This is a genomic window from Arthrobacter sp. P1_B4, from assembly GCF_056406555.1.
Genome location: NZ_JBFTZW010000001.1, coordinates 1 through 54,854, shown reverse-complemented (window position 1 = coordinate 54,854; position 54,854 = coordinate 1). Strand labels below are relative to the sequence as shown.

At 68.5% G+C, this 54,854-nt stretch carries 54 protein-coding genes and 3 tRNA genes (1 of these 57 running past the window's edge); 39 read left to right on the top strand and 18 right to left on the bottom strand.

The window, feature by feature from the left end; translation table 11 throughout:
* Nucleotides 1-789 carry the 5' portion of a LysR family transcriptional regulator gene (locus AC1D1W_RS00285; RefSeq protein WP_476942654.1) on the bottom strand. It extends 129 nt beyond the left edge of the window, so the window shows 789 of its 918 coding nt (coding positions 1-789); the start codon lies at nucleotides 787-789; its stop codon lies off the left edge, out of view.
* Nucleotides 790-920: 131 nt separating this feature from the next.
* On the opposite strand from AC1D1W_RS00285, the gene AC1D1W_RS00280 reads away from it, so the two are divergent.
* Both AC1D1W_RS00280 and AC1D1W_RS00275 read left to right on the top strand, forming a co-directional pair.
* Nucleotides 921-2,303 carry an MFS transporter gene (locus tag AC1D1W_RS00280; RefSeq protein WP_476942653.1) on the top strand — a complete coding sequence of 461 codons (1,383 nt, stop codon included), beginning with the start codon at nucleotides 921-923 and terminating at the stop codon, nucleotides 2,301-2,303.
* A gap of 78 nt (nucleotides 2,304-2,381) precedes the next feature.
* Nucleotides 2,382-3,131, top strand: a complete 750-nt coding sequence (locus AC1D1W_RS00275) for a 3-hydroxybutyrate dehydrogenase (RefSeq protein WP_028277131.1) — start codon at nucleotides 2,382-2,384, stop codon at nucleotides 3,129-3,131.
* Between the two features lie 173 nt (nucleotides 3,132-3,304).
* Here AC1D1W_RS00275 and AC1D1W_RS00270 read toward each other — a convergent pair whose 3' ends face one another.
* Nucleotides 3,305-3,940, bottom strand: a complete 636-nt coding sequence (locus tag AC1D1W_RS00270) for a LysE family translocator (protein ID WP_476942652.1) — start codon at nucleotides 3,938-3,940, stop codon at nucleotides 3,305-3,307.
* Between the two features lie 64 nt (nucleotides 3,941-4,004).
* On the bottom strand, nucleotides 4,005-5,501 hold the full coding sequence (locus AC1D1W_RS00265; RefSeq protein WP_243181342.1) for an amino acid permease: 1,497 nt from the start codon (nucleotides 5,499-5,501) through the stop codon (nucleotides 4,005-4,007).
* Nucleotides 5,502-5,879: 378 nt separating this feature from the next.
* On the opposite strand from AC1D1W_RS00265, the gene AC1D1W_RS00260 reads away from it, so the two are divergent.
* From AC1D1W_RS00260 to AC1D1W_RS00250, 3 genes are read left to right on the top strand one after another with little or no spacing between them, the layout of a single operon-like run.
* Entirely contained in the window at nucleotides 5,880-6,308 is a 429-nt protein-coding gene (locus tag AC1D1W_RS00260) for a hypothetical protein (protein ID WP_243181343.1), read from the top strand.
* A complete protein-coding gene (locus AC1D1W_RS00255; protein ID WP_028277135.1) occupies nucleotides 6,302-6,535 on the top strand; it encodes a helix-turn-helix transcriptional regulator in 234 nt (77 codons plus the stop codon). The genes AC1D1W_RS00260 and AC1D1W_RS00255 overlap by 7 nt, the downstream gene beginning before the upstream one ends.
* Nucleotides 6,532-7,503 carry an NAD(P)-dependent alcohol dehydrogenase gene (locus tag AC1D1W_RS00250; RefSeq protein WP_243181344.1) on the top strand — a complete coding sequence of 324 codons (972 nt, stop codon included), beginning with the start codon at nucleotides 6,532-6,534 and terminating at the stop codon, nucleotides 7,501-7,503. The genes AC1D1W_RS00255 and AC1D1W_RS00250 overlap by 4 nt, the downstream gene beginning before the upstream one ends.
* A gap of 28 nt (nucleotides 7,504-7,531) precedes the next feature.
* Here AC1D1W_RS00250 and AC1D1W_RS00245 read toward each other — a convergent pair whose 3' ends face one another.
* Complete coding sequence (locus AC1D1W_RS00245; protein ID WP_028277136.1) at nucleotides 7,532-7,972, bottom strand: protein-tyrosine phosphatase family protein; 441 nt, start codon at nucleotides 7,970-7,972, stop codon at nucleotides 7,532-7,534.
* A gap of 56 nt (nucleotides 7,973-8,028) precedes the next feature.
* The gene (locus tag AC1D1W_RS00240; RefSeq protein WP_243181345.1) at nucleotides 8,029-8,946 is read right to left on the bottom strand and encodes an SDR family oxidoreductase; all 918 of its coding nucleotides are present in this window, start codon (nucleotides 8,944-8,946) and stop codon (nucleotides 8,029-8,031) included.
* Nucleotides 8,947-9,228: 282 nt separating this feature from the next.
* Between AC1D1W_RS00240 and AC1D1W_RS00235 the strand changes: the two genes are divergently transcribed.
* From AC1D1W_RS00235 to AC1D1W_RS00215, 5 genes are all read left to right on the top strand, one after another.
* On the top strand, nucleotides 9,229-10,104 hold the full coding sequence (locus AC1D1W_RS00235; RefSeq protein WP_243181346.1) for an IclR family transcriptional regulator: 876 nt from the start codon (nucleotides 9,229-9,231) through the stop codon (nucleotides 10,102-10,104).
* A gap of 262 nt (nucleotides 10,105-10,366) precedes the next feature.
* Nucleotides 10,367-12,064 carry a urocanate hydratase gene (gene hutU / locus AC1D1W_RS00230; protein WP_243181347.1) on the top strand — a complete coding sequence of 566 codons (1,698 nt, stop codon included), beginning with the start codon at nucleotides 10,367-10,369 and terminating at the stop codon, nucleotides 12,062-12,064.
* A 9-nt stretch (nucleotides 12,065-12,073) separates the two neighbouring features.
* Nucleotides 12,074-13,666: a histidine ammonia-lyase gene (gene hutH, locus AC1D1W_RS00225; protein ID WP_243181348.1), complete on the top strand. Its 1,593-nt coding sequence runs from the start codon at nucleotides 12,074-12,076 to the stop codon at nucleotides 13,664-13,666.
* A gap of 152 nt (nucleotides 13,667-13,818) precedes the next feature.
* The gene (locus AC1D1W_RS00220) at nucleotides 13,819-14,055 is read left to right on the top strand and encodes a hypothetical protein (RefSeq protein WP_243181349.1); all 237 of its coding nucleotides are present in this window, start codon (nucleotides 13,819-13,821) and stop codon (nucleotides 14,053-14,055) included.
* Between the two features lie 113 nt (nucleotides 14,056-14,168).
* Nucleotides 14,169-15,473, top strand: a complete 1,305-nt coding sequence (locus AC1D1W_RS00215; RefSeq protein ID WP_243181350.1) for a cation:proton antiporter — start codon at nucleotides 14,169-14,171, stop codon at nucleotides 15,471-15,473.
* Nucleotides 15,474-15,503: 30 nt separating this feature from the next.
* Here AC1D1W_RS00215 and hutG read toward each other — a convergent pair whose 3' ends face one another.
* Nucleotides 15,504-16,463: a formimidoylglutamase gene (gene hutG / locus AC1D1W_RS00210; RefSeq protein WP_476942651.1), complete on the bottom strand. Its 960-nt coding sequence runs from the start codon at nucleotides 16,461-16,463 to the stop codon at nucleotides 15,504-15,506.
* Nucleotides 16,464-16,613: 150 nt separating this feature from the next.
* Nucleotides 16,614-18,056 (bottom strand): NCS2 family permease, encoded by a 1,443-nt coding sequence (locus AC1D1W_RS00205; RefSeq protein WP_028277143.1) that lies wholly within the window; start codon nucleotides 18,054-18,056, stop codon nucleotides 16,614-16,616.
* A gap of 121 nt (nucleotides 18,057-18,177) precedes the next feature.
* Between AC1D1W_RS00205 and AC1D1W_RS00200 the strand changes: the two genes are divergently transcribed.
* Entirely contained in the window at nucleotides 18,178-18,771 is a 594-nt protein-coding gene (locus tag AC1D1W_RS00200; RefSeq protein ID WP_243181352.1) for a copper resistance CopC family protein, read from the top strand.
* A 40-nt stretch (nucleotides 18,772-18,811) separates the two neighbouring features.
* Here AC1D1W_RS00200 and AC1D1W_RS00195 read toward each other — a convergent pair whose 3' ends face one another.
* Complete coding sequence (locus AC1D1W_RS00195) at nucleotides 18,812-19,441, bottom strand: NAD(P)/FAD-dependent oxidoreductase (RefSeq protein ID WP_043436212.1); 630 nt, start codon at nucleotides 19,439-19,441, stop codon at nucleotides 18,812-18,814.
* A 472-nt stretch (nucleotides 19,442-19,913) separates the two neighbouring features.
* Between AC1D1W_RS00195 and AC1D1W_RS00190 the strand changes: the two genes are divergently transcribed.
* The 6 genes from AC1D1W_RS00190 (at nucleotide 19,914) to AC1D1W_RS00165 (ending at nucleotide 27,863) form a co-directional block, all read left to right on the top strand.
* Complete coding sequence (locus AC1D1W_RS00190) at nucleotides 19,914-20,951, top strand: universal stress protein (protein ID WP_243181353.1); 1,038 nt, start codon at nucleotides 19,914-19,916, stop codon at nucleotides 20,949-20,951.
* Between the two features lie 37 nt (nucleotides 20,952-20,988).
* Nucleotides 20,989-23,721 carry a PEP/pyruvate-binding domain-containing protein gene (locus AC1D1W_RS00185; protein ID WP_476942650.1) on the top strand — a complete coding sequence of 911 codons (2,733 nt, stop codon included), beginning with the start codon at nucleotides 20,989-20,991 and terminating at the stop codon, nucleotides 23,719-23,721.
* A 92-nt stretch (nucleotides 23,722-23,813) separates the two neighbouring features.
* Nucleotides 23,814-24,590: a hypothetical protein gene (locus AC1D1W_RS00180; protein ID WP_243181355.1), complete on the top strand. Its 777-nt coding sequence runs from the start codon at nucleotides 23,814-23,816 to the stop codon at nucleotides 24,588-24,590.
* A gap of 109 nt (nucleotides 24,591-24,699) precedes the next feature.
* Nucleotides 24,700-25,788, top strand: a complete 1,089-nt coding sequence (locus tag AC1D1W_RS00175) for a LolA family protein (RefSeq protein ID WP_243181356.1) — start codon at nucleotides 24,700-24,702, stop codon at nucleotides 25,786-25,788.
* A 58-nt stretch (nucleotides 25,789-25,846) separates the two neighbouring features.
* The gene (locus tag AC1D1W_RS00170; RefSeq protein ID WP_476942649.1) at nucleotides 25,847-26,926 is read left to right on the top strand and encodes an ABC transporter ATP-binding protein; all 1,080 of its coding nucleotides are present in this window, start codon (nucleotides 25,847-25,849) and stop codon (nucleotides 26,924-26,926) included.
* A 124-nt stretch (nucleotides 26,927-27,050) separates the two neighbouring features.
* Nucleotides 27,051-27,863: an ABC transporter permease gene (locus AC1D1W_RS00165; RefSeq protein WP_279294340.1), complete on the top strand. Its 813-nt coding sequence runs from the start codon at nucleotides 27,051-27,053 to the stop codon at nucleotides 27,861-27,863.
* 63 nt (nucleotides 27,864-27,926) lie between these two features.
* Here the strand turns inward: AC1D1W_RS00165 and AC1D1W_RS00160 are convergent, their stop codons facing one another.
* The 5 genes from AC1D1W_RS00160 to AC1D1W_RS00140 all read right to left on the bottom strand — a co-directional run bounded on the left by AC1D1W_RS00160 (nucleotide 27,927) and on the right by AC1D1W_RS00140 (nucleotide 32,980).
* The gene (locus AC1D1W_RS00160; RefSeq protein WP_476942648.1) at nucleotides 27,927-29,441 is read right to left on the bottom strand and encodes a C40 family peptidase; all 1,515 of its coding nucleotides are present in this window, start codon (nucleotides 29,439-29,441) and stop codon (nucleotides 27,927-27,929) included.
* Between the two features lie 190 nt (nucleotides 29,442-29,631).
* On the bottom strand, nucleotides 29,632-30,552 hold the full coding sequence (locus tag AC1D1W_RS00155; protein WP_243181360.1) for a cation diffusion facilitator family transporter: 921 nt from the start codon (nucleotides 30,550-30,552) through the stop codon (nucleotides 29,632-29,634).
* Nucleotides 30,553-30,562: 10 nt separating this feature from the next.
* Nucleotides 30,563-31,024 (bottom strand): metallopeptidase family protein, encoded by a 462-nt coding sequence (locus tag AC1D1W_RS00150; RefSeq protein ID WP_476942647.1) that lies wholly within the window; start codon nucleotides 31,022-31,024, stop codon nucleotides 30,563-30,565.
* Nucleotides 31,025-31,033: 9 nt separating this feature from the next.
* Nucleotides 31,034-32,014 carry a DMT family transporter gene (locus AC1D1W_RS00145; protein WP_476942646.1) on the bottom strand — a complete coding sequence of 327 codons (981 nt, stop codon included), beginning with the start codon at nucleotides 32,012-32,014 and terminating at the stop codon, nucleotides 31,034-31,036.
* Nucleotides 32,015-32,098: 84 nt separating this feature from the next.
* Nucleotides 32,099-32,980, bottom strand: a complete 882-nt coding sequence (locus AC1D1W_RS00140) for an ArgP/LysG family DNA-binding transcriptional regulator (protein ID WP_476942645.1) — start codon at nucleotides 32,978-32,980, stop codon at nucleotides 32,099-32,101.
* A 68-nt stretch (nucleotides 32,981-33,048) separates the two neighbouring features.
* On the opposite strand from AC1D1W_RS00140, the gene AC1D1W_RS00135 reads away from it, so the two are divergent.
* Together AC1D1W_RS00135 and AC1D1W_RS00130 are read left to right on the top strand one after the other, a co-directional pair.
* A complete protein-coding gene (locus AC1D1W_RS00135) occupies nucleotides 33,049-33,651 on the top strand; it encodes a LysE/ArgO family amino acid transporter (RefSeq protein ID WP_476942644.1) in 603 nt (200 codons plus the stop codon).
* 139 nt (nucleotides 33,652-33,790) lie between these two features.
* Nucleotides 33,791-34,336, top strand: coding sequence for a methyltransferase family protein (locus tag AC1D1W_RS00130; RefSeq protein WP_476942643.1), 546 nt, complete (start codon nucleotides 33,791-33,793; stop codon nucleotides 34,334-34,336).
* Between the two features lie 99 nt (nucleotides 34,337-34,435).
* Here the strand turns inward: AC1D1W_RS00130 and AC1D1W_RS00125 are convergent, their stop codons facing one another.
* Nucleotides 34,436-35,455, bottom strand: coding sequence for a PHP domain-containing protein (locus AC1D1W_RS00125; protein WP_476942642.1), 1,020 nt, complete (start codon nucleotides 35,453-35,455; stop codon nucleotides 34,436-34,438).
* 200 nt (nucleotides 35,456-35,655) lie between these two features.
* Between AC1D1W_RS00125 and AC1D1W_RS00120 the strand changes: the two genes are divergently transcribed.
* From AC1D1W_RS00120 to AC1D1W_RS00055, 14 genes are all read left to right on the top strand, one after another.
* Nucleotides 35,656-35,728 (top strand) — tRNA-Glu (locus tag AC1D1W_RS00120).
* Between the two features lie 105 nt (nucleotides 35,729-35,833).
* A tRNA-Asp gene (locus AC1D1W_RS00115) sits at nucleotides 35,834-35,907 on the top strand.
* A 48-nt stretch (nucleotides 35,908-35,955) separates the two neighbouring features.
* Nucleotides 35,956-36,031: transfer RNA gene (locus AC1D1W_RS00110), tRNA-Phe, on the top strand.
* 230 nt (nucleotides 36,032-36,261) lie between these two features.
* Nucleotides 36,262-36,735 carry a hypothetical protein gene (locus AC1D1W_RS00105; protein WP_243181367.1) on the top strand — a complete coding sequence of 158 codons (474 nt, stop codon included), beginning with the start codon at nucleotides 36,262-36,264 and terminating at the stop codon, nucleotides 36,733-36,735.
* Between the two features lie 196 nt (nucleotides 36,736-36,931).
* Nucleotides 36,932-37,450, top strand: coding sequence for an Asp23/Gls24 family envelope stress response protein (locus tag AC1D1W_RS00100; protein ID WP_243181368.1), 519 nt, complete (start codon nucleotides 36,932-36,934; stop codon nucleotides 37,448-37,450).
* Nucleotides 37,450-37,641 carry a hypothetical protein gene (locus AC1D1W_RS00095; RefSeq protein ID WP_243181369.1) on the top strand — a complete coding sequence of 64 codons (192 nt, stop codon included), beginning with the start codon at nucleotides 37,450-37,452 and terminating at the stop codon, nucleotides 37,639-37,641. The genes AC1D1W_RS00100 and AC1D1W_RS00095 overlap by 1 nt, the downstream gene beginning before the upstream one ends.
* Nucleotides 37,638-38,021: a hypothetical protein gene (locus AC1D1W_RS00090; RefSeq protein ID WP_476942641.1), complete on the top strand. Its 384-nt coding sequence runs from the start codon at nucleotides 37,638-37,640 to the stop codon at nucleotides 38,019-38,021. Before AC1D1W_RS00095 ends, AC1D1W_RS00090 begins: the two co-directional genes overlap by 4 nt.
* On the top strand, nucleotides 38,018-38,677 hold the full coding sequence (locus tag AC1D1W_RS00085; protein WP_243181371.1) for a DUF6286 domain-containing protein: 660 nt from the start codon (nucleotides 38,018-38,020) through the stop codon (nucleotides 38,675-38,677). Before AC1D1W_RS00090 ends, AC1D1W_RS00085 begins: the two co-directional genes overlap by 4 nt.
* Entirely contained in the window at nucleotides 38,674-39,285 is a 612-nt protein-coding gene (locus AC1D1W_RS00080) for a hypothetical protein (RefSeq protein ID WP_459383680.1), read from the top strand. The genes AC1D1W_RS00085 and AC1D1W_RS00080 overlap by 4 nt, the downstream gene beginning before the upstream one ends.
* 196 nt (nucleotides 39,286-39,481) lie before the next feature.
* Complete coding sequence (locus AC1D1W_RS00075) at nucleotides 39,482-40,765, top strand: ABC transporter substrate-binding protein (RefSeq protein ID WP_028277787.1); 1,284 nt, start codon at nucleotides 39,482-39,484, stop codon at nucleotides 40,763-40,765.
* A 7-nt stretch (nucleotides 40,766-40,772) separates the two neighbouring features.
* Complete coding sequence (locus AC1D1W_RS00070) at nucleotides 40,773-41,810, top strand: carbohydrate ABC transporter permease (protein WP_026266860.1); 1,038 nt, start codon at nucleotides 40,773-40,775, stop codon at nucleotides 41,808-41,810.
* Nucleotides 41,807-42,706, top strand: a complete 900-nt coding sequence (locus AC1D1W_RS00065) for a carbohydrate ABC transporter permease (protein WP_476942640.1) — start codon at nucleotides 41,807-41,809, stop codon at nucleotides 42,704-42,706. Before AC1D1W_RS00070 ends, AC1D1W_RS00065 begins: the two co-directional genes overlap by 4 nt.
* A gap of 10 nt (nucleotides 42,707-42,716) precedes the next feature.
* On the top strand, nucleotides 42,717-42,971 hold the full coding sequence (locus AC1D1W_RS00060; RefSeq protein WP_243181375.1) for a hypothetical protein: 255 nt from the start codon (nucleotides 42,717-42,719) through the stop codon (nucleotides 42,969-42,971).
* Between the two features lie 108 nt (nucleotides 42,972-43,079).
* On the top strand, nucleotides 43,080-44,147 hold the full coding sequence (locus tag AC1D1W_RS00055; RefSeq protein ID WP_459383682.1) for a LacI family DNA-binding transcriptional regulator: 1,068 nt from the start codon (nucleotides 43,080-43,082) through the stop codon (nucleotides 44,145-44,147).
* 16 nt (nucleotides 44,148-44,163) lie between these two features.
* Here the strand turns inward: AC1D1W_RS00055 and AC1D1W_RS00050 are convergent, their stop codons facing one another.
* A complete protein-coding gene (locus tag AC1D1W_RS00050; protein ID WP_243181377.1) occupies nucleotides 44,164-45,075 on the bottom strand; it encodes a DUF8083 family protein in 912 nt (303 codons plus the stop codon).
* 31 nt (nucleotides 45,076-45,106) lie between these two features.
* Entirely contained in the window at nucleotides 45,107-45,913 is an 807-nt protein-coding gene (locus AC1D1W_RS00045; protein ID WP_476942639.1) for an exodeoxyribonuclease III, read from the bottom strand.
* A gap of 131 nt (nucleotides 45,914-46,044) precedes the next feature.
* Here AC1D1W_RS00045 and AC1D1W_RS00040 point away from each other — a divergent pair, with 131 nt between their 5' ends.
* From AC1D1W_RS00040 to AC1D1W_RS00025, 4 genes are all read left to right on the top strand, one after another.
* Complete coding sequence (locus AC1D1W_RS00040) at nucleotides 46,045-47,544, top strand: CoA-acylating methylmalonate-semialdehyde dehydrogenase (protein ID WP_476942638.1); 1,500 nt, start codon at nucleotides 46,045-46,047, stop codon at nucleotides 47,542-47,544.
* Entirely contained in the window at nucleotides 47,544-48,683 is a 1,140-nt protein-coding gene (locus AC1D1W_RS00035; protein ID WP_476942637.1) for an enoyl-CoA hydratase/isomerase family protein, read from the top strand. Before AC1D1W_RS00040 ends, AC1D1W_RS00035 begins: the two co-directional genes overlap by 1 nt.
* Nucleotides 48,676-49,635 carry a 3-hydroxyisobutyrate dehydrogenase gene (gene mmsB, locus AC1D1W_RS00030; protein WP_476942636.1) on the top strand — a complete coding sequence of 320 codons (960 nt, stop codon included), beginning with the start codon at nucleotides 48,676-48,678 and terminating at the stop codon, nucleotides 49,633-49,635. The genes AC1D1W_RS00035 and mmsB overlap by 8 nt, the downstream gene beginning before the upstream one ends.
* 69 nt (nucleotides 49,636-49,704) lie before the next feature.
* Nucleotides 49,705-50,484: an enoyl-CoA hydratase gene (locus tag AC1D1W_RS00025; RefSeq protein WP_223914579.1), complete on the top strand. Its 780-nt coding sequence runs from the start codon at nucleotides 49,705-49,707 to the stop codon at nucleotides 50,482-50,484.
* Between the two features lie 36 nt (nucleotides 50,485-50,520).
* On the opposite strand, the gene AC1D1W_RS00020 is transcribed toward AC1D1W_RS00025, so the two are convergent.
* On the bottom strand, nucleotides 50,521-53,700 hold the full coding sequence (locus tag AC1D1W_RS00020; protein WP_476942635.1) for a bifunctional cytochrome P450/NADPH--P450 reductase: 3,180 nt from the start codon (nucleotides 53,698-53,700) through the stop codon (nucleotides 50,521-50,523).
* Between the two features lie 252 nt (nucleotides 53,701-53,952).
* Nucleotides 53,953-54,159 (bottom strand): hypothetical protein, encoded by a 207-nt coding sequence (locus AC1D1W_RS00015; protein ID WP_243181383.1) that lies wholly within the window; start codon nucleotides 54,157-54,159, stop codon nucleotides 53,953-53,955.
* A 102-nt stretch (nucleotides 54,160-54,261) separates the two neighbouring features.
* Here AC1D1W_RS00015 and AC1D1W_RS00010 point away from each other — a divergent pair, with 102 nt between their 5' ends.
* Together AC1D1W_RS00010 and AC1D1W_RS00005 are read left to right on the top strand one after the other, a co-directional pair.
* Entirely contained in the window at nucleotides 54,262-54,447 is a 186-nt protein-coding gene (locus AC1D1W_RS00010; protein ID WP_476942634.1) for a hypothetical protein, read from the top strand.
* Nucleotides 54,438-54,644: a hypothetical protein gene (locus AC1D1W_RS00005; RefSeq protein ID WP_476942633.1), complete on the top strand. Its 207-nt coding sequence runs from the start codon at nucleotides 54,438-54,440 to the stop codon at nucleotides 54,642-54,644. The genes AC1D1W_RS00010 and AC1D1W_RS00005 overlap by 10 nt, the downstream gene beginning before the upstream one ends.
* Nucleotides 54,645-54,854: the final 210 nt, after the last annotated feature.

Sequence of the window (54,854 nt, the reverse complement as noted above, 5' to 3'; positions counted from 1 at the left end):
CCAGTAGGGCAGCAGCTCCGCGAATTCTTCCGGCAGGAGCCGGACGAGGTCCGGGTGCAGGTCGGCCGCGAAACAGGGCAGGAACCCAATCCCGGCGCCGGCCCGGGTGGCCTCCACGTGGACGAAGACGTTGGTGGAGCTCAGCCCGTCCCGCATGGTGGGCACCAGCCGCCGCGGGGCGTCCAGATCGTCCACCTGCAGCATCGAATCGACGAAGTAGACCAGTGAGTGGGCCGTCAGCTCCTCCACGGTGGCCGGGGTGCCGTACTCGGCGAGGTAGCCGCGGGAGGCGTACATTCCCAGCATGTACTCGCCGAGCCGCGCGGCCTCTGCCCGGTGCACCTGCGGCTCGCCGACCACCACCTCGATGTCCAGGCCGGACCGCTGCTGGAGCGCCCGGCGCGTCACGGTGATGATCTCGACGCTGAGGCCGGGATGGTTGCGGCGGAGCCGGGCCACGGCCGGGGCGGCGATGTAGGCGCTGAATCCATCCGTCGCGGTCATCCGTACGACGCCGGTGATGGGGTCGGGGGTGTGCCCGGGCTGCTCCAGGGTGCGCACGGCACTCTCGACCTGCTCGGCCACCCGAACGGCCTCGGCACCGAGTTCGGTGAGCTCCCAGCCTCCCGAGGCGCGCGAGAGCACGCGGCCACCCAGCGCCTTCTCCAGCGCCGCGATCCGGCGGGAAACGGTGGTGTGGTTCAGTCCGAGCGTTTGTGCCGCCGTCGTGAATTTAGCCGAACGGGAGACCGCGAGCAGGACCAGCAGGTCATCGGGATTGGCGTTCATATCTGCAATTCTGCACATAGCGGGTGCTGGTTTGGCCATTGAATCGCCGTGGATGTGCGGCAATACTCAATGAAGCCATTTCAGTGCTGTGCGTCACAGCGCGTGTCACCGTGGACACTAAGGAGAATCAGATGAGCGTAAACGAACGCTCTGCAACAACCGCCGCAGCACCCGCATCCAAGGGTTCCGGGCTCAAGAAAATCGTCGCCGCATCGATGGTGGGAACCGTCGTCGAGTGGTACGAATTCTTCCTCTACGCCACCGCCGCCACCCTGGTGTTCGGCAAGTACTTCTTCCCCGCCACGGGCAACGAGCTGGACGGCATCATCCAGGCGTTCCTGACCTACGCCGTCGGTTTCGTGGCCCGCCCCCTGGGCGGCATTGTCTTCGGCCAGATCGGCGACAAGCTCGGCCGCAAGCCCACCCTGCAGCTCACCATCATCATCATCGGTGTCTCCACCTTCCTGATGGGCTGCCTCCCGGGCTTCGCCACCCTCGGTTACCTGGCGCCGGCGCTGCTGGTCCTTTTGCGCTTCATCCAGGGCTTCGCCCTCGGCGGCGAATGGGGCGGCGCAGTCCTGCTCGTCGCCGAGCACAGCCCCAACAAGTCCCGGGGCTTCTGGTCCAGCTGGCCCCAGGCCGCCGTTCCCGTGGGCAACCTGCTGGCCACCCTGGTCCTGTTCATCATGTCCAACGTGCTCAGCTCAGCCGACTTCCTCAGCTGGGGCTGGCGGGTGGCGTTCTGGCTTTCCGCCGTGATCGTGTTCGTCGGTTACTACATCCGCACCCACGTCTCCGAATCGCCCATCTTCCTCGAGGCCAAGGCCCAGCTGGAAGAGGATCAGTCCGCCAGCTACGGCGTCCGCGAAGTCATCCGCAAATACCCCAAGGGCATCCTGCAGGCCATGGGGCTCCGGTTCGCGGAAAACATCATGTACTACCTCGTGGTCAGCTTCGCGATCGTCTACCTGAAGTCCGTGCACAAGTACGACACCTCCTCGCTGCTGCTGGCCCTGCTGATCGCCCACGTCGTCCACTTCCTGGTCATCCCGCAGGTCGGGCGCCTCGTGGACAGCTGGGGCCGGAAGCCGGTCTACCTCATCGGTGCCGTCACAGGTGCCACCTGGCCGTTCTTCGCCTTCCCGATGTTCGATACCCGCAACCCGGTGATCATCGTCCTGGCCGTCACGATCGGCCTGTGCCTGCACGCCTTCATGTATGCCGGCCAGCCGGCCCTCATGTCGGAGCTGTTCCCGACCAGGATGCGCTACGCCGGGGTCTCCCTTGGCTCGCAGGTCACCTCGATCTTCGCCGGTTCGCTGGCGCCGCTCCTGGCCACCCAGTGGCTCAAGGACACCAGCTCCTGGCTGCCTACCGCGATCTACCTGCTGGTCGCCTGCGCCATCACCACCGTCGCAGTGCTGACCCTGAAGGAAACCAAGGGCATCGCGTTGGAGGACGTGGACCGGGCCGACGCCGAACGCGAAGGCCTGCCCGTAGCAGCCATCCGCTGAGCTGCTTGAGTTTTGGGCCGGCTCCAGCCACGCTGGAGCCGGCCGCCTCATCGAATTTTTGACACGGAAGGCTGAGTTATGGAAAACACGCTGAACGGACGCAAGGCCCTGGTCACCGGCGGCGCCGGCGGGATCGGCGCGGCGAGCGTCCGGGCCCTGGCTGCGCGCGGGGCCAAAGTGGTGATCGCGGATATGGACGAGGCCGCAGCCGCCGCGCTCGCCGACGAGGTCGGCGGCACCGCGTGGGCCGTCAACCTGCTCGACGTGGAATCCCTCCAGACGCTCAGCCTGGACTGCGACATCCTGGTGAACAACGCCGGAATCCAGCGCATCAGCCCCATCGAGGAGTTCGATCCGGCCGACTTCCGCCGCATTATCACCCTCATGCTGGAGGCCCCGTTCCTGCTGATCCGGGCCGCGTTGCCGCACATGTACGCCAACAACTTCGGCCGCATCATCAACCTGTCCTCCGTGCACGGGCTCCGGGCTTCGCCGTTCAAGAGCGCCTACGTCTCGGCCAAGCACGGGCTCGAGGGCCTGAGCAAGGTAACGGCCCTCGAAGGCGGGGCGCACGGGGTCACCTCCAACTGCATCAACCCCGGCTACGTCCGCACGCCCCTGGTTGAATCGCAGATCGCGGACCAGGCCAAGGTTCACGGCATCCCGGAGTCCGAGGTGCTCGCCAAGATCATGCTGACCGAATCAGCGGTCAAGCGGCTCGTGGAGCCCGAGGAAGTGGCGTCCCTGGTGGCGTGGCTGGCATCCGACGACGCCGGCATGGTCACCGGTGCCAGCTACACGATGGACGGCGGCTGGTCGGCGCGGTAGCCCGGGCCGGGCTGCCGTGCGGGCGGGACGGACATGTTCCGCGTGCTCGCTCGTTCCTCCCCGCCGTCTCCCTGGCCTCGCAAGCTCGGCCAAGGAACCCGGACGGCGTGGGCCCTGCTTGGACGCACATGCCCGCCGCCGCCCGCTTCCATCTGCTGGGCGACAGGAATCCGCTAGTTCTTGTTGCCCACGAGCGCCAGGGTGCCGCCCAGCCCGATCATCATCACGCCACCGGTGGTGCTGAGAGCGGCGATCCGCCGGGGGGAGCGCGCAAACCAGTGCCGGGCCGTCCCGGCCGCGAGGGACCACGTGCTGTCCGAGACCAGGGCAATGAGCAGGAAGACCGCACCCAAGGCGGCGAGCTGCACGGGAATCGCTCCGGCCGAGTAGTCCACGAACTGGGGAAGCACGGCCACGAAAAATACAATCGACTTGGGGTTGGTCGCGCCGACGATGAAGCCCTCCCGGAGCACGCGGGCGGTCGAGGCCGGGTTCGAGGACGACGCCGTCGCCGCGCCGCCGCCGCGGTGCCGGATCGCCTGGATCCCGAGGTAGACCAGATAGGCGGCGCCGGCGAATTTCACCACGCTGAACAGCAGCAGGGATTGGGCCAGCACCACGCCGACGCCCAGGGCCACGGCGGCGATCTGCACCACCTCTCCGGCCGCGTTTCCCAGGACGCTCAACAGCCCGCCCCTGCGTCCCAGGGCCAGCGTCCGTCCGATCACGAACAGCACGCTGGGCCCCGGGATGGCGATGAGCACGAGGGCGGCAAGGGCAAAGGCCAAGAGGTTGGTGGCAGGGACCATGCCTGATCTTAACCCCGTGGGGGCACCCCCGGGAGCGTCTTAATCCCTTGGGGGCGAGGCACTATCACCGCCCGGCGGGAACTTGCGGGAGCTGGGCGGTTTCGTCGACCAGTTCCGCCCGCGCCCGGCCGTGGCCGCGGACCCAGAGGCGGTAAGCGAGTACCAGGACGCCCAGCCAGGCGGCGCCCACGTACAGCGCCACCCGGGTGTCCTCGAAGGCGCCGAGAATCACGATCACCAGGGCCATGAACGCGATGGTCAGTATGGAGGCGGCGGGCCACCACGGTGACGGGAACTCCGACGCCGGCAGGGACTTGCGGGCGATCTCGCGTTTCATGGCGACATGGGAGGCCAGGATCATGGCCCAGACCCACACGGTCGCGAAGGTGGCGATCGAGGCGATCAGCAGGAAGACGTCTTCCGGGATCACGGCGTTCAGCACCACCCCCACCAGCAGGATGCCGGTCATCATCACCACCGTCATCCACGGCACCCCGTGACGGGAAACCTTGCCGAAGCTCGCCGGTGCGTGGCCCTGCCGGGCCAGGCCGAAGAGGATCCGGCCGGCGCCGAAGATGTCGCTGTTGACTGCCGAGAGCGCCGCCGTGATCACCACGGCGTTGAGGATGTGGGGTGCGGCCGGGATGCCCAGGCCGCTGAAGATCTGCACGAAGGGGCTGCCGTTGCTGCCAATTTCGTCCCACGGGAACAGGCTCATCAGCACGCCGAGGGTCAGCACATAGAACAGCAGGACCCGGACGGGCACGGTGTTGACGGCCTTGGGGATGACCTTTTTCGGATCGGCGGCCTCACCTGCGGTGATGCCGAGGGTCTCCACGCCGCCAAACGCGAACATCACCACGGCGAAGGAGGCAAGGAGTCCTTCGAACCCGTTGGGGAACAGGCCTCCGTGGTCCACGAGGTTGCCGAGCCCTGGTGCCACGGTGGCGCCGCCGGCCTGGAAGCCGAAGACGATGATCGCAGCCCCGCCCGCGATCATGGCGATGATGGCCGCCACCTTGATCAGGGAGAACCAGAATTCCAGCTCGCCGAACACCTTGACGCTGAGCAGGTTCAGGGCGGCCAGGAAGAAGATGATGGCCAGGATCCAGACCCAGCGCTCCACGCCGGGGAACCAGAATCCCATGTAGATGCTGAACGCCGTGACATCCGCGATGGCCACGATCGCCATCTCAAAGACATAGGTCCAGCCCGTCACAAACCCGGCCAGCGGTCCCAGGTAGCGGCTCGCGTACTGGCCGAAGGACCCGGACACCGGATGCCGCACCGCCATTTCGCCGAGGGCACGCATCACCATGAAGACCGCGGCGCCGCCGATCATGTAGGCCAGCAGGACGGCGGGCCCGGCCTTCTGGATGGCGGAGGCGGAGCCGTAGAACAGCCCCGTGCCGATCGCCGAGCCCAGCGCCATGAAGCGGATGTGGCGGACGTTGAGTCCCCGGCTGAGTACGGAGTCGACGGCTGCGCCGACGGCGGTGGCAGCGCTGCCGGTGCCGGCCTCGGCAGGAGCCGCCTTCGTGGCGGTTTGGGCTTGTTGCATGCGAATACCTTCTCGTCATTGGGAGGGGGATCGCCATCCAGCAGACCACGTCCGGCCTTGCTGTGAGGAGTCTCACGGGAACTTCGTGTCTTTGATTTCAGACTGTGCGGCGCTCCCTCTGCCGGGATTCCCCACCTATGGCAGCGCCCGACGGCGTGTGGTCCCGCGAAGGCGGCGCGTCCCGGCGTCGTGGTTGCAAAGGTGGGGAAACTCCGCGCGGGGACCATGTGCGGAGCCGCGGCATGAGCGGCGCCCGCGCACGCCGCCGTCGAACTCAAACCCCAGGCGAGTCGAAAACTCTTGACACCTTGTCAGGTTTTCTTTACTTTTGGGATGTCAGGTTTGTTTTACATTGCCTTGGTTGCGCTGGAGCGGCAGATGTCATTTGAAGAAAAGAGCGCCTGGATCATGGGGGTGCTCGCGGCCGCAACCTACGCCGTGTACCTCGCCGTCGTTTTTGGCCTGGCCGGCACCATGCCGCTCACGGAAGTGCCGTATGTGGCGCCGCTGCTGTGGACAGTCGGCGCCTCGATCGGCCTTTCGATCGTGCTTCACCTGGTGATCCGGGCCCTGTCCGCCAAGGACGCCGGCATGAAGGATCAGCGGGACAAGGAGATTTACCGCTTCGGCGAATACATCGGCCAGTCCTTCCTCGTCGTCGGGGCCGTGGCGGCGCTCCTCCTGGCCATGGCCGAGCTCGACCACTTCTGGATCGCCAACGTCATCTACCTGGCCTTCGTCCTGTCCGCGATCCTCGGATCCGTGGCCAAGGTGGTCGCCTATCGCAAAGGCTTCCAGCCGTGGTGAAGCCGACCCGGGTCACGAACTCCATCCGTCGCCTGCGTTTCGAAAACGGAGAGCTGACCCAGGCGGAGCTCGCCGACCGTATCGGCGTGACCCGCCAGACGGTCATCGCGATCGAACAGGGCCGGTACTCGCCGTCGCTTGAGCTGGCGTTCCACATTGCCCACGTCCTCAAAGTTCCCCTCGATGACGTCTTCCAATACCCCGACTTTGAAGGAGAAGCACCATGAAAGCGATCGTCCAGGATGTTTACGGTTCCGTTGAAGTGCTGGAACTGCGCGAGGTCGACGCCCCCGTGCCCGGCGACGACGATGTGCTGATCCGGGTCCGGGCAGCCGGTGTCGACCAGGGTGTCTGGCACCTCATGACGGGCCTCCCGTACCTGACCCGCGTGGTCGGCTACGGGCTCAGGAAACCGAAGACCCGCATCCGGGGCCGGGCCGTGGCCGGCCGGGTGGAGGCTGTCGGCCGGAATATTGTCGGCTTCCGGACCGGGGATGAGGTGTACGGCACCTGTGAGGGATCCTTCGCCGAATACGCGTGCGCGAAGGAAGGCCGGCTCGCGCTGAAGCCGAAAAACCTCAGCTTCGAACAGGCCGCCGCCGTCCCGATCTCGGCCGTCACTGCCCTGCAGGCGCTCCGGAACGCCGGCAGGATCCAGGCCGGGCAGGAGGTCCTCGTCATCGGCGCGGCCGGCGGTGTCGGCGCGTACGCGGTGCAGCTCGCCAAGGCGTTCGGGGCGCAGGTGACGGGGGTGTGCAGCACCGCGAAAACCGATCTGGTCCGCTCGATCGGCGCGGACCACGTCATCGACTACACACATGACGATTTCGCAGACGGATCCCGGCAATTCGACCTCATTGTGGACACCGCCGGCAACCGCCCGCTCACCGTCCTGCGGCGGGCGCTCAAGCCGAAGGGCACGCTCGCGATCGTCGGCGGGGAAGGCGGAGGGCGGCTGACGGGCGGATTTCAACGCTCGCTCGGCGCCGGGCTGCTCTCCGTGTTTGTCGGCCAGCGGCTCAGGGGCGTCATGGCCGCAGAGCGGGCGGAGGACCTCCGGTTCCTGACCGGGCTCATCGAGGCGGGCGCGGTGACCCCGGTCATCGGCAAGAGCTACGCCCTGGCGGACGCGCCGGCGGCAATCCGGGACCTGCGTGATGGACACCTCCGCGGGCAGGCCGTCGTCACCGTTTGAGCCGGAGCGGTCAGGCCTTAGCCGCCGCCTACGGTGTGCCGGCCGGGAAGCGGGCGACGTACTGCCGCTGCCACGGGGTTTCCACTGTCCGGCGCCGGTACTGGCGGCGGACGTAGGACACAGCCTGGCCGGGCGGGACTCCGTCCAGGATCGCGATGCAGGCCAGCGCAGTGCCGGTCCTGCCGATCCCGCGCCAGCAGGCCACTTCAACCCGTTCGGCCTCGGCCCGGCGCCAGGCCTCCCGGAACGCCTCCAGGGCGTCCGGCTGGTCGACAGGCAGCCGAAGGTCGGGCCAGGGCACCCATCGGGACTCCCACCCCACGGGCGGCGGCTGCTTGCCCAGCAAATACACGCCGAACTCGGGAAACGGCCCGGCCGGAAGGGGGTAGTGCAGGCCGCGGCCACGAACGAGCCGGCCGGACGGAAGAGCCATGATGCCGTCCGCGGAAGCTTCCCACGTGTGCTTCATGAACCGATCGTAGTCCGTCCTGCCGCCGGTTGTCCGTGACCAGGAAGGGGCGGATGTCAGCGGTATCCGGCGGCATCGGCGTCGAGTCCTGCTTCCTGGACCTCAACGAGGTACCTCCAACAGTCCGGCTGCGAGCCGTCGGTGTCGGTGAAGCCGTACTCGCGGGCCAGCGCGCCGGACGAATACGAGCCGCCCGTGCGGCCGAGCACGTTGGGGTCCGCCGCCAGGGCCGCGACCGCACGCCCGACGAACAGCGGGCTTTCCGAGATCGCGGCGAAGTGCGGTTGCGTCCCGGCGGCCTCCCGCCAGTTTGCCTCGGTGACGCCAAAGTGTTCGAGCATCATCTCCGAACGCATCCAGCCGGGCGTCAGCGCCACCGCCGCGCAGCCGGAGGATCTCAGCTCCTCCGCCTGGCTGAACGCCAGGCGGAGCACCGCGGTCTTGACGAGGTCGTAAAACACGGAGACCCGGTAGTGCTCTGCGTTGTACTCGCGCGTGCCGTCGGTCATCTCCACCACCAGGCCGCCGGGGCGGCGGGTGAGCAGCGGCAGCGCGAAGTGGCTCGTAATGAGGTGGGTGTCCAGGCCGAGGCGGAGCATCTGCAGCCCGGCATTCAGATCGTGGGCCCAGAGCGGAGTGTTCCATTCGATGAAGTCCTCGCCGCCCCAGATGTCGTTGACAAGGATGTCCAGCCGGCCCTGCTCGGCGTCGATCCGCTGCACGAGGGCTTCCACCTCGGCGGCCTGGCGGTGATCGACCTCGACGGCGATTCCAGTGCCGCCCGCGGCGTCGACGAGAGCGGACGTCTCCTCGATCGTCTCGGCCCGGTTGTAGTCGGAACGGTGGCCGGAGGTGGTGCGCCCGGTGCAGTACACCACCGCTCCGGCCTCGCCGAGTGCGACGGCGGTGCCGCGCCCCGCGCCCCGGGTGGCCCCGGCAACCAGGGCGACCCTGCCCGACAGCGCTGCATTCACGTCTGTGCCTTTCCCTCCGGGACCTTACGGGCTGGGCTCAGCCGGCGACGGGCTCGCTCCTATGGCGGGGTCCGATGGCGGGGCACGCACCGGAAAGCCGGCGCCCACGTTCATCGGAACACCGGGCGTCGGTCCGGGCTAGGGGCGGAAGGCCCGCCATCGGAACGTGGCACTTGTCCGGCATTCCAGACAGCCGTTCCTGTGGGAGGCTGTCGGTTGACCGCCGCCGGGCGCATGCTTAAGTACGGGATACCGGACACCGCCCGGCCGTGAAGAGGATCAATGCCACCCACCAGCACCGCAGTGAGCTCCGCCGCCGCCACGTTGTCCGCAGCGCCTGACACGGCCGCCCCCAAGGCCGTCCACCGGGCCGCCGGAACCAAGGCGGCGTCGAAGGTGCCGGCCGCCGAGAACACGCTGCGCATCCTCAAGCTGCTGGCCTCCCGGCGCGGGCCGATGGCGGCGTCGAACATTGCCACCGCGCTGGGACTGCCGCGCTCCAGCGTCTACCACCTGCTCGGCGTGATGGAGGCGAACGGCTTCGTGCTGCACCTGCACGAGGAGCAGCGCTACGGCCTGGGCATCAGCGCATTCGAGCTCAGCTCGGCCTATTCCCGGCAGGAGCCGCTGTCCCGGCTGGGCCGGCCAATGCTCGCCTCGCTCGTGGACGTGATCGGCGAAAGCGCGCACCTGGCGGTGCTGCACGGCCGCGACGTGCTCTACATCGTGGAGGAGCGGGCCAAGAACCGGCCGTCCCTGGTGACCGACGTCGGCGTCCGGCTGCCCAGCCATCTCACGGCCAGCGGGCGGGCCATCCTCGCCGCGCTGCCGAAGTCGCAGGTGCGGGCGCTGTACCCGAACGCTGCCGCCTTCACGGCCCGCCACGAAACCGAATCGCCCATCATGAAGTACTCCGCGCTGTCTTCGCATCTGGACCAGGTCCGCCAGCGCGGCTACGCCACCGAACACGGCGAGGTCACGCCCGGATTCGGTTCGATCGCCGCCGCCGTGACCGACCACGTAGGGTGGCCCACCGCCGCCGTCGCCGTGACGTTCCTGGAGGACAAGCTGCCCGCGGATCAGTGGCCGGTCCTGGCCGCCCGGGTCCAGAAGGTCGCCAACGAGCTCTCGGTCCGGATCCACGGCCGCCCCGCCTGACCGGTTGCCCCGTCCCACCCCAGCCCACCCCCGGTTGCGCTGTCACTTAGGGCTCCCATTCGCCCTTTTTAGCAACCGGAAGTGACAGCGCAACGGGGGAGGGGAAGGGTCTGGAATCCCGGACAGCACCCCTCCGGCAGGCCTGTTTCCGCGGCCGCGAAGGGGCTTTAGTTGATACAGAACCTCATTCCTCCGGATACACCAGGACACCAGTCCGAACAGACATCATCCGGCCACATATCCAGCGACAAAGGAGACCCTCATGGCACCCGCCGATTTCACTACCGGTGCCCGCCCGGTCAAAGCAGCCCGCGGCACCGAGCTCACCGCCAAGAGCTGGCAGACGGAAGCCCCGCTGCGCATGCTCATGAACAACCTCGACCCCGAGGTCGCCGAGCGCCCCGATGACCTGGTGGTCTACGGCGGCACCGGCCGCGCCGTCCGGTCCTGGGCCGCGTTCGACGCCATCACCCGCACCCTGGAAACCATGGAAAAGGACGAGACCCTGCTGGTCCAGTCCGGCAAGCCGGTCGGCGTCTTCCGCACCAACGAATGGGCACCGCGCGTGCTGCTGGCCAACTCCAACCTCGTCGGCGACTGGGCGAACTGGCCCGAGTTCCGCCGGCTCGAGGCCGAGGGCCTGATGATGTACGGCCAGATGACCGCCGGGTCCTGGATCTATATCGGCACGCAGGGCATCCTGCAGGGCACGTTCGAGACCTTCGCCGCGATCGCCCGTAAGCTCACCGGGGACGAGAACGGCACGCTCGCCGGCACCCTGACCCTCACCGGCGGCTGCGGCGGCATGGGCGGCGCCCAGCCGCTCGCCGTCACCCTGAACGACGGCGCCTGCCTGATTGTCGACGTCGACGAGACCCGCCTGCGCCGCCGGGCCGGGAAGCGCTACCTCGACGAGGTCGAAACTGATCTCGACGCCGCGATCGCCAAGGTCCTGAAGGCCAAGGAAGAGCGCCGCGGCTGGTCCGTGGGCTACGTCGGCAACGCCGCCGAGGTCTTCCCCGAGATCCTGCGCCGCCACAACGCCGGCGAGCTCACCGTCGACATCGTCACTGACCAGACTTCCGCGCACGACCCCCTGAGCTACCTGCCCGAGGGCATCACGGTCGAGGAATGGCACAGCGAGGCCGCGGCCGATCCCGAAGGCTTCACCAAGAAGGCCCAGGCCTCGATGGCCAAGCACGTCCAGGCGATGGTCGAGTTCCAGGACGCCGGCGCCGAGGTCTTCGACTACGGCAACTCCATCCGTGACGAGGCCCGCAAGGGCGGCTACAACCGCGCCTTCGAATTCCCCGGCTTCGTCCCGGCCTACATCCGGCCGCTGTTCTGCGAGGGCCTCGGCCCGTTCCGCTGGGTGGCCCTCTCCGGTGACCCCGAGGACATCGCGGTCACAGACAAGGCCATCAAAGAGCTCTTCCCCGAGAACAAGCACCTGCACCGCTGGCTCGATGCCGCCGCCGAACGGGTCGAGTTCGAAGGCCTGCCGGCCCGCATCTGCTGGCTCGGCTATGGCGAACGCGCCAAGGCCGGCCTGCTGTTCAACCAGCTCGTCAAGGAGGGCAAGGTCAAGGCGCCCATCGTGATCGGCCGCGACCACCTCGACTCCGGCTCCGTCGCCTCCCCATACCGCGAGACCGAGGCCATGGCCGACGGCTCCGACGCGATCGCCGACTGGCCGCTGCTCAACGCCCTTCTCAACACGGCCTCCGGCGCCACCTGGGTTTCCATCCACCACGGCGGCGGGGTCGGCATCGGCCGCTCCATCCACGCCGGCCAGGTCTCCGTTGCCGACGGCACCGACCTCGCCGCGGAAAAGCTCGCGCGCCTCCTGACCAACGATCCCGGCATGGGCGTCATCCGCCACGCCGACGCCGGCTACGACCGCGCCGTCGAAGTCGCCAAGGAACGCGGCGTCCGCATCCCCATGAACGAAAAGAAGTAGGACTTCACAATGACTGTTACAACCCACGAACCGCTCACCGTCACCCTCGGCTCCAGCGGTGTCACCCCCGAGGACGTCGTCGCCGTCGCCCGCCACGACGCCCACGTCACCATCGCCCAGGACGCCCTGGACGCCGTCGCCAAGGTCCGCGCCCACATCGACGACCTCGCCCACAGCGAGGTCCCGGCCTACGGGATCTCCACCGGCTTCGGGGCGCTGGCCAACCGGCACATCCCCAACGAGCTGCGCACCCAGCTGCAGAAATCCCTGATCCGCAGCCACGCCGCCGGCATGGGCCCGGCCGTGGAACGCGAAGTGGTCCGCGGCATCATGTTCCTGCGCGCCAAGACCCTGGCCTCCGGCCGCACCGGCGTCCGCCCGGTGGTGCTGCAGACCATGGTGGACGTGCTCAACGCCGGCATCACCCCGGTGGTCCGCGAATTCGGCTCCCTCGGCTGCTCGGGCGACCTCGCGCCGCTGTCCCACTGCGCCCTGGTCCTGATGGGCGAAGGCGAGGCGACCGGCCCCGACGGCACGCTGTACGGGAGCAAGGATGCCCGCCCGGTCGCCGAGCTCCTCGCCGCGCACGGCATCGAACCGGTCACGCTGGCCGAAAAGGAGGGCCTGGCCCTCGTCAACGGCACCGAGGGCATGCTCGGCATGCTGCTGATGGCCATCGCGGACATCCGCCAGCTGCTTACGACGGCGGACATCACCGCCGCCCTCAGCGTCGAGGCGCTGCTCGGCACCGACCAGGTGTTCCTGCCGGAGCTGCACGCGGCGCTGCGCCCGCACCCGGGCCAGGCCGCCGCCGCGGACAACATGCTCCGTGTGCTGTCCAACTCCCCGATCGTGGCCTCGCACCGGATCAACGACACGAAGGTCCAGGACGCCTACTCGCTGCGCTGCGCACCCCAGGTGGCCGGCGCCGTCCGCGACACCGTGGACCATGCCGCTCTGGTCGCCTCCCGCGAACTGGCCGCCGCGATCGACAACCCGGTGGTCCTGCCCGACGGCCGGGTCAGCTCCAACGGCAACTTCCACGGCGCCCCGGTGGCCTACGTGCTGGACTTCCTGGCGATCGCCGTCGCGGACCTGAGCTCCATCGCCGAGCGCCGGACCGACCGGATGCTGGACCCGGCCCGCTCGCACGGGCTGCCCGCCTTCCTGGCCTCGGACCCCGGCGTCGACTCCGGCCTCATGATCGCCCAGTACACGCAGGCCGGCCTGGTTTCGGACAACAAGCGGCTGGCCGTCCCGGCGTCGGTGGACTCGATCCCGAGCTCGGCGATGCAGGAGGACCACGTCTCCATGGGCTGGCACGCGGCCCGCAAGCTCCGCCGCGCGGTGGAGAACCTGCGCCGGGTCCTGGCGATCGAACTGGTGACGTCGGCCCGGGCGCTGGACATCCGCACCCAGCTCTCCGGCGGCGAACTCACGCCGGGACCTGCGGGCGCGGCCGTGATCGCCGCGCTGCGCGACGTCGTCGACGGTCCGGGCACCGACAGGTTCCTGTCACCGGAGCTCGAAGCGGCGGATGTCCTCGTGGCCTCGGGCAAGGTCCGGGCGGCGGCCGAATCCGCCGTCGGAAATCTCGCCTGAGAAGAAACAAAATGCAGGGCAGCTGAACAATTCCCGGCGCCCCCGAAATCTTTGGCGACACGGACGGCGGGGGCCCGGGAACTGTAGTACAAATGGAGAGTCCACACCAACGAAGTTGTGGCAAAGAACACATACAAAGGGGTAAAAGTTCTATGAAAGCACGCGGCACGGTACTGTCCAGGCGCCTTGCATCCGCAGCTACGGTTTCCGACTGGAGCGGCCTCCGGGTCGGCGAACGCGTCGAAATTGTCAAGCACGCACAGGTCATTGCGGCCGGTGAGGTCGAAGAGGTCTCGGTAAGCGGGAATGTGCTCTGGCTGGTCCCCGAGGGGCCGTCCGAAACGCAGCTTTTCCTGCAGTCCGACGGCGTGCAGGTCCGCCGCAGCTAGGCTGGCCGGGTTTTACGCGTTCACGCGTATCGTAGGGTGAGGGGCGCCGTTCCACAGGGACGGGGCCCCGACTCATCCCCCGGGCATCCGGGCCCGGGCAGGAGGACCACGCAGTGTTTGAGGCTCCCAGCATCGTTTTTGCCGCGGCAGGCATGGCCGTTTTCGCCGCCGCACTCCTGCCCAAGCTGCTGCGAAACGCGCCGCTGTCCATGCCGATGGTCTTCCTGGCCGCCGGCATACTCGCCTTCACATTCATCCCCGGCCTGCCGGCCCCAGATCCCCTGCAATATGGGGAGTTCACCACCCACGTGACGGAAGTCTGCGTCATCATTTCCCTGATGGGCGCGGGCCTCGCACTCGACCGTCCCGTGGGACGACGCGAATGGTCCACCACCTGGCGGATGCTGGGGATCGCCATGCCGGTCTGCATTGTTGCACTGACCCTGCTGGGGCTCTGGGCGCTGGGGCTGGGGCTCGGCGCGGCACTGCTGGTCGCAGCCGCGCTCGCCCCAACCGACCCGGTGCTGGCCTCTGAAGTGCAGGTGGGCGAGCCTGCCGACGACGAGCACGAAACCGAGCGTGGCGAAGACGAGATCCGTTTCGGCCTCACCTCCGAGGCAGGCCTGAATGACGGGCTGGCCTTTCCGTTTGTCTACCTGGCCATCGCCATCAGCCTGTCCGGGTCGGCGCCGTCCGAGTGGTTTTGGCCCTGGTTCCTCACCGACGTCCTGTGGCGGATCGGCATGGGGCTACTCGTCGGCTGGCTGGCCGGGAAAGCGTTGAGCCAGCTGTTCTTCTCCGCCCGCGACAGCATCCGGCTGTCCAACCACTCGGAGGGCTTCGTGGCGCTGGCGGCGACGTTCCTCGCTTACGGGGTGACGGAAATGCTGGAAGGCTACGGGTTCATCGCCGTCTTTGTATGCGCCGTGACCATTCGGGCCGCTGAACGCACGCATGGGTTTCACCGTGTCATGCACGCCTATGTGGAGCAGCTCGAACGTCTCATGACGGTGGTCATCCTGGTGCTGCTGGGCGGCGCGATTGCACGAGGCCTGCTGGCCGGCATTGGCTGGCCGGAGGTTCTGGTGGCGCTGGCGTTCCTGCTGCTCGTCCGTCCGCTGGCCGGCTGGACCGGCCTCGCCCGGGGTAAGACCGGCCCGCGGGAACGGATCGCCATCGCCTTTTTCGGCATCCGCGGCATCGGCTCGCTTTACTATCTCGCATACGCGCTCAGCAAGGGCGACTTTGGAGCCCAGGCCGAGGAATTGTGGGCGTTCATCGGCCTGGTGGTGGGGATGTCCATCGTGCTGCATGGGGCGACAACGGCTCCCGTCATGAACCGGCTGGACCGGCTACGCGAACGGAAGGCTGTGCAGCAACATGGCGACGAGGGCAAGGCGCCGAAAACGCCTATCTGAGGCGGCGGCTGACCGTTCCCGCCGCCCCGCCTATCCCAGCAGCGTATTGACCAGCCGGGCGGCCACTTTGGCGGTGCGGCCGTCGATGTCGAACTCCGGGTTCAGCTCGGCGATATCCAGATGCAGGAGCTTCCCGCTCGCGGCCACCTGGCGGCACACGGCGCTGATCACCGGCAGCGGCACACCAAAGGCCGCGGGAGCGCTCACCCCGGGGGCCGCGGAGGCCGGCAGCACGTCCAGGTCGATGGTCAGGTACACCGCGTCCACCTGTGCCAGGAAGGCTGCCACAAACGCGTGCGCGGCGTCCGCCGAGCAGTCCTCGTCCAGCAGGTAGTCCACGCCGAGCTCGTCTGCCGTCCGGAACAGCGTACGGGTGTTGTTCGGCTCGGAAATCCCGACGACGGCGTAGCGCAGTTCGCGGCCGGCGGCTGCTTCGGCGCGGGCCATCTGGAGGAACGGCGTGCCGGAGCTGGGCACCGGCTCATCGCGGAGGTCGAAGTGGGCATCGAGGTTCAGCACGCCGACGCTCAGGCCCTCGCGCACGGCCGCCGACCCGGCCACGCCGAGATAGCTGGCAAAGGCGGTCTCGTGCCCGCCGCCGAGCACCACGGGAAGCCCGCCGGCGTCGAGCAGACTGGTGATCGCGAGCCCGGCGCGTGCCTGTCCTGTCTCGAGCGCGTCCCCGGCCACGGTGACGTCGCCGGCGTCGTGTACGGCGCGCGTCAGGTGGAACGCGAGCGGGCCGAGCGCGGCCCGGATGGCGGCGGGGGCGGCCGCGGCGCCGGGCCGGCCCTTGTTGCGCCGCACCCCGGCGTCGCTGCCGAAGCCGAGGATGACGGCGGGGCGTCCAGCAGGGACACCCGCCGGAACCGTGCCGGGAGCGTAGGGGGTCACCGCCTGCCACCAGCGCCGGTGTTCGTCGCCGTCGCCGTCGAACCTGCCGGTCCAGGGCTGGGGCGGGACATCAACGGGGAGCGCGGGAGAAACCATGCCCCTAGCTCACCGCAGCCCGGGCCGGAAAACCAGCCGGGCCGCCGTCGGACTGTCCGGAATCCCGGAAACTGAGCTTAAACGCCGCCGGGTGGGCCACGCCGGGTGGGCGTGGCCCACCCGGCGGGCGTGACCGCGGGCGGGGCTGCGTTAGTGGATCCCCAGGGCGGCCTCGATCGGGCCGATCGCGAAGAAGAGCAGGAACGCGGACGCCACGGCCCACATGAGCGGGTGCACCTCGCGGGCCCGGCCCTCGAACAGGCGGATCAGCACGAAGCTGATGAAGCCAGCGCCCAGGCCGTTGGCGATCGAGTACGTGAACGGCATGAGGGTGAAGGTCAGGAAGGCCGGAATCGCGATGCCCCAGTCCTGCCAGTCGATCTTGCCCACCTGGGAGACCATCATGAAGCCGACGACCACGAGGGCGGGGGCCACGGCCTCGAACGGCACGAGGTTGATTAGCGGGGTGAAGAACATCGCCACGAGGAACAGCAGGCCGGTGACGACGGAGGCCAGGCCGGTGCGTGCGCCTTCGCCGATGCCGGCACCGGACTCGACGTAGATCTGGTTCGAGGAGACGGAGGCGCCGCCGCCAATGATCGCGCCCAGGGCGTCCACCTGCAGCACACGGTCGACGTCGGGGATGTTGCCGTCCTTGTCGATGGTGCCGGCCTCGGTGGCCAGTCCCACCATCGTGCCCATGGCGTCGAAGAAGATGCTGAGCAGGATCACGAACGCCAGCAGGGTCGCCGCGACGAAGCCGAGGTGTTCAAAGGCGCCGAAGGGGTTGGCCTTGCCGATCAGGGACAGGTCCGGGGCCGTCCACTCGGAGAACTGCGGTGCCACGAGGGACCAGCCCTGCGGGTTGTGGGTCTTGCCGTCAAAGCTGGGCCCGATGTGCAGGATGGATTCCAGGATCACGGACAGGATGGTCGAGGCCACGATGCCGATCAGGATGGCGCCCTTGACCTTGCGGACCACCAGCGCGATGGTCAGGATCAGGCCGAAGACGAACACGAAGGTCGGCCAGCCCAGGAGCTTGCCGTCGAAGCCCAGGCCGACCGGGACGGTGGTGCCGGCGACATCGGGGACGCGGCGCACGAAGCCCGCGTTGACGAGACCGATCAGGGCGATGAACAGGCCGATGCCCACCACGATCGCGGTCTTCAGCCCCTCGGGTACGGCCTTGAACACGGCCGTCCGGAAGCCGGTGAGGACCAGGATCAGCATGGTGATGCCCGAGAGCATCACCAGGCCCATCATGTCCGGCCAGGTCAGGCCGGGGTTCGTGGCCACCGTGACGGCGACGAACGCGTTCACGCCGAGCCCGGTGGCCAGGGCGAAGGGATGCTTGGCCCACGCGCCCATGAGGATGGTCAGGATGCCGGCCACGAACGCGGTGACGGCGGCGACGGCGGGGAAGCCCAGCGTGGCGCCCGAGGAGTCCGGCCCGGAGAGGATCAGCGGATTCAGCACCACGATGTAGCTCATGGCGAAGAACGTGGCGAACCCTCCGCGGATCTCGCGCGAGACGTTCGACCCCCGCTCGGATATCTTGAAATACCGGTCGAGTGCCGAGCCCTGCTTGAGCATTAGGTCTTGCATTAGTCCTCCGGGAGTGATGGGTGTTGCATATATCTTATTTGGCGCCCGAGGGCCAACCCTGCGTTTTCGCCTAGTCTGTAAGGAAGCCAACACTAGGAGTAGCCTGCCCATGCGCCGTATCCGCCAGCTTCGCAGTGCCCTCCTGGGCGCCGTCGTCCTTGTGGCCGTCCTGCTGGGAGCAGTGAGCCCGGCGTCGGCGCACGATACCGCGGAGTCCACCAGCCCGGCTGCCGGAGCAACCGTCGCGGCACCGCCGGAGCAGGTCTCGGTCACGTTCAACCACAATCCGCTTGCCCTGGGGTCGCAGATCGTGGTCAATGACGCCGCCGGCGCCAACTGGTCGGACGGTCCCGTGGAAATCGTGGACAACGTCGCTGCGCAGAAGCTGAAGTCCGGCGCCCCCGCGGGGCCGTACACCGTGCACTGGCGGGTGGCCAGTTCCGACGGTCACCCGATCGAGGGCAGCTTCACCTTCACCGCGACGGCGGCTGCGGCAGGCACGACGGCGGCTGCGGCGGTCCCCACGATGGGCACTGCCCAGCCGGGGACCACGCCCGCGCCAGCCCCTGCGCCGGCCGGGTCGCAGCAGTTTCCCTGGAGCGTCATGGTCTTCGTCGCCGTCGGGGTCGGCATCCTGGTGGCCCTGGGCCTGATGGCGAAACGCCGCCTCACCCCGGACGAGGGCGGCGACACCGAAGGCTGAAATAAGCCAACCTGACTCCGGCAACGCGGCCAAAGCGGTGCTAGGCGGGGGCGGCCAGGGCAAAGCCGCCGGGCAGCAGCGCGGGGATCCCGTTCGGGTGGACCTTGGCGGAAATTGCCTGTCCCACCACCTTGGCCTGGCGCAGGACTTCCTTGGGCGTCGGGGTAATGAGCTCGCCCACCCCCACGAGGTACATTCCCAGAGCATGCATTGCCGCCATGAGGTTCTGCCCGGCTGCCATGCCAAGTTCCGAGAGCATGCGGCGCAGCTGGCTGTGGGCGCAGCGGGTCAGGACAAGGTGGTCGGCCAGCAGGACGCCGCCCGGGGTCTGGACGGCCCACTTCTCGGTGGGTGAGCCGTCCGTGCCGGCCTCCAGGAGGTCCAGCTGCAGGGCCCGGATGTTGTTCCGCACGTCAAGCTTGTGGCTTGCGGCGTAGTTGCGCAGGTGCCGCAGGATTTCATTGCGCTCCCTCAGGCTGGCGGCGTCCGCCGCGTCGCAGCGCTGAAGCGAGGAGGTGTTGGCCGGATGGCCGGCACCCAGGAGGTCGAGCCCGTCCACAATGATGGACGCAACGCCCCGGCGCTGGAGCTCGCTGGCCACAGCCAAGCCGGAGAGCCCCGTCCCGATGACTACGGCGGTGGTCCGCTCAATCCCGCCGTACAAAGGCATGCTCGACACTGCAGGGTACCTCCTTGAAATGGTGCGAGTCGCGGGGGAAACCCCGGACGCCAACCCGTGCCTGGTTCCACAGCCCCAGCGGCTGCTTTCTGGAACACCAGTCTCGGTTCAGCAATGCCTCGAAGGATACCTAAGATTCCCGCCCGTGGATAGGGGAGGTAGGACATTGGCTGTGGTCCCGGATTCCGGCGGTTTCCTTGCCCCCGCTCCAGCGGAAACCGGCTCAAAAGCCTGAATTTCGGGGCCGGGAAACGGCGTGTTAACTCTGCGTAAATCCTTCCGCCGCGGGCGGCCGGGGAGGCCTTGCCGCCGTCTTGAATGTTCGCAATTAACCGAGAATAGTGAGGAAAATCAGGGGTTCCTGCACGCAGATTCCGGGTCGCCTCGCCGGTGGACGCCGGGCGGCAGTACTTCTGGCAGAATAGCCGCAACATCAGGCAAGAATCGCGAGGAGGCGGACCCTATGGGCCGTGAACAGGTGCATCCGGACCCGGCATGGGAGACCGGTGGCGAGCCGGCGCCGCCCCGCGGAATCGTCGTGGGAGTGGACGGCTCGGACCACAGCCACTGCGCCCTGGTGTGGGCGGCCCGTGAGGCGGAACGCCGTCGCCGCCCGCTGCACATCGTGACCGCCTATTCCGTTCCGATCTTCGCCGCTTCCGGGCTCGACGGCGGCTACGCCACGGTTGACGACTCCGTGATCCGCGAGGGCGCCGAAGCCATCCTCAAGCACGCCATGGACAAGATCGCGTTCTACAACATCGACGTCGACGCGTCCGTCGAAAACGGGGACGCGTCCGGCGTGCTGCTGGAAATCAGCGAAACCGCGGAGCTTCTGGTCTTCGGCACCCGCGGCCGCGGTGGCTTCGTGGGCCGGCTGCTCGGCTCCGTCAGCAGCGCGCTGCCCGCCCACTCGAAGTGCCCCACCGTGACCGTGCCGCTGATCTGCGCGGACCGCCTGGGCGAAACCACAGACGACAAGCATGTCCTCGCCGAACGTGCCAAGTCGGGCAGCCAGCCGGTGGAGAACGTCGTGGTCGTCGGTGTCGACGGTTCCGAGCAGGCCCGCGTCGCCGTGCTGGAGGCCGCAGCGCAGGCCGAGCGGCTCTCCGCCCGGCTCCGCGTGGTGTGCGCGGTGCCGCAGTACACCGGCTCGCTGGCATGGGTGCCCACCCCGATGGACCGCGACGCACTGTTCGCCGACATCAAGGTACAGCTCGACGCCGGCGTGGCCTGGCTGCGGAGCTACTTCCCCGCCCTGCAGGTGGAGACGCAGCTCGTCGACGGCTCGCCCGTCGACATCCTCGTCGACGCCAGCCGGCACGTGGAGCTCGTGGTGGTCGGCACCCGAGGGCGCGGCGGATTCACCGGGATGCTGCTGGGCTCCACGTCTGACGGCGTCCTCCACCACGCCAAGGGCCCGGTCATGGTGGTGCCGGACCGCGACGACCCGCGGCTGGCGGACAGAGCCAGCTTCGGCCCGATGCTCGGCGACTCCTAGAAGGCGACGGGCCCGGCGTCGGAAGGACGGTTAACGGATGGAGCACCCCGGGACGCCGGATCCTGCCGAGGACGGGCCGGTCCTGGCCCTTGAACGCCTTGGCCCGGACATGCTGGCCACCGTCGGCGGGAAGGCGGCGAACCTGGGCGAACTGGCACGCGCCGGCCTACCGGTGCCCGCCGGCTTCTGCCTGACCACCAGTGCGTATCTGGACGCCACGGCATCCCCGGCGCTGGCGGACGTGCACCGCGCCCTCGCCGCAACAGCCCCCGACGACCTGGCGGGGCTGGCTGCGCTTGCGGCGAAGGCCCGCGCGCTGGTGCTCGACGCCGATGTCCCCGCCGGCATCGACGCCGCCGTGCGCGCCGCCTATGCGGCGCTGGGCACCGACACGGCGGTCGCTGTGCGGTCCTCCGCGACCGCCGAAGACCTGCCGTTTGCCAGCTTCGCCGGCCAGCAGGACACTTTCCTGAACGTGGTGGGTGCGGATGCCGTGCTGGCTGCCGTCCGCCGGTGCTGGGCCTCCCTGTGGACAGACCGCGCGGTGACCTACCGCGCGGTGCAGGGGATTGAGCCCTCGGCGGTGGCCCTCGCCGTGGTGGTCCAGCGCATGGTGGACGCGGCCGTGGCCGGGGTGCTGTTCACAGCCAATCCCGTGACCGGCCGGCGGCACGAGGCCGTCATCGACGCCAGCCCGGGGCTGGGGGAGGCCGTGGTGTCCGGGGCGGTCAACCCTGACCACTTCGTGCTCGACGGCACCACGGGACGGATCCTTGAGCGGCGAATTGGGGACAAGGGCATCATTATTCGTCCCCTGCCCGGCGGCGGCACCGAGCGGGTGGCGCAACCTGACGCCGGGCTGGCGCCCAGCCTGGACGACGCCCAACTGGCGGCACTGGAGCTCCTGGGCCGCCGTGCGGAGGTGCACTTCGGCTCGCCGCAGGACCTCGAATGGGCCATCGGCCGGGACGGTGCCGTGTGGCTGACGCAGTCCAGACCCATCACCACTCTCTATCCGATGCCGGACCGGCCTCCCTCCGGGCCGACGCCACGCGTGTATTTATGTTTCAGCCTGGCCCAGGGGCTGACCCGGCCCCTCACCCCGATGGGACTCGCCGGCATCCGGCTGATTGCGTCTTCGGTTGCGGGGGCGGCGCATTTCCCGGTGCCGGTGCCCCGTGACGGGCCCGCGCCGTACGCGGAGGCAGGCCAGCGGATTTTCTTCGATCTCACGCCGGTTCTCCGGAGCCAGACCGGGCGCGCCATTGTCCCCCGCGTGTTTGACGTCATGGAGGCGCGTTCGGCCACCGTGCTGCGCAACCTTTTCGCCGATCCGCGGTTCTCCGTGACCACAACAATGCCGTGGGGGCTCCTGCGCCACGTCGCCCCGGTGGCGGCGCGGGCGAAGGTCCCGGAGACCTTGATCCGCGGCCTCATCCGGCCCGAGGCGGCACTGCGCCGGGCAGACCGTGTGGGAGAACAGCTCCGCGCGGCACTCGCTGTGCCCGCCGGCGCCACCGCCACGGAGCGCCTGGACCACATCGAGCGGATCCTTGGCCAGCATGTCTTTCCCGTGGTTCCCGCGATCCTGCCGCTGCCCGCCCTGGGGTTCGCCTTGCTGGCCGTGGCCGGAAAACTCGCCGGGAAACCGGGGAACGGGGCGCTGCAGGAAGTCCTGCGGGGGCTGCCCAACAACGTGACCACCGAAATGGACCTTGACCTGTGGTCGCTGGCTACTGCCATCCGCAACGACCCGGCGTCGGCGGCGGTGTTCGGGGAAGCCGCATTGCCCGAGATAGCCCGGCGTTACCGGGCGGGGGACCTGCCCGGCGTCGTGCAGTCGGGGCTGCGGGACTTCCTGGGCCGGTACGGCCACCGCGCCGTGGCGGAGATCGACGTCGGCATGCCCCGCTGGTCTGATGACCCGACCCACATCCTCGGGGTCCTGGCCAACTATCTGCGCATGGATGATCCCGCGCTCGCCCCGGACCGGCAGTTCGGCAAGGCGGCCCGAGAGGCGGAGGCACAGGTGGCCCGGCTGGTGGCAGCGGCGGCGCAGCGCAGCCGCCTTCGCGGTGCACTCGCCCGGGCCGCGCTGCGGCGGACCCGGATGTTCGCCGGGCTGCGGGAGCTGCCCAAGTACCACCTCGTGGAAGCGCTCGGCGCCGTCCGGGAGCAGCTCGCAGCCGTCGGGGCCGAACTCGCCGCGGCCGGGGCCCTCGATGCGGCCGACGATATCTTCTTCCTCGACCTGGCTGACGCGCACCGGGGGCTCGGCGGCGCCGCGCTGCAGGGGCTCGTGGCACGGCGTCGGGAGGCGTACGCGGCTGAACTGGGCCGCCGGCACATTCCCCGCGTGCTGCTCTCGGACGGCACCGAGCCGGAGGCGGTGCAGACCACAGCCGGCGGAAGGGGGCCGGCGGGTTCTGACGGCGGCGCGGGGCGGCTCTCCGGCACACCGGCCTCGGCCGGCACCATCACGGCCCGGGCCCGGGTGATCCTGGACCCCCAGGGCGCGCACCTGGAACCGGGCGAGATCCTCGTGGCGCCGTCCACCGATCCGGGCTGGACGCCGTTGTTTCTGACGGCCGGCGGCCTCGTGATGGAAATGGGCGGGCCCAACTCCCACGGCGCCGTCGTCGCCCGGGAATACGGGATCCCCGCAGTGGTGGGGGTCCCCGACGCGACGTCGAGGATCGCCACGGGCCACAGCATTACGGTCGACGGCGCCGCCGGCACCGTGACGCCGTCAACGCCGCCGGCACCCTGACGCCGTCACCCTGACGCCGGCCACTTCGCGCCGGACCGCCGACGGCGGCGGGCTCCGCACCATGGTGTCGGCCGGCTCGCTACAGTGGGGCCATGAGCGAAGTGCGCGGCTCCGAGGGGCGGGAGCCCGGGAGCGCCGGAGTTCCCGCGACGGGCATACCGGCGCCTGACACCCGGCCGCCCGGCAGCCCCGCGCCTGCGACTGACGCGACCCCCGCGCCCGCGGACCCGGACGCGTGGCTGCCGGAGTGGTTCGTGGGGCGTCCGCTCACCGCCGGCTGGGCGTGGGCCGGGTTCTGGGCGGCGCTGATCGTGGCCGACGAGTTCCTGGATCTGGCCGGCTGGTCCTGGTATGTGCTGGTTGGCCTCGCCGCCCTGCCGACGCTGCTGGCAAGCATCGCCCTTCTGCACGCCACCCCGCGCCGCTACCTGAAGCCGCGCCGGGACTCGGTCCTGGGCCACTTCTTCGTCCGCTTCCTGGCCCTGATCGCCGCCTTCCTCGTGTGGGGCGTGTCCGTGGTCATGAGCGCCTCGATCTCAACGACCCTTCAGTCACTCGTCGGGGCGTCCGAACGCGAGGTCACCGCGGTGGGCTTCAACCTCCTGCTGGCCGCGATCCCGCTGGTGGTCTCCGTACTGTGGCTGGCCTTCATCATTCGCTGCGCCTGGTTCCTGCGGCGGCTCCGGGGCTGGAAACAAACGCCGGAACCGGGCGCCGTGCCCAAGAAGTTCCTGCGGGACAGGCCCCGGCTGAGACGGGTGGTGGTGGGCCTGGCCCATCCCGGCCTGCTGCTCGTGGCGGGCCTGGGCACCTCTGTGCTCGCGTTCCTGCTGGGCGCCGTGGAACTGACCATTAATGTGCTGAAGTAGGATAAGCGGGCTGCCGGGGCCAGGCGTACTGTTGACCTATGAGCTGCACTGAAGCGCGCATTCCCCAGGCGCGGATAGTTGGAACATCTCTTTCCGGAGCGCGGTCGCGATGACGCGCACGTGGCTGCGCTGGCTGCCTGCTGCCGCCGTTCCTGCCGTTATTGCCGCCGGCGCGCTGGCCGGATCCCTGCCCGCCAGCGCCGGGGATCCCCTGCCGCCCAAGACGCCGGAGCAGGTGCTGCAGTTGATTGCCCAGCACCGCGAGCCCGCCCTCTCCGGAACCCTGGAACAGTCTTCTGCGCTCGGGCTTCCCGAGTTGCCCAAGACCGGTGCCGGCTCGGCCCCGTCAGGTACGGCATGGCTCGAACTGCTGACGGGGCCGCACACCGCGCGGGTTTATCGCGACGGCCCGGACAACGCCCGCGTCCAGGTGATGGACCGGCTGGCCGAACGCAACGCGATCCGCCACGGCAACGACGTGTGGTTCTACAACTCCAAGGACAACACGGCCGCCCATGCCCAGCTCCCGGCCGACGACGCCGGTGACACAGGCCGTCACAGCGCCGGCAGCGACGTCACCGCCACCCCCGACCAGCTCGCCGCGATGCTACTGGCCAAGATCGAACCGGGCACCGACGTGGCGGTGGGAGCCGATGTCCAGGTAGCCGGCCGGCCCGCCTACAACCTGGTGCTGACACCAAAGTCCGATGCGACGCTGGTCGGGTCCATCGCAGTAGCCGTTGACGGCCAGACCGGTCTGCCGCTGGGCGTCGAGATCAAGGCTCGCGGACAGTCGGATCCCGCCTTCCGCGTCGCCTACACCAGCCTGACCCTCGGGGCCCCCGACGCGTCGGTCTTCACATTCACCCCGCCGCCGGGTGCCACGGTCGAGGAGATTCCGGTAAAGGAGCACAAGCACGGAAACGACGCCGGGAACGCGACGGCGCCGGCGGCCAAGGACCGCGCCGGCAAGCCGGCCGTCACTGGCTCCGGCTGGGACTCGGTTGTTGAGTTCCCGGCGGGAACGGCCGGCCCGGCGTCGGACGCCACGGCCCTGCTCGAACAGGCCACCGTCCCGGTCCAGGGCGGCCGGCTTTTGTCCACCGCGCTGGTGAACGTGTTGGTGCTCGACGACGGCCGGGTCGTCGCCGGCTCCGTGCCACCGGAGCGGCTCCAGGCCGCTGCCGCACAGAAGTGATGTCCGGCGCGGTATCCGGTGGCCGACGGTTGCTCCCTGACCATCCGGTGACGGCCGCGTGAGCGCCGCCGGGCCGGCGGCCGAGCTGAGCATTGAGACCACGGGCCTGACCAAACGGTTCGGCCGGCAGATGGCTGTCGACGGCGTCGACCTGGCCGTGCCGAAAGGCGCGGTCTTTGGTTTCCTGGGCCCGAACGGTTCGGGGAAGACCACCACCATCAGGCTCCTGCTCGGCCTGGCCACGGCCACCGGAGGCTCCATGCGCGTGCTGGGCGAGGAGATGCCCGGCAAACTCAATGACGTGCTGCCCCGGGTCGGGGCGCTGGTGGAAGGACCGGCGTTCTACCCCTTCCTCTCCGGCGCCGCCAATCTGCGCCGCATGGACGCCGCGGACCCCTGTGGTTCGGGCGCGACGCGGCGTGCCCGCGTCCACTCGGCCCTGGAACGGGTGGGTTTGACGCACGCAGCGGACAAGCTGGTCCGGGCCTACTCGCTGGGGATGAAGCAGCGGCTGGGGATCGCCAACGCCCTGCTCGCCCCGCGGGAACTGCTGGTGCTGGACGAGCCCACCAACGGGCTGGATCCGCAGGGCACCCGTGAGGTGCGGAGCCTGGTGCGATCGCTCGCGGCCGACGGCGCCACGGTGTTCGTCTCCAGCCACCTGCTGGCCGAGGTCGAGCAGATCTGCACCCATGCGGCCATCATGAGCGCTGGCCGGCTGGTGGCGCAGGGAACCCTGACGGAACTGCGCGGGGCCGGCCAGGCAAGGATCCGCGTGTTGACCCCGGATCCGGTTACCGCGGCGCAGGTGCTGGCCGGCCTCGGCCTGACCGCGACCCTGGGCACCGACGGCCGTACTCCCGGTGGCGCTGGTTCCGGTGCCGCCGGCTCCGGGACCGACGCGGCCCTGTTCGCGTCACTGCCTGGGGCTCCGGCTGCGGGTCCGGCTGGGGCTCCGGCAGCCCAGGAAGACGGAGGATCATCCCGGTCCGTGGAGCGGGCGGCCGTGCAGCCGGAAGCCGTGGTGGCGGCCCTCGTGGCGGCGGGGGTCCGGGTCCGCGGCTTCGCGACCGAACAGGCCAGCCTTGAGGACCGGTTTGTGGCATTGACGGGGGAGGGGTTCGACGTTGTCCAGTAACAGCTCATCCGCGGGCGATCCGGCAGCCGGCCCGTCACTTGCCCCGGCGCCGGGCCGTAGCGGCGCGGCCGCAGGCGCTGGCGGGGACGGCGGGGCCTACGCTGCGCCGGTCCGGCGCGGGTCCCTGACCGGTGACCTGCTGGCGTCCGAGCTCGGGGTGCTGTTCCGCCGCCGCAGGACGTGGGCCATGTTGTGCGCGCTGGCGGCCATCCCGATCCTGATCGCGGTGGCGGTGCGGGTCTCCTCGGCCGTGCCGGCAGGCCGCGGGCCGGCCTTCCTGGACCGGATCGCCCAGAACGGCCTGTTCGTGGGCGTCACGGCAATGGTGGTCTCCGTTCCGCTGTTCCTGCCCCTTACCGTCGGCGTCGTGGCCGGAGACACGATCGCCGGGGAGGCCGGACAGGGGACCCTGAGGTACCTGCTGGTGGCTCCCGCCGGGCGGATCCGCCTGCTGATCGTCAAATATGCCGGGGCGGCCGTGTTCGTGATCGTTGCCCCGCTCGTGGTGGCCCTGACCGGGGCCGGAATCGGCGCGGCGCTCTTCCCCGTGGGGCCGGTGACCCTGCTCTCCGGCGATACGATCGGCACCGGCGAGGCCATGGTCCGGCTCTTGCTGATCGCCGCGTATCTGGCGGTTTCACTGCTGGGGTTGTCGGCGATCGGGCTGTTCATCTCCACCCTGACCGATGTTCCGGTGGGGGCCATGGCGGCCACCGTGGTGCTCTCGGTCGTCGCGCAGGTCCTGGACGCGCTGCCGCAACTGGAGTGGCTGCATCCCTGGCTTTTCAGCCACTACTGGTTGGACTTTGGCGATCTGCTCCGGCAGCCGGTTTCCTGGGATTCCTTTGCCGCCAATGCCCTCCTCCAGGGCGGCTACGTCGCCGTCTTCGGCGCGCTGGCCTACGGCAGGTTCATCACCAAGGACGTGCTCTCCTAGCCGCCAGACAGGCCGGAACGGAACCCCGGAACGGGTCTCAGCAGTCGGACCCGGGAGCGGGTCTCAGTAACGGGCCGCGTAGCCGTACAGCTGCATCCCGGACATGGCGGCAACATCGGTCACGGTAATGCCGGCGTCGGGGTTCAGCGCCTGGACCACGCGGCCGCCGCCGAGGTAGATGGCCACGTGGTAGAAGCCCGGGGCCGAACCCCAGACGAACAGATCGCCCGGACGCGCCTGGGAGAGCGGGACATGGACCGGGGCCTGGGCGAACTGCTGGGAGGCAGTGCGGGGCAGGTACTTCCCTGCCGCGGCGAACGCATTCTGCACCAGGCCCGAGCAGTCAAACCCATAGCTCCCGGTTCCGCCGTACTGGTAGAAGAATGGCGATCCGGTCTTGCCGAGCGCCACCGAAATCGCGGTCTGGTTTGACCCGCCGGAAATCGGCGCCGGAACCGGAACAGGTACTGGCGCCGGAACCGGGGCAGGAATCGGTGCGGGGACCGGAGCAGGTACTGGCGCGGGATCCGGCGCGGATGCCGGAGCCGGCGCGGGTGCGGGTGCGGGCGCTGGTGCTGGTGCCGGTACGGGTGCGGGCGCTGCAGCGGGGGCCGGCACGTCGGCGGGAGCCGGAGCGGCTGGCTGTCCTGCTGCCGAATCGTCCCGTCCCGGAGCTGTTGGTGCCGGCTGTGAACCCGTGCCAGGCTGCGGCGCGGGGCCCGCCGCCGCGGTCAGTGCTGCGAGCCGTGCCTGCTGGCGCTGGCGGTCGAGGGCGTCCACCCGGGCCGATTCCAGCGCCGCGGTGGTGTTTCTCAGGCTTGCCAGCTGGTCCACGAGCGCGCTGCGCTGCGCTTTGGCATCGGCCACGACCTGGCGCTGGGCGGCGTCGGCGCGGTCGGCGTCGGCCTTGCGGTCCGCGGCAGTCGCGGCGGCCTCGTCGGCGGCGCGGTTGGCGTCGGCTGCGGCGTCGGTCAGGGACTGCGCGGCCGTGGCCGCGTTTTCCGCGGACTCGAAGGCCCGCGCGCGTCCGGCCGTTACGGCCTCCAGCGTGGCGGCATCCTCCAGGGCCCGCCCGGAGCCGCTGACAAAGCTGCTGAGGGCCGGGTTCAGGCCGCCGTTGCGGTACAGGTCACCGGCCAGCTGGCCGAGCTGTTTGCGGGTTTTGGCCTGTTCTGCCCCGGCCGCGGCAGCCCTGGCGGCCGCCACAGCCGCCGCTTCACGGCGTGTGGCCAGCTCCACGAGGGCCTCGCCGTACGCGTTGTTTGCTTGCAGGGATGCGGCGAGGCTGGTTTCCTGGCCGGCCGACGCGTCGGCCAGAAGCCCGTCGATCCTGGTGACCTCTGCCGCCGTCGAGCTCGCACTGGACTTGGCGGCAGCGATCTCTTCCGGTGAGGGGATCTCCGGCGACGCCGGAACCCGGCCGGCAGTCTCCAGCGGCGGGCGCCCCTGCGCAGAAAGCTGCGAAGAAATCAGCGCGGTGGTCAGCGGCGCGGCTTGGGCCGGGAGCGCGAGGGTTCCGAGGAGGACGACGGCGGTGCAGAGCACAGCCGTCTTGCGGCCGGATCGGATCCAACTCATGGGCAACCTCGCTGAAGTCTCAGGCTGAAGTGAGCGAGGTCGGATTTGGCGCGTGAAAGCCCTCTGCGGATCACCCAGCAGGCATGAGGCTACGTGCCAAAGGCTACTTTGGCAACACGAGTCACATGAATAACATAAACAACACCAGTGTCATTTGGCCACGTCCGTGACGGGCGTGTCCTGCCGACGGTCAGGCGTGCTGGTGGGCCTCGTGCTCTGAATGCGTGGTGGGCTCGAGCTGGAATGTGCAGTGTTCGGTGTCGAAATGGGAGCCAAGGCAGCTGGTGAGTTTGTCCAGGACCCGGTCGGCGCCCTTGGCGCCGAGCGCTGCGTCCTCCACCACCACGTGGGCGGAGAAGACGGGGACACCAGAGGTAATGGTCCAGATATGGATGTCGTGGACGGATACCACGCCGTCCACCGCCAGGATGTGGTCGCGGATCATCTGAACGTCCACGCCCTTGGGCGTGGCCTCGAGGAGCACGTCCACGACGTCGCGCAGCAGGTGCCAGGCACGGGGCAGGATCATGAGGGCGATGAGGATCGAGGCAATGGTGTCGGCCGCCTGAAACCCGGTGACCATGATGACCACCGCCGCCGCGATGACGGCAAAGGACCCCAGCAGATCCCCCAGGACTTCGAGGTAGGCGCCGCGGACGTTCAGGCTTTCCTTCTGGGCGCCGCGCAGGATCAGCAGGGAGACCAGGTTGGCGACGGCGCCGAGGACCGCCGCGGCGAGCATGACGTCGGTGTGGACCTCGGGGGTGGTGCCGAGCCTGCGGATGGCCTCGATGAAGATGACCACCGAGATGACGATCAGGACCAGTGCGTTGGCCAGCGCCGCCAGAACTTCGGCGCGCTGGTAACCGTAGGTGCGCAGATCGCTGGCCGGCCGGGTGGCGATCCATGCGGCCAGCAGGGCGATGAAGACGCCGGCTGCGTCCGAGAGCATGTGTCCGGCGTCGGCGAGCAGGGCCAGGGAGCCGGAGACCACCGCACCGATCGTCTGCACGAGCACCACGGCGAGCGTGATGGCCAGGACGGCGACCAGGCGCTTGCGGTGCTTGCCGGTGGCGGTCAGGCCGTGCGAGTGGCTGTGGTCGTGTCCCATGCCTACAAGGCTATCCCCAGCCGAGCTCGTGCAGGCGCGCGTCGCTGATGCCGAAGTGGTGGGCGATCTCGTGCACCACGGTGACGGTGACTTCCTCGATCACGTCCTCCCGGGAGGTGCAGATGTCCAGGATGGGTTGGCGGAAAATGGTGATCCGGTCCGGCAGCGAGCCGGCGTCCCACCAGGAGTCCCGCTCGGTCAGGGGCACCCCCTCATAGAGCCCCAGCAGCACGGTGTCCGGATCCTCCCCGGGCTGCGGGGTGTAGTCGTCCTCGATGAAGATCGCGACATTGCTCATGGTCTTTGCCAGATCCGGCGGGATCCGGTCGAGGGCGTCACTCACGGCAGCCTCGAAATCGGCCTCGGACATCGGGAAGGGGCCGCCGTCCGACCCGTCACCACCGTCCCCGCCGGCATTGCCGTCCCCGCCGTTCGGAACGATCGGCAGGCCGGGCGGGAGGGAGGAGGGCATAGGCAAACTCTAGCGGGACCGGCGCCGGGTCAGCCCCACGCCCACAAGGCAGATCACGCCGCCCACCAGGCCCCAGATGGTCGGAATCTCGCCCAGAACCAGCCAGGAGATCAGGATTGTGGTGCCCGGGACCAGGTAGGTGGTGGCCGCGAGGCGTCCCGCATCAATCATTGAGAGCGCATAGGCCCACGTGGTGAATGCGATCGCAGTGGGGAAGATGCCCAGATAGACCAGGCCCAGGGTGGCCGGCAGGGGAGCGGCCTGCAGCTCGGTGACCAACTGGCCGCTAAAGGGCAGGCAGCACAGGGCGCCCACCATGATGCCGAACCAGGTGGCCTGGGCGGCCGGGAACTTGCGGAGCACCGGTTTTTGCACGATCACGCTCACGGCCGCCAGCGCGGCCGCAAGCAGGCAAAGCAGGACGCCGGCCACGTCCGCCGTCGACCGCTGGCCGGAACCAAGCGCAATCACGGCCACGCCGCCGAACGCGATCAGGCTGCCGATGATGAGCCAGCGCGGGAACCCTTCCTTCAGGATCACACCGGCCATGACGGCGACCAGGATGGGGTTGACGTTGATCAGCAGGGCGGCCGTGCCCGCGTCGAGCATGTGCTCGGCGGCGTTCAGGGCCACGTTGTAGCCTCCGAACCACATGACGCCATAGGCCAGGATGGGCAACCACTCGCGGCCCCGGGGCAGGCCCCTGAGCTTGGGCACCACCAGCAGGCCCAGCACGACGGCGGCAACGGTCAGCCGGCCGAGGGTCAGGGACCCGGGGGAGAAGCTCGGGCCCACGGCCCGGATGCCCACGAAGGCGGAGGCCCACAGGACCACGGTGACGACGACGGCGGCGATGCCGAGCCTGCTGATCGTGGCCGGCTGCCCGGGAGGGGGCGGCGCGGGTTGCGGCGCGGGTGCGGGGGCAGCGTGCGGAGACCCTTCGTGGGGGCCTGCGGACGGAGTGGGGCCGGATGCGGCGGTTGTTGCCATGCTGCCAATGTAGCCGTTCCCGCCTCCTCCCGGCTGGCGGGAATCGGTCACGTCTAGTCGAGATCCTGCCAATCCCGAATGGCCTCAGCGCAGGACGCGTGCCGCCGTCCGGACGGCGGCCGCGACGTCGTTCAGCGCCGCCGAGCCGCGCCGCCATTGCTGCCAGTAGAGGGCAACGTCCACGTGCGCTCGCGGGGCGAGGGCCTCGAGCCTTCCGGCCAATAGGTCCTCCTCGATTTCGATCTCGGGCATCATGCCCCAGCCCATGCCCCAGCGGATGGCATCGCCAAACTCCTGGGCGGCCGGCACATAGTGGCGCGGCGGCTGCAGGGAAGCCCGGCTGACCCGGCGCAGCCAGCGGTCCTGCAGGTCGTCCTTGCGGTCGAAGACCACAACGGGAGCCGCGGCGAGCGTCGCGCCGGTCGCGCCCTCCCCAAACCAGCGGCGGGCGAAGTCCGGAGCGCACACCGGCAAATAGCGCATCGTGCCCAGCTTGCTCGAGGAGCAGCCGGGCACGGGCTGGGCTGTTTCCGTGATGGCGGCCGCGGCGGCTCCGGCGCGCAGCAGATCCAACGAGTGCTCCTGGTCTTCTCGCAGGATCTCGAGCTGGACGTTGTGACTGGCCCCCGCGAGGCCGGCCAACGCCCAGGTGTGCAAGGAATCGCTGTTGATCACCAGCGTCAGGCGCGTCCCTCCGCGGGGGTGTTCCGGCTGCAGCTCCTCGGCCAGGTCCGCGGAGAGCATTTCCAGCTGCCGGGCGAAGCGCACCACGGCCTCGCCGGACTCCGTGAGTCCGGGCGGCCGCGCCCGGGTCAGGACCGGCCGGCCGACGGCGGTCTCGAGTGCCCGGACCCGCTGGCTGATCGCCGACGGCGTCACGGACAGGTGCGCGGCCGCGGCGTCGAAGCTCCCGTGCGTCAGAATCGCGGCCAGCGTCCGGGCCTGTTCGGGGGTGATCTCCATCATTAGCCCATCTTACGTATCTGCAGAATCTTTAACTGGTTTCATCTCTGGCGGGCGCCTACCGTGGAGTGGTGATCCTTCCCCTGTTTTCCGGTCTTTCCGCCGGACTGTCCCTCATCGTTGCCATCGGCGCGCAGAACGCTTTTGTCCTCCGGCAGGGCATCCAGCGCTCGCACGTCGTCATGGTGGTGGCAGTCTGCGCGGTCTCGGACCTCGTGCTGATCCTGCTGGGCGTCGCGGGCATCGGCATCCTCCTGGACCGGGCGCCGGCTGCCCTCGTCGTGATCCGGTGGGCAGGGGCGGCGTTCCTCCTTGCCTATGGGGCGCTCGCGGCCCGGCGCGCGGTCCGCGGGGAGCAGATGGAGAATCCCGGCAACAAGCCCGCCGCCGGCCGGGTCGCCGTCCTTGGCACCTGCCTGGCCTTCACCTGGCTGAACCCGCACGTCTACCTGGACACGGTGCTGCTGCTCGGGTCCCTCGCTGCCGCCCAGGGCGAAGCCGGGCGCTGGTGGTTCGCCGCCGGGGCCGGCCTGGGAAGCATTGCCTGGTTCACCGCCCTCGGCGCGGGAGCGCGGTTCCTGACGTCCCTGTTCCGGCGCCGGACGGCCTGGCGCGTGCTCGACGCCGGAATCGCCGTCGTCATGGTCACCCTTGCCGTGCTGCTGCTCACCTGAACCTCGACCACCCACCGCTCCTCCCCGCCGCGCTCCGCTCGCCCACGCAAAGTGTCGGGAAAGCTCAGGCTGATCCCCCGTCCCCGGGTTAGGCCGGTGGGCCCTTGTCCGTTCAACGTGGCGGGGTCACGATGGCCGGATGACAGCATCCCCAGCCTCGGCCAGCGAACGACGGCGTGCAGCCATCGGCACAGCCGTCTTCGCCATCGCCCCCGCAACCGCCGCCGGCGTGGTGCCGTGGCTGCTGACCCGCTGGAAAGTGGAGTCGCCGGTCCCCGGCGGGGTGCCCGCGCAGATCGCGGGCGCCATGATGATCGGTGCGGGCGCCGCCGTCATCGCGAACTCCTTTGTGCATTTCGCCGTCGAGGGCATCGGGACCCCCGCGCCATTTGCCCCGCCCAAGCAATTGGTGGTTGGCGGCCTCTACCGGTACGTGCGGAATCCGATGTACGTGTCCATTGCCGCGGCCGTCGCGGGGCAGGGGCTTCTGCTGGGCCAGCCGAAGCTCTTCCTGGCCCTGGGCATCGGCGCCATCCCGGTGGTGGCTTTCGTCCGGCAGTACGAGGAGCCCACACTGGCCCGGAAGTTCGGTGCGGCGTACGAGGAATACCGCAGCAACGTCCCGCGCTGGCTGCCCAGGCCCACGCCGTGGCGGCCCGACGGGCCGGAGCCGTCCCGGCCCTAGGCGTTGGCGGTCTGGGCATTCGCGGGCTGGGCGTTGGCGGGCAGGGCATCGGCGGGCTGGGGTAGCCCCGGGGCCCGGCCCAGGGGAGCTGTCCGGCCGCTATTTGCCGCTTCCGGCCCACTCCAGCAGCCGATCCAGCGGCCAGGTGGTGACGATCCGCTCGGCGGGTACCCCGTTCGAGGCCGCGCGCTCGGCACCGTACTGCAGGAAATCCAGCTGGCCCGGCGCATGGGCGTCGCTGTCGATGCTGAACAGACAGCCGGCATCGAGGGCCAGCCGGATCAGCTCGTCCGGCGGATCCTGCCGTTCGGGGCGGGAATTGATTTCGACGGCCACATTGTTCCCGGCGCACGCTGCGAACACGCGCGCGGCGTCGAACTCGGACTGCGGGCGGGTTCCCCTCGACCCCTGCAGCAGCCGGCCGGTGCAGTGGCCGAGGACGTTCGTGTGCGGATCATTGATGGCGCCCAGCATCCGCTCGGTCATGGTGCTCCGGTCGGAGCGGAGCTTCGAGTGGACGCTCGCCACCACGATGTCCAGCCGGTCCAGCATCTCCGGGGACTGGTCCAGGGTGCCGTCCTCCAGGATGTCCACCTCAATCCCGGCCAGGAGGCGGAAGTCGCCGCCGTCCGCGTTGATGTCCGCAACAACGTCCAGTTGTTCCCGAAGGCGTTCGGCGCTCAGGCCGTTGGCGATCTTGAGGTTGGGGGAGTGGTCCGTCAGGGCGAGGTAATCCCGGCCCAGTGTCCGGGCGGCGTCAGCCATCAGTCCGATCGGGGATCCGCCGTCGGACCAGTCGCTGTGGCTGTGCAGGTCCCCGCGGAGGGCCGAGCGCAGTTCGGCCCCGCCGGTCGCCAGGGGTTGCTGCCCGCGTTGGCGCAGATCCTCAAGATAGTCGGGCACGCCGCCGTCGACCGCCTGCCGGATGACGTCGAACGTTCTGTCGCCGATCCCCTTCATGCTCTTGAGCCGGCCGTTGCGTGCCCGCGCTGCGACCTCCTCCGGGTCCAGGGCGCCGATAATCCCGGCCGCCTTGCGGAACGCCTGGATCTTGAAGGTGGGGGCGAGCCCGCGTTCGAGCCAGAACGCAATCTCATTGAGGGCATCAACGGCATCCATCAGTCCATCTTGCACCCACTCTGCCCGGCTCCGCCCCCATCTTGGCCAGGCTTTGTATCGGCGGGAGGGGCCGATTTTGGATAATCCGGGGGTCTGCCCTTATAGTTTTATAGTCCAGTTCGGAGGAACCCGAAAGGACAAAAACGACAGGCTTCGGCCCTTAATTTTTGCCCTGATATGTTTCACCGGATGGCGTCCTGGCCCCCATCGTCTAGCGGCCTAGGACACCGCCCTTTCACGGCGGCGGCACGGGTTCGAATCCCGTTGGGGGTACGCAAGGAACTGGTCAAACCGGGTGAAAAAGTCTGGTAGGCTAAAGGCCTTGAAAATCTGCGGTAGCGATATCGCAGGCAGCAAGAACAGGCAGTAAACAAGCAAGGCCCTGTAGCGCAGTTGGTTAGCGCGCCGCCCTGTCACGGCGGAGGTCGCGGGTTCAAGTCCCGTCAGGGTCGCTCTGATTGCCGGAAGAAATTCCGGCCTTCAAGGTGACATGTCACCTAGGCTCTGTAGCTCAGTTGGTAGAGCGTTCGACTGAAAATCGAAAGGTCACCGGATCGACGCCGGTCGGAGCCACCACTGGGAAGCATCAGTTCTTTGAGAACTGGTGCTTTTCTTCTTTAACACCATCTCCTGCTCCGCTTTATCGACGGGGGAGACGGGCGGCGATGGGCGGCCGGCGGCGGCGACCGTTTGGGGGCCGTCCAGCCGGCCGGGCTAGACTCGCACGCTGGGGAAAGAACACCAAAGCCGCCGGCAGCCCGGTCCGGGCGGGCGGCGCAATCTCAACCGAAAAGTGATTCTGCAACGTGACTTCGAAGAATATTGCCCGTCCTCTCGCCGCAACCGCCCTCCTCGCAGCCCTGGCGCTAACCGGGTGCTCGGCCCCGCAGGCCGGCAGCGCGCCTTCGTCCGCCGCGGGCACGTCCGCCGGGGGCGAGTCCACTGCTTCGGCGTCCGCCACGCCGAGCCCCAGCGGAACCTCGGGACCGTTCGGCGGCTTCACCAGCGCCGCCGAGGCTTGCTCCAAGATCTCGGAGCAGGCAACCGGCGCCACGCTCCTTCCGTTGTCGGCCGCCCAAGGCAAGACGGCGGAACTGGAACAGTTCAAAACGGAGCTGGCCGAGACGGCCGAACGCGTCCCGGACAGCCTCAAGGCCGACTTCGCCAACCTCAAGGAGGTGGCCGTTGCCGGCGTCACCGACCAGACGGTCTTCTCCAGCGGAAAGCTCCAGGCCGCCATGGCGCCGGTCACGACCTGGATCGCCACCAACTGCAAGTAGGGGGTTCGGCCAGGCCAACGCCCGCGTCGGCTCCCGGCTGACATTTCGCAGCCGACAAACGGCCGGCCTTGTCCCCAACGCGGGCCGCCCGTTCCCGCCCCCACCTGCGTGGACTGTGGGAACGGGCGCCGCAAGATTCCCCCACGGGCCCCCAGGCAGGGACTAGGGTTGTGTCAAAGAGAAGGGGGAGTGCGTTATGGAATACCAGAATTCTCAACCCGTCGCCGGTCCCGCGGCCGGTCAACACGTTGCCGGCCTCGCAGCAGGTCAGCCCGGTCCCGGCGCCCTGGTCAGTCCTGCGGACGGTCTGTCCGCGCCGGCCGGCACCGGCCGCACGGTCATAGCGGAAACCGCCGTCGCCAAGGTCGCGGGCATCGCCGCCCGATCGGTGCCCGGCGTCTATTCGTTGGGCTCAGGACCCTCACGCGCCCTCGGGGCCATCCGCGACGCCGTCGGCAACGCCGATCACGCAGCGGGCGTCCGCGTGGAAGTCGGCGAAACGCAGGCGGCCGTCGACATCGATCTTGTTGCGGTGTATGGCACCCCCCTGCAGGCCCTAGCGGACCAGGTCCGCGCCGTCGTCTACGCCGCCGTCGGGGAACTGGTGGGTCTCGAAGTGATCGAGGTCAATATCGAGATCAACGACGTTTATGTGCCCGGCCCGGCCAAACCGGCCGCGTCCGCCGAGGCCCGGCCAGTCAGGGAGGCAATCTAATGAGTCTGACGGTAGTGGGAATCGCCATGGGCGCCTTCGTGGCCTTCATGTCCTTCCAGTTCGGTGCCTGGGGCTTCCTCGGCGCCCTGTTCTTCATGGCCATCGGCGCCCTCCTGGGCCGGGCCGCAGAGGGGAAGCTGGACCTGCGCAGCGTGTTTGACGCCCTCACAGGCCGGCGTTCCTCCTCATGAGCATCACGGCTGAAGCGCCGATCCCCGGCACCGCGATGGCCGGGCACAACCGCATTAGCACCCAGGCCCTGACGAGCGTGGCCCGGGCGGCCGCGGGGGAGGCCCTCGGTGTCCCGGCGCACGACGTCCGCGCCGACTGGTCGGACGATGACGGGCTGCTCGCGCTGTCGCTTGTCATGCCCGTCGCGGTCCCGAACCTCACCGCTGTGGTCCGGGACCCCGGCCGCGTCGCCGGATTCGGTGGTTCCATCTGGGAGCGTGCCGTCGCCGCCAAGGCCCAGATCCTGCGCCGCGTGACGGAACTGACCGGAGCGCAGCTGAGCCGGGTGGACATCCGCATCAGCGGGGCCGCCGTGCGCGGGGGAGGCCGGGTACATTGAGCCAGGACACCCAGAACGCCGGAATCGACTCCGCCGGGCACGACACCGATGCGGTGCCGGGGAGCGCGCCGCTGGGTTCCGGCGCCGCGGGCATGGGCCGGATAGTGAAACGGGAGACGCACACATCGCGCGCTGTTGTGTCCGTGATCGCGGCCGGCCTGGTCATGGCCTTGTTCGGCTATGCGCTGCTTGAGACGGGGGTCCGTGCCATCGGGCAGCCGCCGTGGCTCGTGGATCCGCAGACCGCGGCCGAGCGGGTAGTAGCGCTCCCGGCGGGAATCCCGCCGCTTCTGCTCGGCGTCACGGGCGCTGTGATCGCGATGGCCGGATTGTTCTTCTTCCTCAATGCCGTGCTGCCCGGCCGGCGGGCACGCCACCTGCTCCCGGACCGCCGGGCCGCCGTCGTGGTGGACGATGAGGTGATCGCCGCTGCCCTGGCGCGCCGGGCCCGGCTGGCCGCCAACGTGGCCAAGGAACAGGTGATGGTGGTCGTGTCGCGGAACCGGATCACGGTCAACGTCCGGCCGACCTCCGGTGTGCCGCTGCGCCCGGACGCCGTCCTGGAGGCTGTGCGCCGGGAAGTGGAGGAAATGGGCCCCTGGCCGATGCCGGAAGTGCGGATCCAGGTATCCACAGCCGGGGTGGTGGGGGCATGAACAACACCCCCCGGGCGCTGAACCGCGTACTGATCGGCATCCTTGGCATCCTCCTCCTCGCCATCGGCGTCCTCCTGATACTGCTTGCGAGCGTCCCGGCTGTCGGCGTGTGGTGGCATGAGTGGGCCGGCGGTGTCCTGAGCTTCTGGCTCGATTTGTTCGAACGGACGCAATTCCCCCGCCGCCAGGGGAGCTGGCTGTGGCTTGTCATCTGCCTGGCGCTGCTGGTGGTGATGGGCCTGATGATCGCCTGGATTGCCCAACAGGGTACGGGCCGGACCAGCCTGCTCGTGGCAGAGGAGGACCCGGGTGAAGTGCCCGGCAACGTCGGAATCAGCGGCGGCGTGGCGGAGCAGACGCTCCGCGCAGCGCTCGCGGACCGGCCCGACCTGGCCGGCGTTACGGTAGCCGCCTACAAAATCAGCGGGGAGCCGGCCCTCAAGATCCGGGTGGAACCGCGCCAGGGTGTTGCCCCGCACCGGCTCGCCGCCGAAGTTTCCGCCCTGGTAGAGGCGCTCGACGCGGTAATCGGCAAACGCACGCCGGTGCTGATCCACATCGGATCCGGCGCGCGGTCGCGGTTCGGCCGTTCCGAGCGGGTCCGCTGAGCCGGCCGTGAGGCTGAGGCAGCCTTCCCGGCAGGCGCGCCGCGGGCCGGCCGGCCGGCCGACGGGCCACGGGATCTCCTTTGCATAAAGCTTTCATGTAAACGCTTGCATTCGGGGTACCTGTTGATTACTGTGATGGTCGGCACACGATCAGTACGGCCGTTTTTCACCGGTACTCAGCGAGGAGCACTCCAGTATGAAAACCCGCAATTTCCTACTTCCCGTCGCAACGGCAGGCATTTTGGCTATTACCCTTTCGGCGTGTGGCGGCGGAGGGGGCGGCACTACCAGCGGCAGCGACGCCGCCTCGCAGGGCCTGGACGGGCGCGGCCCCATCACTTACGTTCAGGGCAAGGACAACAGCAACGTGGTCCGCCCGCTGATCGACAAGTGGAACGCCGCCCACCCGAACGAAAAGGTCACCTTCAAGGAGCAGACCGACCAGGCCGACCAGCAGCACGACGACCTCGTCCAGCACTTCCAGGCCAAGGACCCCGGCTACGACGTCGCGAGCGTTGACGTCGTCTGGACCGCCGAATTCGCCGCCAAGGGCTGGCTGCAGCCGCTCAAGGACAAGATGGCGCTGGACACTTCGGCCATGCTGAAGCCGACGGTTGATGCCGCTTCCTACAAGGGCACGCTGTACGCGGCACCGGAATCATCCGACGGCGGCATCCTGTACTACCGCAAGGACCTGGTCCCCACGCCCCCGAAGACCTGGGACGAGATGATGAGCATGTGCTCCATCGCCAAGACCAACAACATCGGCTGCTACTCCGGCCAGTTCAAGAAGTATGAGGGGCTCACCGTCAACGCCTCCGAGGCAATCAACTCCGCCGGCGGAGCCGTGCTGGACGAGAATGGCAAGCCCAACCTGCTCACCGCGGAGGCAAAGGCCGGCATGGCCAACCTGACCAAGGCCTACGCAGACGGCTCGATCCCGAAGGAAGCCATCACGTTCCAGGAAGAGGAAAGCCGCCAGGCATTCCAGGACGGCAAGCTGCTGTTCCTGCGCAACTGGCCCTACGTCTACAACCTGGCCACCACTGAAGGCTCCTCCAAGGTCAAGGACGTCCTGGGCATGACCGCACTCCCCGGCAAGACCGGTCCGGGCGCCTCGTCCCTCGGCGGCCACAGCGCCGCGATCAGCGTCTACTCCAAGAACAAGGCCACCGCAGTGGACTTCCTGAAGTTCCTCACCACCGAAGAAACCCAGAAGTTCTTCGCCACGCAGGGTTCGCTCGCACCGGTGCTCGGCAAGCTCTACGACGACAAGGAGCTCGTCGCCAAGCTGCCGTACCTGCCGGTCCTGAAGACCTCGATCGAGAACGCCGTGCCGCGCCCGGTCACCCCGTTCTACCCGGCCGTCACCAAGGCCATCCAGGAAAACGCGTACTCGGCCATCAAGGGCGAGAAGACTGTAGACGCGGCCCTGTCCGACATGCAGAAGTCCATCGAGTCCGCTAGCGCGGGACAGTAGGTCCATCATGGCAACTGAAGTAGGCCCGACGTCGGTCAAGGCACCGGCGTCGGGCGGGGCACCGATCCACCACGCACCCAAGGGTGTTGGGGAGGACAACCGCATCGCGACGCAGGGGCGCTGGGCAGCTTGGCTCCTGGCGCCGACCATCCTCGCATTGTCGGTAGTGATCGTGTATCCGATCATCACCGCCATTGTGATGTCATTCCAAAAAGATGCCGGTCTGGACCCCGCTACGGGTCTCTTCGTTGAGGGCGGCCCGGCCGGCTTCTCCAACTACTACAACTGGATCTTCCAGCAATGCCCGGCTCCGTCCGGCGGAACCGTGGACTGCCCGCCGGGAACCCTGGGCGCGCAGTTCTGGTCCGCCACCGGCACCACGTTCTTCTTCACCATCGTSACGGTGGCCCTGGAGACAGTGCTCGGCTTCTGGATGGCCGTCATCATGGCCCGGGCCTTCAAGGGCCGCAGCCTGGTCCGCGCAGCCGTCCTGGTGCCGTGGGCCATCCCCACCGCCGTGACGGCCAAGCTGTGGCTGTTCATCTTCGCCTTCGAAGGCATCGGCAACAAACTCTTCAACACCACCGTCCTGTGGACCGGCAGCGAATGGCCGGCCAGGTGGGCCGTGATCATCGCGGACGTCTGGAAGACCACGCCGTTCATGGCGCTGCTGATTCTCGCCGGSCTGCAGATGATTCCCGCGGAAGTGTACGAGGCGGCCAAGGTCGACGGCGCCTCAGCCTGGCAGCGGTTCCGGATGATCACCCTGCCGCTGGTGAAACCGGCGCTCATGGTGGCCATCCTGTTCCGCACCCTGGACGCGCTGCGCATGTTCGACCTCCCGTACATCCTGACCGGCGGWGCGAACAACACCACCACGCTGTCCATCCTGGTGATCAAYCAGATCAGGCAGGGCTTCAACGCGGCGGCGGCTTTGTCCACCATCACGTTCATCATCATCTTTCTGGTGGCWTTCATCTTCGTTCGCTTCCTCGGAGCGAACGTCGTGGAGCAGCAGACCGGCGCAGGTAAGGGGAAGAAATGACCGCCGCGACGAGCRCCGCAACCGAGCTGCGCGCAGAGCAGGACCGGGGGCGGAAGGCCGCSCAGAACCGCGAGAAGTGGGCCCAGAGCCGGACCTACATCAGYGCGGTCGTGATCCTSTTCTGGTGCCTGGCTCCGGCCTACTGGATGGTGGTGACGGCGTTCCGCGACGTCGGCTACACCTACGACACCTCGATCCTGCCGACCCACATCACGCTGGACAACTTCAGGACGGCGTTCGACACGTCCTTCGGCAACCACTTCGGCCAGGCACTGCTGAACAGCTTGTTCATCGGCACCGTCGTCACCCTGGTGTCSCTGGTGATCGGCGTGTTTGCCGCCTACGCMCTGGCCCGCTTGAACTTCAAGTTCAAGTACCTYGTGCTGGGCTTCATCCTGGGCGCTTCCATGTTCCCCGGCGTCGCCCTCATCACCCCGCTGTTCCAGCTCTTCACGAACATCGGCTGGATGGGCACCTACCAGGCCCTGATCATCCCGAACATCTCGTTCGTGCTGCCGCTGACGGTCTACACCATGACMTCCTTCTTCCGGGAGATGCCGTGGGAGCTSGAGGAATCGGCCCGGGTGGACGGCTGCACGCAGGGACAGGCSTTCCGGAAGGTCATCATGCCGCTGGCCGCACCGGCCATCTTCACGACCGCCATCCTGGCCTTCATCTCCTCGTGGAATGAATTCCTGATCGCCAGCCAGCTCTCGTCCGACGCRACGCAGCCGGTCACAGTGGCCATTGCAAGCTTCGCCGGTGCGCAGCCSAACCAGATYCCGTACACCGCGATCATGGCTGCGGGAACCATCGTGACCATTCCCTTGGTCATCCTGGTGCTGGTGTTCCAGCGTAAGATCGTCGCCGGCCTCACGGCCGGCGCGGTTAAGTGACTGAGGCGTGATGACTGACGAGCAGAACCAGGGCCACGTGCCGGCGACGCGTCGAAAGGTGCGCTCCGGCGAGGACTTCGACATCATCATCGGGTTCCTCGGCTTTTGGGCCGTGGTGCTGCTGGTGGTCACTGTCTGGATGGAAGTGACCGCCCAGCCGGCCCTCTTCTGGGCCCTGGGCCTGCTCGCCATGCTGCTGGCCCTCTACGGGATGATCCGGCTGCGCCGGCGTTTGCCGCGCCGGACGGCCAGCCGGCGCGGCTAGGCAGCCGGGCAGCAGCCGGGCAGGATTATTCAGCCGCCGGGGGAGGCGGGCGAAACACGTCTGCGGGCAGCCGCCAGGCTTCCACGGACCGTTAATTAGGGGGCACAGGTGGCACGGACGGAACGGGCGCAGCGCGGCGGCCACTCGGGCGTCAGCATTGAGGATGTCGCCGCCGCTGCGGGCGTGTCAACGGCCACCGTATCCCGGGCCGTCCGGGGACTGCCCCGTGTTTCCCCGGCAACCCGCGAGAAGATCCTCGGCATCGCCGAATCCTTGGGCTACGTCGCGTCGTCCTCGGCGTCCGGCCTGGCGACGGGCCGGACCAAAACCATCGGCGTGCTGGCCCCGTTCGTCAGCCGCTGGTTTTTCTCCAAGGCCATCGAGGGCGCCGACCGGGAACTGCACTCCCGGCAGTACAACCTTTCCCTCTTCAACCTCGGCGGCCACGGCAGCCACCGTGAGCGGCTCTTCAGCAAGACCATGGTCTACAAGCAGATCGACGCCCTGCTGGTCCTCTGCATGGCGCTCACCCACGAGGAAATCGAGCATCTCCAGAAAATCGACATCCCGCTGGTGGTGGTGGGAGGTCATGTCGAGGAGTGCCCCTACATCGGCATCGACGACTACGCCGCGGCCGCCACCGCAGTGCGCCACCTGATCGGGCTGGGCCACACGGACATCGCGCTCCTGCACGGCGACGACGAAACCGACCTCAACTTCGACGTCCCCAGGGTCCGGATCCAGGCTTTCCACGACATCATGGGCGAGGCGCGGCTGCCCGTCCGGGCCGAATGGGACCTCTGGGGGGACTTCACCGTGCGCAGCGGTCAGGAGGCATTCCGCCGCCTTTGGGCCGCCGACGGTCCCAAGCCCACAGCAATCTTCTGCGCCTCCGATGAGATGGCCATGGGCATCATCTTCGAGGCCAACAAAGCCGGTGTGCGCGTCCCGGAGGACCTCTCGGTCATCGGCATCGACGACCACGACTTCGCCGAGGCCATGGGCCTGACCACAGTCGGGCAGCGCCCGGACCAGCAGGCCGAACTCGGCACCAAAATGCTGCTGGACGAGCTCGACGGCATTTCCGGCTCCGTGCAGTCGGCTGTGGCGCCGCACCGGCTGATTATCCGGACGACGACGGCGCCGCCGCTGCGCCAGTCCGCGCGGCTCCGCTAGCGGCGTTCGGGCCGGGCTAGGACGCGCGGGCCAGCTGGCGGATTGGCACCCAACGCGAGGCCAGCCGGCGGTAGGCCGCGGCGGCGCCGGTCATGTCCCCCTCCGCCAAGCACTCGATGCCGAGGCGTACGTCCAGCGGCGAATCATCCGGATAAACCTTGTCAGCCACCCCGCCGTAGTCGAGTTCCACTGCCGAGTCCGGGTGGAAGAGCTCGAGCCATTCCGTGAGCTGGGTCAAATCCTCAAGCATGTCGAGATCGGGCGCGGCGAGGGCCAGGTGCGCCACCGCGTAGCTCACCCGCTCCAGCGCGTTGCCGATGCCGGCGCGGATGCGGACCGTCACAATGTGGCCGTCGGCTTCGACGACGTCGGTGGGATCCGATTCCTGGAACAGGCAGAACCAGCTGAACGGAATGCCCCACGTGGACGCCCTGGTGTGGACCCGGCTCAGGCCATCGTGGGCGCGCACCTCATCAATGCGTTCCTGGTGTTTGTCCCGCTGTTCTTCCGGGATCAGCAGCTGGGCCAGGGGCCCGTGGATGCCTTCCATCAGGGCATTGGCGGCCAGCCCGGCGCGGAGGACCAGCTGGCTGGGGCAGTACAGCAACCGGTCGGGCTGCGGGGCGGCCGCTGTCCCGGACTTGACGGCGTCGAGCGTTGCGCCGGACGGGGCCCGCCTGGCCGGGACCGCGACAACGCGCACCAGATCGGTCCGGCCGGTGGGAAACGGATCCCCGTCGGGCCGGGTGATGCGGCCCAGGGACGCCAGCAGCTCGGCGTTCTCCACAGCGGCGCGGGACGCCTGGCCGGCGCCGGCGGCCTCCAAGGTCTTCCGTTGCTGTTCGGGGAACGCCTCGAGGGGCTCGTAGATCCGGAGCGCGGAAGAGAACGGCAGCCCGGACTGTCCGTGGTAGATGCTCCCCGTCATTGGATCACGACGCTTCCCTGGCCGGCAGCCATTAGTCCGCCAGTTCCGCAATCACCGGGGCATGGTCCGAGGCGCCCTTGCCCTTGCGTTCCTCGCGGTCGATCATCGCACCGGTGACCCGTGCCGCCAGGGCCGGGGAGCCGAGGATGAAGTCGATCCGCATACCCTCCTTTTTCGGGAAGCGGAGCTGCGTGTAATCCCAGTAGGTGTAGACGCCGGGCCCCGGGGTGTACGGGCGGACGACATCCTGGAAGCCGGCCTCCTCGAAGGCGTGGAAGGCGGCCCGCTCAGGTTCACTGACGTGGGTCATGGCGTTGGCGCGGAAGAAGTCGATGTCCCAGACGTCATCGTCCTGCGGCGCGATATTGAAATCGCCCATCAGCGCGATCTGCGCCTGGGGGTCCTCCTTGACCCAGGTGCCGGCGTGGGTTTTCAGGATGTCCAGCCAGTTGAGCTTGTAGGGCATGTGCTCATCGTCGAGGGCGCGGCCGTTCGGGACATAGAGGCTCCAGACCCGGACGCCGCCGCACGTGGCGCCGATGGCGCGGGCTTCCTGCACGGCGTCCTTGCCGCTCTTGCCGAACACGGGCTGGTCCAGGAAGGTGCGTTCGACGTCGTCGAGTCCCACCCGGGAGGCGATCGCGACGCCGTTCCACTGGCTCAGGCCGAAGTGCGCCACCTCGTAGCCCATGTTCTCGAAGAGCTCCCAGGGGAAGTTCTCGTCCTTGCATTTGGTTTCCTGGATGGCCAGGACGTCGCAGTCCGTGCGCTGAAGCCAGGACTCTACACGGTCGGCGCGGGCACGGAGCGAGTTCACATTCCAGGTAGCAATCTTCACAGTCCCTAACTTACCGAACTTGGCCCCCGGACGAAGCCGCCGGTCGGCTCCGTCCTCTGGAAATTAGTAGGAAGTCCGAGTATATTCGGCTGAAGAGATGATCTAGGTCACATGCAAAGGAGCATTCGGTCATGGTTCGAGAACTATCCCATTACATTGACGGGCAGCGGGTTGAGGGTACCTCCGGCCGGTTCAGCGACGTCTATGATCCCTGCACCGGCGAGGTCCAGGCCCGGCTGCCGCTGGCCAGCACCGAGGAAGTGCRCAACGTGATCGCCAGCGCCGAAAAGGGGCAGGTGGAATGGGCCGCGATGAATCCGCAGCGCCGCGGCCGGATCCTGCTCAAGTTCGTGGACCTGGTCAACGAGCACATGGACGAACTCGCCACCCTGCTGTCCTCCGAGCACGGCAAGACCTTCCCGGACGCCAAGGGTGACATCCAGCGCGGCATCGAAGTGGTCGAATTCGCCGCAGGCGCCCCGCACCTGCTCAAGGGCGAGTTCTCGGACAACGCCGGAACCGGCGTCGACGTGCACTCGATGCGCCAGCCCCTCGGCGTCGTTGCCGGCATCACGCCGTTCAACTTCCCGGCCATGATCCCGCTGTGGAAGTCCGGGCCGGCTCTCGCCGCTGGCAACGCTTTTATCCTCAAGCCCTCCGAACGGGACCCCTCCGTGCCGCTGCGGCTGGCCGAGCTCTTCACCGAAGCGGGCCTCCCCGACGGCGTCTTCAACGTCGTCAACGGGGACAAGGAAGCGGTGGACGCGCTGCTGGAGGATCCCCGGGTCCAGGCCATCGGGTTCGTCGGCTCCACGCCCATTGCCCAGTACATCTACGCCACCGCCGCGGCGAACGGCAAGCGCGCGCAGTGCTTCGGCGGCGCCAAGAACCACATGGTGATCATGCCCGACGCGGACCTGGACATGGCCGCGGACGCCCTGATCGGGGCAGGCTTCGGCTCCGCGGGCGAGCGCTGCATGGCGATCTCGGTGGCCGTCCCGGTGGGCCGGAAGACCGCGGACGTCCTCGTGGAGAAACTGCAGGAGCGGATCGCCGGCCTCAAGGTCGGCCACAGCCTCGCCAAGGATTCCGATTTCGGCCCGGTGGTGGCGGCCTCCGCAAAGGACCGGATCGAAGGCTACATCGCCTCCGGCGTCGAGGAAGGCGCCAGCCTAGTGACCGATGGCCGCGGCCTGAAGGTGGAAGGCTACGACGGCGGCTTCTGGGTCGGACCCACGCTGTTCGACAACGTCACGAAGGACATGAAGATCTACAAGGAGGAAATCTTCGGCCCGGTCCTCAGCGTGCTCCGCGCCGAAGACTACGACGAGGCCCTGCGGCTCTGCAGCGAACACGAGTTCGGCAACGGCGTGGCCATTTTCACCCGCGACGGCGACGCCGCCCGCGACTTCGCCAGCCGGGTCCAGGTGGGCATGGTGGGCATCAACGTCCCCATCCCCGTGCCGATTGCGTACTACACCTTCGGCGGCTGGAAGGCGTCCGGATTCGGCGACCTCAACCAGCACGGGGCCGACGCCTTCCGCTTCTACACGAAGACCAAGACGGTCACCAGCCGCTGGCCGTCCGGTATCCGCCAGGGCGCCAGCTTCATCATGCCGGAAGGCAGCTGATGGGGGCGGACGTTGCGCGGGTGGCGGACAGTGGAGAAGCGGCCGGCGAACTCTTGGCCGGGGAAGTGACGTTTGAACGGCGCGGCCGCCTCGGCGTCGTGACGCTCAACCGGCCCGCGGCCGTCAACGCCCTGACGGCCGGCATGGCCGCCGCGATGCTCGAACAGCTCACGCTCTGGGCCGACGACGACGCCGTGGCCGCGGTACTGGTCCGCGGCGCCGGGGACCGGGGCCTCTGCGCCGGCGGGGACATCGTGGCCATCTACCGGGACATGCTCGACGGCGGGGACGCCACCGCGGACTTCTGGGCGGTCGAGTACCGGCTGAACCTGCTCATCTCCGAATACCCCAAGCCGTACGTCGCGTTCATGGACGGGCTGGTGCTGGGCGGCGGCGTGGGGATCTCGGCCCACGGCTCCGTGCGGATCGTCACCGAACGCACCCGCACGGGCATGCCCGAAACGACGATCGGGTTTGTTCCCGACGTCGGCGGCACCCTGCTGCTCGCCGGCTCGCCGGGGGAGACCGGCACCCATGCGGCCCTGACCGGAGCCCATCTGAGCGGCGCGGACGCGCTGTTCCTGGGCCTCGCCGACTGCTTCGTGCCCTCCGGCCGTTTGCCGGACCTGGCGGCAGCGCTCGAAACCGAGGAGGCGGAGGCCGCCGTCGCCCGATTTGCCGAACCGGCACCGGCTTCAGCCCTGGCCGCACAGCAGGAATGGATCGACGCCTGCTACTCCAGCGACGACGCCGGGGAAATCCTGCGCCGGCTGCGGGCCTTTGGTGGAGAGGCGGCCGGGGAGGCCGCCGCAGCCGCGGACACCATCGAGGCCAAGTCGCCGACGGCGGTCAAGGTGGCGCTGGAATCCCTGCGCCGGGTCCGCGGCCTGAGCCTGGAGCAGGCGCTGGAGCAGGAGTACCGCGTCGGCCTGCGCTTCCTCGACGGCCCGGACTTCCGCGAAGGCATCCGCGCCCAGGTGGTGGACAAAGACCGCAATCCCCGCTGGAAACCCGCCACCCTCGCCGAGGTCACCGGGACGGACGTCGCGGCCTACTTCGCCCCGCTGGGCGGGCGCGAACTAAAACTCTCTCCGAAGGAGAAGAACGCGGAGAAGAACAAGGAGAAGAACCATGTCTGACGCAGGAGCCCCGGTTACCGGCACCATCGCCTTCCTCGGCCTGGGCCACATGGGCGGCCCCATGGCCGTCAACCTGGTCAAGGCCGGCTACCGGGTGACCGGCTTCGACGTCGTGCCGGCGGCCCTGGACGCCGCCCGGGAGCACGGCATTCCCACTGCCGGGACGGCTGTCGAGGCGGTGGCGGGCGCCGCCGTCGTGCTGACCATGCTGCCCAGCGGCAAGCACCTCCTTGACGCCTACCGCGGCACGGGCGGTACGCCCGGCCTGCTCGAAGCCGCCGCCCCGGGCACCATGTTCCTGGATTGCTCCACCATCAACGTGGACGAGGCCCGCGAGGCCGCAGAACTCGCGGTCGCGGCCGGCCACCGCGCCGTCGACGCCCCCGTGTCCGGAGGCGTGGTGGGCGCCGAAGCCGGCACGCTCACTTTCATGGTCGGTGCCCTTCCCGAGGACTTCGAGGCCGTCAAACCCCTGCTGGAAGTCATGGGCAAGCGGGTCGTCCACTGCGGCGCGCACGGTGCCGGCCAGGCGGCCAAGATCTGCAACAACATGATCCTGGGCGTCTCGATGATCGCCGTCAGTGAGGCCTTTGTGCTGGGCGAGAAGCTCGGCCTGACCCACCAGGCGCTGTTCGACGTCGCTTCCGCCGCCTCGGGACAGTGCTGGGCGCTGACCACCAATTGCCCGGTGCCCGGTCCGGTCCCGACGAGCCCCGCCAACCGGGACTACCAGCCGGGCTTCGCCGGGGCGCTCATGGCCAAGGACCTCAACCTGGCCCTCAACGCGTTGCAGAGCACCGGCGTCGCGGCCCGGCTCGGGCCGCTCGCGGCCGAAATTTACGATACGTTTGCCGCGGAAGGCGGTGCCGGCCGGGACTTCTCCGGCATCATCACCGACATCCGGGAAAAGTCGGAAGCAGGCAAATCCGAGGCAGGCACGGCCGGGCACTAGTTTTCGGACCGAAGCCAACGCGCAACATCAGAACCAGAACCAGACCAGCACCACCTAAGGGGACCACCCATGACGGAACAGTACGCAAACATCCTGGTGGAGCGCCGCGGCCGCGTGGGCCTCGTGACGCTCAACCGGCCCGAGGCCCTCAATGCCCTGAACAAGGCCACGATGGACGAGCTGGTGAAGGCAGTCGCCGGGATGGACGCGGACCCGGGGGTCGGTGCCGTGGTGGTGACCGGTTCGGCGAAGGCCTTTGCGGCCGGCGCGGACATCAAGGAAATGCAGTCCAAGGGCTACATGGACATGTACGCGGCGGACTGGTTCCGCGGCTGGGAAGACTTCACCCGGCTCCGCATCCCCGTCGTGGCAGCCGTGTCCGGCTTTGCGCTCGGCGGCGGCTGCGAGCTGGCGATGATGTGCGACTTCATCATCGCCGGGGACAACGCCAAGTTCGGCCAGCCGGAAATCAACCTTGGCGTGCTCCCCGGCATGGGCGGCTCGCAGCGCCTGACCCGGGCAGTGGGCAAGTCCAAGGCGATGGACATGATCCTGACCGGCCGCTTCATGGACGCCGAGGAGGCCGAACGCGCGGGCCTCGTGTCCCGGGTGGTCCCCGCCGCGGACGTCGTCGAGGAGGCGCTGAAGGCCGCCGAGGTGATCGCGTCCAAATCCAAGCCGGTGGCGATGGTGGCCAAGGAAGCGGTGAACGCCGCGTTTGAGACCGGGCTTGCCCAGGGCGTGCTGTTTGAACGGCGCGTGTTCCACTCGCTGTTCGCCACGGAGGACCAGAAGGAAGGCATGGCCGCCTTCACCGAGAAGCGGCAGCCGGAGTTCAACCACCGCTAGGCGGCACCGGCCGGCCGCGGGAGCAGCCGGCCGGCCTCAGGTGAAGATGTCGGCCACGTACCTGCCGTGGGTGCGCTCCACTTCATCCATCCAGGCCTCGGCATCCGCCTTGGAGGCGCCGGTCGCTTCCTGGTAAATGAGGGCGCACGTGTCCCTTACCTGCGGCGCCATGTGCTTGCCGTCGCCGCAGACATAGACCGTGGCGCCCTGCCGGACCAGCTCGACGACGTCGGCCCGGTCTGCCCAGAGCCTGTCCTGGACGTATTTCAGGCCGTCCTCGGGTGCGGTGGAAAAGGCCGGCCGCAGATCGAGGTTGGCTTGGTCCGCCCACGACGCGAGTTCCGAGCGGTAGAGGAAGTCGGTGTCCGGGGCGCGGCAGCCGAAGAACAGGAGGGCAGGTGCCGGCGTCGTCTCCTCGGCCTCGGCCTGCAGCGCCCGGTCCTGGACGAACCCGCGGAAGGGGGCTAGCCCCGTCCCCGCGCAGACCATGATGAGCGGGACCGCCAGGGAGGGCGGCGGGTGGAAGGCCGCGTTCGAGGGGCGGACAGTAACCGCGACCCTTGACCCGGGCCTGGCCTGGGCGAGGTAGGTGGACGAGGCCCCTTCGAAGACCCCGCGGCCGGACCACGCCGGAGCCTGGATGACGGCGAAGGTCAGGGTCACGTGGTCGGGGCTCCAGAGCGGGGACGAGGAGATGGAGTACCGCCGGGGGGTCAGCTGGGTCAGCAGTTGCAGGAACGAGGTGAACGACAGCTGGCATGACGGATACGTCTCCAGCAGGTCAAGGAGGGAAACGCGCTTGTCGAGGACCTCGGCCGCGTACCGCCCGCGGTCCTGGGCCAGGGCCTCAAGTTCGGCGCGGTGGGCAGGATCGGCCGCGACATCCGCCAGGTCCTCGAGCTGGGTGCGGGTGGCGGGGACTGCGAGCTCCACGTAGCTGCTCAGCAGTTCGCCCACGGCCACCGGCGCGCCCGTGGGCAGGAAGGTGTCCCCGCGCTCCATGGCCAGCTGGACGTGCGAGTCGTAATCGAGGTTGAAACGGGCCAGGGCCCGCTGCACGAGTTCGCTGGGATTCAGGGGCAGCACGGCCAGATAATCCCCGGTCCGGTAGCTCATCCCCTCGGGCAGGGCGATCTCGACATGCCGCTTGGACCGGGCGCCGGGCTTGGCCAGATCGACCAGTTCCCGGTTCGCGACGACGGTGCCCAGCGCCAGCCCGTTCTGGCGCAGCATCGGATCCCGGACGTTCCCGACAAACTGCAGTTCCAGCTCGGGCTGCGCTGTCGGCGGGCTGGTCCGCTGCCCCAGGGCGTCGTCCACCGTGGGCCAGAATCCCGCGTACCACTCTTCGAAATCGCCGAAGAAGTCGCCGCGGGCGTTGGCCTCGCCCCGGGCATAGATCCGCGTGGCACCGGCTGCCTCGAGCCGGGCGTCGATGGCCTTGGGCACCTCCTGGTACGTTCGCGCCCAGTCCTTATTGCCGTTGCCGAAGACCGTGTACCGCACCCCGGCGAGGGCGTCCGGCCGCAGGCTCTCGGTCCAGGCCACGAATTTTCGGGCGTTGTCCGGCGGCTGCCCCTCGTAGGAGGACGTCACGATCGCGACGAGACCCTCCGTGGGCAGCCCGCCGGCCGCCTCGTCGAGCGGACCGATGGTGGGGCTGTAGCCGCGCCGTCCGGCGTCGTTGGCGAGGCGCTGGGCGAAGTCCTTGGACGTGCCTGCATTGGAACCGTAGAGCACCCGGATCGGGACGCCGTTGGGCGCGGCGGCCGCCGCTGCGGCTTCGGCCTGCCGTGCCTGTTCGACGTCGGCCCGGGGGCTGGCCGCGATGGTGACGTCCCGCCTGCGCACGTGGATGAACAGCCCTTCAGGCTTCATGGTCAGCGTGTGTTTGATCTGCAGCTCATAGCCCGGGTCCGCCGCCGTGACCTCGAAGCGCTGCAGGAGCTTGGCCAGGAAGAGCATGGCCTCCTGCAGGGCAAATCCCCGGCCGATGCAGGAGCGCTGCCCGTTGCCGAAGGGCTTCCAGGCATTGGCGGGGATTTCGGCGGCCCGTTCCGGGGAGAACCGCTCAGGGTCAAAGATGCCGGCGTCCTCGCCCCAGGCCGCCTTGTCCCGATGCAGTTGCGGGATCAGGATCATGATGGGCTGGCCCGCGGGGACTTCGTAGCGGCCGCCGAGCGTCGTGTCCTCGTAAGGAGTCACGTTGAACGCCGGGGCGGTGGGCCACAGCCGAAGCGTTTCCTTAAGGATCTGGTCCAGGTACCCCAGCCGGGGCAGGTGCTCGAACCTGGCGCTTTCGGTGCCAAGGACCTCGTCCACTTGTGCGCGCGCCTTGGCCAGGACGCCCGGATGGCGCAGCAGTTCGTAGAGTGTAAAGGACAGCAAGCCGCTGGTAGTCTCGTGCCCGGCAATCAGGAATGTGACCATCTGATAGCGGATGTTTTCATCGGATAAACGCTCACCGGTCACCGGGTCCGCCGCGCTGAGCATGGTGTCCAGGATGTCTTCGCTGCCCGGCGGGCTGGGGTTGCGCCGCCGGTCGCTGATGATCTGTTCGGCGACCTCGAACATCAGGGCATGGTCTTCCTCGAGCTGGTGCCGCCTGCGCAGCATGATCTTGTTCTGCACTGGGAGCCTGCGCGCCCGGTCCCCGGATTCAACCAGGGCGCGGACCATGGCGCCGACGAACGGGTGCATCTCCTCCCGGTAGAGGCTGTTGAACCGGTAGTTGAACGAGCACAGGGCGATGGTGTCCAGCGTCAGGCGGGTGGTGCTGTCCGGAATGTCGATCCGCGCCGTGGGGCCCAGCCTCTCCCACTTGAGCAGCAGTTGCTCGACGATGTCGTCCATGCCGGCGAACATCCGCTTCAGCGCTGCAGGCCCGAACGCCGGCATCAGGATCCGGTGTGCCTTTTGCCAGTTGGGTTCCTGTGTATCTGCGGTGAACAGGCCGTCGCCGGCGAACTGCCTCACCTGCCGCAGGGCAACGCCCAGCACTTTGCCGAACCGGGACTCATCGCACACCTCGTTGACGAGCTGCTGGGAAGAGATGGCGACGATACTGCGGTTGAAGAACTGGATGCGGACTATGGGGCCGTACCGCTCCGCCAGCTCGACTATTCCCAGGATTCCCTTGCTGGAGTCGATGTCCGGCAAATTGCCGACCACCGGCCTCGTGGGGGGCTGCGGTATAGGGACGCTGGGCGAAGTCATGGCCACTCCTAGGCGATCGCCAATGGACGCGCTGTGAGCACTGCTTGCTGCCTGGCCGGACGGGACCGGCCCGGCCAGCTCCGCACCACGATACTCCGGCCACCTGCCGGGCAAAATAGGTACGGCAACCAAACGGGGTCAGCCCGCTGGGAGGCCTGCGCAACGGGGGACCTGCCTGGCGCGACACGCCGGTTGGGATCTTGGCGTTCCTGCTGCCGGCGGGGTGGGAATGTCAATCAGATTTGAGCCCACTTAGCACAGCAATCGCAGCTTGAACGGGAACCACATTTTGCCGTGGAAACGACTGAAAGGCGCTTCGCGTTGCATGGTTGTCACCGAGGCAAGGGCCGCATCACGCTCGGAGTTAGGGGACAGGATCATCTCGTTCTTCACGGCTTCCAACAATTCGACCACCGTTGCCGACGATACATGCTCGGGATTGCCCAACGTCCGGTCCATGAGGCTACGCTCAGCTTCAGTCGAATAGCGAAGCAGCATTAGATCCGCTCTGGGTCCTGGATGACTTCCGGTCCGGCCGCAGGGTTACCACCACCAACCGCGGTGCCTTGGATCCGCGGGCGCCTGAGCGGTGATGAGCCGGCAGGCTGGAGCCGCTATGACACTCCCGGCTCCACGGTCTACATTTCCGACAATGACGAGATCGCCTTCGCGGAGGTGCTGTCCGGCTACACCTTGAAGCTTGGCACCAAGCACCCGATGCAAAAGGAGCCGACTTCATGGGGATGACCCTGGAGGACTGCGTCAAGGGCGTCAAAGACGACTGGGGCAACCAGGTCAAGATGGGTTGCCTGCCGCGGCACTGGCGCGACCGGCGCAGCACCTACCAGCTCAGCCTGGATAACGCAGGTTGGTGGGTTGATGTCGAGCACCCTGACTCCATCGCAGCCCTAGACAATATGAAGTGTGGTGGTTGCCTGAAGTAGGACTGGAACCCCGGGTTCAAAGAGATTCGTGGGTTGCCGGCCCACGGTCTGTTCCGCATTCTGGTGCGGGTGTGGACTGGTAGAGCCACATTTGAACGTCTGGAGGTTCCAGCCATGAACAAGCGTACCTACGTCGGTTTGGATGTCCATGCGCGCAGTGTCAAGGGTTGCGCGATCGACCGCGAAACCGGCGAAATTCTGCGCCAGAGC

What these genes read in the sequence shown, in the direction of transcription:
- AC1D1W_RS00090 (WP_476942641.1), top strand. Translation starts at nt 37,638, where the DNA reads ATGAGCATCACGGCTGAAGCGCCGATCCCCGGCACCGCGATGGCCGGG.
- AC1D1W_RS00205 (WP_028277143.1), bottom strand. Translation starts at nt 18,056, where the DNA reads ATGCTCAAGCAGGGCTCGGCACTCGACCGGTATTTCAAGATATCCGAG.
- AC1D1W_RS00220 (WP_243181349.1), top strand. Translation starts at nt 13,819, where the DNA reads ATGAAAGCACGCGGCACGGTACTGTCCAGGCGCCTTGCATCCGCAGCT.
- AC1D1W_RS00235 (WP_243181346.1), top strand. Translation starts at nt 9,229, where the DNA reads ATGCCACCCACCAGCACCGCAGTGAGCTCCGCCGCCGCCACGTTGTCC.
- AC1D1W_RS00050 (WP_243181377.1), bottom strand. Translation starts at nt 45,075, where the DNA reads ATGACGGGGAGCATCTACCACGGACAGTCCGGGCTGCCGTTCTCTTCC.
- AC1D1W_RS00190 (WP_243181353.1), top strand. Translation starts at nt 19,914, where the DNA reads ATGGGCCGTGAACAGGTGCATCCGGACCCGGCATGGGAGACCGGTGGC.
- AC1D1W_RS00150 (WP_476942647.1), bottom strand. Translation starts at nt 31,024, where the DNA reads ATGCCCTCCTCCCTCCCGCCCGGCCTGCCGATCGTTCCGAACGGCGGG.
- AC1D1W_RS00130 (WP_476942643.1), top strand. Translation starts at nt 33,791, where the DNA reads ATGACAGCATCCCCAGCCTCGGCCAGCGAACGACGGCGTGCAGCCATC.
- AC1D1W_RS00195 (WP_043436212.1), bottom strand. Translation starts at nt 19,441, where the DNA reads ATGCCTTTGTACGGCGGGATTGAGCGGACCACCGCCGTAGTCATCGGG.
- AC1D1W_RS00095 (WP_243181369.1), top strand. Translation starts at nt 37,450, where the DNA reads ATGAGTCTGACGGTAGTGGGAATCGCCATGGGCGCCTTCGTGGCCTTC.
- AC1D1W_RS00015 (WP_243181383.1), bottom strand. Translation starts at nt 54,159, where the DNA reads ATGGACCGGACGTTGGGCAATCCCGAGCATGTATCGTCGGCAACGGTG.
- AC1D1W_RS00025 (WP_223914579.1), top strand. Translation starts at nt 49,705, where the DNA reads ATGACGGAACAGTACGCAAACATCCTGGTGGAGCGCCGCGGCCGCGTG.
- AC1D1W_RS00125 (WP_476942642.1), bottom strand. Translation starts at nt 35,455, where the DNA reads ATGGATGCCGTTGATGCCCTCAATGAGATTGCGTTCTGGCTCGAACGC.
- AC1D1W_RS00250 (WP_243181344.1), top strand. Translation starts at nt 6,532, where the DNA reads ATGAAAGCGATCGTCCAGGATGTTTACGGTTCCGTTGAAGTGCTGGAA.
- AC1D1W_RS00145 (WP_476942646.1), bottom strand. Translation starts at nt 32,014, where the DNA reads ATGGCAACAACCGCCGCATCCGGCCCCACTCCGTCCGCAGGCCCCCAC.
- AC1D1W_RS00175 (WP_243181356.1), top strand. Translation starts at nt 24,700, where the DNA reads ATGACGCGCACGTGGCTGCGCTGGCTGCCTGCTGCCGCCGTTCCTGCC.
- AC1D1W_RS00260 (WP_243181343.1), top strand. Translation starts at nt 5,880, where the DNA reads ATGTCATTTGAAGAAAAGAGCGCCTGGATCATGGGGGTGCTCGCGGCC.
- mmsB (WP_476942636.1), top strand. Translation starts at nt 48,676, where the DNA reads ATGTCTGACGCAGGAGCCCCGGTTACCGGCACCATCGCCTTCCTCGGC.
- AC1D1W_RS00160 (WP_476942648.1), bottom strand. Translation starts at nt 29,441, where the DNA reads ATGAGTTGGATCCGATCCGGCCGCAAGACGGCTGTGCTCTGCACCGCC.
- AC1D1W_RS00275 (WP_028277131.1), top strand. Translation starts at nt 2,382, where the DNA reads ATGGAAAACACGCTGAACGGACGCAAGGCCCTGGTCACCGGCGGCGCC.
- AC1D1W_RS00005 (WP_476942633.1), top strand. Translation starts at nt 54,438, where the DNA reads ATGGGGATGACCCTGGAGGACTGCGTCAAGGGCGTCAAAGACGACTGG.
- AC1D1W_RS00080 (WP_459383680.1), top strand. Translation starts at nt 38,674, where the DNA reads ATGAACAACACCCCCCGGGCGCTGAACCGCGTACTGATCGGCATCCTT.
- AC1D1W_RS00280 (WP_476942653.1), top strand. Translation starts at nt 921, where the DNA reads ATGAGCGTAAACGAACGCTCTGCAACAACCGCCGCAGCACCCGCATCC.
- hutG (WP_476942651.1), bottom strand. Translation starts at nt 16,463, where the DNA reads ATGGTTTCTCCCGCGCTCCCCGTTGATGTCCCGCCCCAGCCCTGGACC.
- AC1D1W_RS00155 (WP_243181360.1), bottom strand. Translation starts at nt 30,552, where the DNA reads ATGGGACACGACCACAGCCACTCGCACGGCCTGACCGCCACCGGCAAG.
- AC1D1W_RS00035 (WP_476942637.1), top strand. Translation starts at nt 47,544, where the DNA reads ATGGGGGCGGACGTTGCGCGGGTGGCGGACAGTGGAGAAGCGGCCGGC.
- AC1D1W_RS00140 (WP_476942645.1), bottom strand. Translation starts at nt 32,980, where the DNA reads ATGATGGAGATCACCCCCGAACAGGCCCGGACGCTGGCCGCGATTCTG.
- AC1D1W_RS00020 (WP_476942635.1), bottom strand. Translation starts at nt 53,700, where the DNA reads ATGACTTCGCCCAGCGTCCCTATACCGCAGCCCCCCACGAGGCCGGTG.
- AC1D1W_RS00245 (WP_028277136.1), bottom strand. Translation starts at nt 7,972, where the DNA reads ATGAAGCACACGTGGGAAGCTTCCGCGGACGGCATCATGGCTCTTCCG.
- AC1D1W_RS00185 (WP_476942650.1), top strand. Translation starts at nt 20,989, where the DNA reads ATGGAGCACCCCGGGACGCCGGATCCTGCCGAGGACGGGCCGGTCCTG.
- hutH (WP_243181348.1), top strand. Translation starts at nt 12,074, where the DNA reads ATGACTGTTACAACCCACGAACCGCTCACCGTCACCCTCGGCTCCAGC.
- hutU (WP_243181347.1), top strand. Translation starts at nt 10,367, where the DNA reads ATGGCACCCGCCGATTTCACTACCGGTGCCCGCCCGGTCAAAGCAGCC.
- AC1D1W_RS00180 (WP_243181355.1), top strand. Translation starts at nt 23,814, where the DNA reads ATGAGCGAAGTGCGCGGCTCCGAGGGGCGGGAGCCCGGGAGCGCCGGA.
- AC1D1W_RS00100 (WP_243181368.1), top strand. Translation starts at nt 36,932, where the DNA reads ATGGAATACCAGAATTCTCAACCCGTCGCCGGTCCCGCGGCCGGTCAA.
- AC1D1W_RS00270 (WP_476942652.1), bottom strand. Translation starts at nt 3,940, where the DNA reads ATGGTCCCTGCCACCAACCTCTTGGCCTTTGCCCTTGCCGCCCTCGTG.
- AC1D1W_RS00060 (WP_243181375.1), top strand. Translation starts at nt 42,717, where the DNA reads ATGACTGACGAGCAGAACCAGGGCCACGTGCCGGCGACGCGTCGAAAG.
- AC1D1W_RS00200 (WP_243181352.1), top strand. Translation starts at nt 18,178, where the DNA reads ATGCGCCGTATCCGCCAGCTTCGCAGTGCCCTCCTGGGCGCCGTCGTC.
- AC1D1W_RS00075 (WP_028277787.1), top strand. Translation starts at nt 39,482, where the DNA reads ATGAAAACCCGCAATTTCCTACTTCCCGTCGCAACGGCAGGCATTTTG.
- AC1D1W_RS00265 (WP_243181342.1), bottom strand. Translation starts at nt 5,501, where the DNA reads ATGCAACAAGCCCAAACCGCCACGAAGGCGGCTCCTGCCGAGGCCGGC.